Source organism: Acidimicrobiales bacterium (genome assembly GCA_036491125.1).
Taxonomy (GTDB): Bacteria; Actinomycetota; Acidimicrobiia; order Acidimicrobiales; family AC-9; genus AC-9.
In genome coordinates, this window is the sequence record DASXCO010000246.1 from 1 (window position 1) to 48,772 (window position 48,772).

Genomic DNA, 48,772 nt, shown 5'->3' on the forward strand with positions numbered 1-48,772 from the left:
ATGATCCTCACCGTGGCCCGACTGCTCGCCGGGGCAATGGGCATCAGCGTGATCACGTCCAGCGGCCAGCAGGAGGCGGCCTCGGTCGTGGGCGAGGACGCCGACGATGGCGTCGCCGTCCTCCGGGTGGGTCATCAGCTGCCCAGCCTGAGCCTGGCCCCGAGCTCGGTGCCGACCACCGGCCAGATCGCCATCGCCGTTGGCGCCACGGACCCGGCGGGCTCACCTCCCGCAGTCACCATCGGCACCATCCGAGGAGTCAACCGGCAGGTGCGGGTGAACGACGGACCGCCGCTGCTGGACGCCATCGATACCGACGCCCCGGCAGGACCGACGCCAGGCGGCGCGCTGCTCGATCAGTCCGGGAGGGTCGTTGGCATCACCACCGAGGCCACTGACGACGGTGGCGGCGCGCACTGGCTGGCGGCATCGGCCACAGTCGTCGACGACGCCGCGGACCAGCTGGTCACGACGGGCAAGGTCGTGCACGCGTGGCTCGGCGTCTCCGCCGATGACCACGAGCCATCGACATCGACCGGTGGGAGCACGCCTCCGGGCGTCCAGGTCCTGGCTGTGCAGAGCAACAGCCCGGCTGCCTCGGCCGGGTTGGAGCCGCAGGACATCATCGACTCGGTGGACGGTCAGCCGGTGCCGTCGATACTCGACCTGCAGGGTGCGCTGCGGCTCCATCGACCGGGGGCGTCGGTCACGCTCGACGTGGTGCGCAACGGCGGGCACTGGCCGATGCACGCGACGCTCGGCTCAGCGGCGGCGTAGACCGGCTCCGCCCGCATCCCGCATAGCATTCGGCTGGTGAGCACACCCTCGCCCTTCGGCGGCGGCAACTTCTTCGAGAACCTCCTCGGCGATCTGCTCAAGATGCTCGCGACACAGGGTCCGGTGCACTGGGAGCTGGCCCGCCAGGTCGCCCAGGGTGTCGCCAGTGGAGGCCAGCCCGAGGCCAACGTCGAGCCGCTCGAGCGGATACGCCTCGAAGAGCTGGTCAGGGTGGCGGACCTCCACGTAGCCGACGCCACCGGGCTCTCGACGACCGTGAGCGGCAGGGTGGTGAGCATCCAGCCGGTGACGCGATCCGAGTGGGCCTGGCACACGCTCGAGGCGTGGCGCCCCCTGCTGGACTCGTTGGCCCGCTCCCTATCGGGCGCGCCGGAGGAGCCCGGCCCTGGCGGCCGGCCCGAGGACACACCCGGCCCTGGCGGCCGGCCCGAGGACACACCCGGCCCAGGAGACCAGGGGGGATCGGCAGGCCTGGGCGGACTGGGAGGCCTGGAAGGACTGGGTGGACTGGGCGGACTGAGTGGACTGGGCGGCCCCGGCGGACCGGGCGGGCCGGAGGACCCCCACCCGATGCCCGGTTGGGATCCCGACCCCGACCAGGACCCGTCGGGGTTCCTCGGCCAGCTGGGTCAGGTCATGGGGCCCACGCTCCTCGGCCTCCAGTTCGGCGCCATGGTCGGCCATCTGGCCGAGCGGGCCATGGGTCAGTACGACCTTCCCATCCCCCGCCCTGCTTCCGACCAGCTCATGATGGTGCCGGCGAGCATCGCCGCCTTCGCCAGCGACTGGAGCCTCCCCCTGGACGATGTCCGGCTCTGGGTGTGCCTCAGCGAGGTGACCCACCACGCCATCCTGGGTCGGCCCCACGTCCGGGCCCGGCTGCAGGAGCTTCTCGAGGGCTACGCCGCCGGCTTCCAGCACGACCCCAGCGCCCTCGAGGATCGACTGGCGGACATCGACCCCACCAACCCCAACTCCCTGCAGCAGGCACTGGGCGACCCGACGGCGCTCCTGGGCGAGCTGCAGACACCCGCCCAGCGCCAGTTGCTGAGCCAGCTCGAGGCGCTGACGGCCGCCATCGAGGGCTACGTCGACCACGTCATGGACAGCGTTGGTCATCGGCTCATCAGCTCGTACGGGTCACTCACGGAGGCACTCCGGCGGCGGCGGGTCGAGCGGGGCGAGGCCGACCGCTTCGTCGAGCGCCTGTTCGGTCTGGAGCTCGGCCAGGCACAGTTCGACCGGGGTGCCGCCTTCGTGAAGGGTGTGATCGAGAGGGGCGGTGAGCAGGCCCTGTCCCAGCTCTGGACCTCAGCCCGCAACCTCCCGACCCCCGCCGAGGTGGAGGCCCCGGGCCTCTGGCTCGAGCGCATCAGCATCCCTACCGACGACGCCTGAGCTCACACGACGATGGTGCGGTGCTCGGCCACCCGGCCGTCGTCGACAGCCAGCCAGCCGCGGGAGACTAGGCGTCGACGAGGGAATCCTCGGCGGCCCGCTCCTGGAGATGGAGATCGACCTTGCGCTTGATGCGCTGGAGGGCGTTGTCGATCGACTTGACGTGGCGTCCGAGCCGCTCGCTGATCTCCTGGTAGGACTTTCCCTCGACATATAGGCGGAGCACGTCGACTTCCAGGACCGACAGCATCTCGGCCATGGACCTGCGCATGTCCTCCATGCGCTCGCGCGAGATCGCCTGCTCGGCCGGGTCGGTGCCGTGGTCGGACCCGAGCAGCTTCTCCACCAGGCGGTCGTTGGGCTCGTCGTCGGGCCGCGTGGCCGAGATCGACACGTACTGGTTGAGGGGCTGGTGCTTGTGGCGGGTCGCTGTCTTGATGGCGGTGATCACCTGGCGGGTGATGCACAGCTCGGCGAAGGCCCGGAAGGAGGACTGCCGATCGGGACGGAAGTCCCTGGCCGCCTTGTACAGCCCGATCAACCCCTCCTGCTCGATGTCATCGGCGTCGGCGCCGACCAGGAAGTACGTGCGCGCCTTGGCCCGGGCGAAGCGCCGGTAGCGCTGGAGGAGGACGTCGAGGGCACAGCCGTCTCCGCCGTGGAATCGGGCCACGAGCTCGTCGTCAGGGCAGTCGAGGTCCGGACGCCAGTCGATTCGAAGCGACATGTTCTCTACCTCTGAGGTGCTGTGACCGAGCTGCGGCGCTCGATGGTGGTGTGGACTAGTTCTTTTTAACCAGTCTGAGCGGCCGTGTCAACCGTCACACCCGCGCCCGAATCAGGACAGATGTACCCCGAGCCCCCCAGACCACACCAAAGTTTTCCGGCCGAGAACTAGTACGACAGGGCCAGGCGCTGCCGGGCCACTTCGAAGCAGGCCACGGCGCCGGCGGCGGCGACATTCAGAGAGGCGAGGGTCCCGACGCTCGGGATGGCCACGACCAGATCGCAGCGCTGGCGGGTGAGCCGGGCCAGGCCCCGGCCCTCGGATCCCAGCACCAGGGCCAGCGGCTGGTCCGCCAGGGCCAGGCCGAACAGCGAGGTCTCCGCCTTGCTGTCGAGGCCCACCGTCCAGACCCCGTGGCGCGCCAGCTCGGCCAGGCCGGCCGGGACGCTCGGGATCATGGCCATCGGGAGCCGCTCGATCGCCCCGGCCGCGGCCTTGGCCACCGTGGGGGTGATGTGAGCGGCGCCGTGGCGGCCCAGCACCGCGCCCGTGCTTCCCGCCCCCTCGGCCGTGCGCAACAGGGCGCCGAGGTTGTGAGGATCGGTGACCCCGTCAAGGACGACGAGGAAGGGGCTGGGGCCCCCAGCCGAGCGCCGAGACATGGCGTCGAGGTCGACCTCCGGCAGGGCCTCGGCGTGGGCCAGCACCCCTTGCGGCACCTCCGTCCGGGACTCGGCGTCGAGACGGGACCTGTCCACCGTCCGCAGGGGCACGCCGCGCTCCGCGGCCAGGAGGCGGATCTCGGCGAGGAGCGGGGAGTCGTCCATTCCCTCGGCCAGCCACACGTCCCGCGTCCGCCTTCGCCCGGCGGCCAGCAGCTCGCGTACCGCCCGGCGGCCCTCTATCTGCTCGCCGCCCAGGCCGCGGGGCTGGCGCCGGGCCGTGTCCCGGGCTCCCGGCGGCCGCCGCTCGGTGGCTCGGCGCCCGGCAGCCGCTCCCTTCGGGGCCTGCCCGCGATGCGGTCGTCGAGACCCACCGGGGGGTCGCGGCCGACCCGTCATCGTTCGCCGCCTTCCAGGAGCATCACTGCCAGACAGGCGATCCCCTCGGCCCGCCCCAGGGACCCGAGGCCTTCCGATCGCTTGGCCTTGACGCTCACCGGCACGCCGAGGACCCCGCTCAGTCGGTCCTGGAGCCTGGTGCGGTACGGAGCCAGCATCGGCGTCTCGAGCACGACCGTGCAGTCGGCGTTCACGAGTGTCCATCCTGCGTCCTGCACCATGCCCCTCACCCGGCCGAGGATCGCCACGCTGTCGGCGCCCGACCACGTCGGATCGGTGTCGGGGAAATGCTGGCCGATGTCCCCCATGGTCGCGGCGCCGAGCATGGCGTCGGCGAGCGCGTGGGCGACCACATCGCCGTCGCTGTGCCCGGCCAGGCCCGTCGCTCCCTCGATGGCGACGCCGCCGAGCACGAGCGGGCGACCAGGGTCGGTGCTGAACCCGTGGACGTCGAAGCCGAGGCCGACTCGACCGGTCATGGTCGCAGGAGGGCTTCCAGCACCACGAGATCGGAGACCTCGGTCAACTTGATGTTGCGGGGATCGCCCGGCACGACCGCGACCGTCCCTCCGGCCGCCTCGACCAGGGCGGCGTCGTCGGTGGCCTCTCCCCCGGTGCGATGGGCCGACCTCAGCCCGGCTGCCCGGAAGGCCTGCGGAGTCTGCACGGCGACCAGCTCGCTGCGGTCCAGCGTGGAGACGACCCGGCCGTCGGCGACCTGCTTGACGGTCTCCGCGATCGGAACGCCGGGTACCGCGGCGTCGACGCCGGGGGCGAGCGCCTCCACCACCGCTCTGAACAGGTCGGCTCCCGCCAGAGGGCGGGCGGCGTCGTGGACGACGATCACCTCGGCGTCGGCGGGAACGGCGTCGAGGCCCGCTCGCACCGAGGCGGCTCGGGTCGAACCACCGGTGACGACAACATCGGCCCCGCGGGCTTCCGTCAGAGCCCGATCAGGGACGACGAGCACGACGCCCGCGGTGACCGCGCGGGCCGCGTCCAGCGACCAGTCGATCACCCGACGCCCGGCCAACGACTCGAACTGCTTGAGCCGTCCGAAACGGGTCGCGCTTCCCGCCGCCACGACGATCGCCCAGGCCTCAGCCCTCGTCCCCCGCTCATCCACTCCTGTCGTGACCGGTGCCGCTAGGGCAGCGCCTCGTTCAACTTCTCCTCCGCCTCTTCTTCGCTCACGCCGATGGCGAAGGTGAGCTCGGAGACCAGGATCTGGCGGGCGCGAGTGAGCATGCGCTTCTCGCCCGCCGACAGGCCCTTGTCCTTGTCGCGGATGGACAGGTTCCGGACGACCTCGGCCACTTGGTAGATGTCGCCGGACTTGAGCTTCTCGACGTGGTTCTTGTACCGACGAGACCAGTTTGTCGGCATCCGGGCCTCCTTCTTGCGAAGGACGGCGAACACCTCCTCGACCTCCTCGTCGTTGATCACCTCTCGGAGACCGACCTCGTCGGTGTTGTCGGCCGGGACCATGAGGGTCAGGTCCCCGTAGGCAAGGCGGAGCACCAGGTACTCGCGGTTCTCGCCGAAAACGTCCTTTTTCTCGCGCTTTTCGATCACGGCGGCGCCGTGGTGGGGGTAGACGACTTTGTCACCGACGTCGAACGACATACCACTCCCAAGAACGAGACGGCGAGGGGATTCCTCCAGGGTACGGGGAGGGGCGACTTTGGACAACTTTGCGGGCGGGGTGTTTGCCACCCAAGGGCTACCGGCCCTCTCAGGCAGGTGCGAGGTACGCTGCGGCTCCAAATGCACCAAGGCGAGTTGCTGGCCAGATCGGAGCTGTTCAGGGGACTGGGTCCCCCCGCCCTCGACCAGGTGGTAGATGCGACGCGGGCGGTCTCGCTCCAGCGCAATGACGTGGTGTTCGCTCAGGACGCCCCGGCCGAGGAGCTGTTCATCGTCCGGTCCGGACGGATCGCCATCGCGCAGCGCTCGCCCGATGGACGCCAGACCATGGTCGCCCTCATGGAGCGGGAGGATCTGTTCGGGGACATGCCCCTGTTCGACGGCCGGCCCCGCTCGGCCGAGGCCAGGGCCCTCGAGCCCTCCCACCTCGTCGGCGTGCCGTACGGGCCGATCAGGGATGTCCTGGCCCGGCAGCCGGAGCTGCTGTGGTCGGTGGTCTCCATGCTGGCCGGCCGACTGCGGGCCACCAACGCCGCGCTGGCCGACAGCGTCTTCCTCGACGTCCCCGGCCGAACGGCCAAGCGGCTCCTCGAGCTGGCCGGCCCGGCCGACGAGTTCGTCCTCCCCGTCACCCAGGAGGAGCTCGCCGGCCTCGTCGGCGCGTCACGCGAACGCGTCAACAAGGCGCTGGCGGCCTTCCTGCGGCTCGGGTGGTTGCAGCAGGCCGATCGCCACTATCGGATCGTCGACCGCGAGCAGATGACCCGCAGGGCGACCTGATCCCCTGGCTCAGCTGTAGCGGTCGAGGATGCTGGTCTCGGCCAACCGGGAGAGGCCGTCCTTCACGGCCCGGGCCCGGGCCCCGCCGACCCCGCCGACCTCGTCGAGGTCCTCGACCGTGGCCCGCATGGTCTTCTGAAGCGTCGCGAAGTGGGCCACGATGCGATCGATCACGCTGTCGGGCAGGCGGGGGATCTTCGACAGCAGCCGGAAGCCGCGGGGCTCGAGGCTGGCGTCGAGCTCGACCTCGGGCGCGATCCGAAGGATGCGGGCGACGTTCTTCACGTCCATGAGGTCCTCGCTGGGCAGGCCGGCCAGCTCCTCCATGGCTTGGTCGAGGCCTCGAGGGCGCTGCTCGCCCAGGTAGTCCTTCACCACCAGACGGCGATCGTCGTCGACCCCGCCCATCAGCTCGTCGAGGGCAAGGAGGAGCAGACGCCCGTCATCGCCCAGCTCCACCAGGTACCCGTGCACCTCCTCGGCGATGCGGCGAACCATCTCCGCCCGCTGCAGCACGCTGGCGACGTCGCGCACGGTGACGAGGTCCTCGACCTCGAGGGTGGAAAGGGAGCTGCTGACCGTGTCGAGCCGGTTCTTGTAGCGCTCCAGGGTCTGCAGGGCCTGGTTGGCCCGGTTGATGAGCTGGGGGATCGGCTGCAGCGGGTGCTTCAGGTCATGTCGGTAGACAGCGATGATCGACATGTCCTCCGACACCGAGATAACCGGCACATCGATCGACCGCGCCACCCGCTCGGCCGTGCGGTGACGCGTCCCCGTCTCGGTGGTCGGCACGTTCGGGTTGGGAACGAGGTGCACGTTGGCCCTGGCGATGCGGCTGGCGTCGGGCGACAGGATGATCGCACCGTCCATCTTGGCCAGCTCCGACAGTCGCTGCGGCGTGAACCCGGCGTCCACGAGGAAGCCGCCGGAGCAGATGGAGAGCACCGCGGGGCCGTCCCCCACGATGATCAGCGCCCCCATGTTGGCCTGGAGGATGCGATCCAGACCCTCACGGAGCGGACGTCCAGGGGCCACCACCGCCAAGGCATCGATCATGGCCACGCTACGCCGGGCCAGCACAGAGGAATCGTAGCCCCGAGGTGCGGAAGCGATCGATAGTTACCCCACCAGGCCCACTGGGGCCGTGCCCCTGGGCCCGCCTCCGGCTGCCGCTGTCTCCACCGTCGGCTCGGCCAACAGGAGCTTGACCGCCTCGGCCAGGGTGGCCACCCGGACTATCTCCATCCCGGCGGGTCCTCGCGGCCCCGACGCGGGCACCACGGCCCGGCGGAATCCCAGGCGCACGGCCTCGGCCAGGCGTCGCGGCAGCTGCGCCACCTGACGGACCTCGCCGCCGAGGCCGACTTCGCCGCACACCACGAGATCCGGCGGCAGCGCCCGACCGCTCACCGCCGAGGCCAGCGCCAGCCCCAGGGCGAGATCGGCGGCGGGCTCGGTCACCCGCACCCCACCGGTGACCGAGGCGTACACGTCCGCCCCGGTGAGCAGCAGCCCGACGCGCTGCTCGAGGACGGCGAGCTGCAACGCCATGCGCCCGCTGTCCAGGCCCTGCGCCGAGCGACGGGGCATCGGCAGCTTGGTGGGGGCCACCAGGGCCTGGAGCTCGACCAGCAGCGGACGATGGCCCTCCATGGTCGGAAGCACCACTCCGCCCGGGACACCGGTCTGTCGGTCTCCCAGCAGCAACTGGCTGGGGTCGGCGATGCCCGCCAGGCCGGCCTCGGCCATCTCGAACAGCCCGAGCTCCCCGGTGGGACCGAAGCGGTGCTTGGTCGCCCGCAGCAGCCTGAGGGCGTGGTGGCGCTCGCCCTCGAAGGACAGCACGGTGTCGACGACGTGCTCGAGCACCCGAGGTCCGGCCAGCGTGCCTTCCTTGGTCACGTGGCCCACCAGGAGGGTCGCCACGGCCGTCGACTTGGCCGCCTGCAGCAGCTGCGACGCGCACTCCCGGACCTGGGTGACCGTGCCCGCCGTCGATCCGAGCTCGGGGTCGAGCACTGTCTGGATGGAGTCGACGACAACGACATCGGGGCGCAGGTCACCGATCGCCTGCAGCACGTTGGGGAGCGAGGTGTCCGAGAGCAGCCACAGCCCGGGCAGGAGGGCGCCGAGACGCTCGGCCCGCAGACGGACCTGCTGGGCAGATTCCTCGGCCGAGACCAGCAGGGCCTTCGCCCCCGCCGCGGCCATCGCCGCCACCGCCTGCAGCAGGAGCGTCGACTTGCCGATCCCCGGCTCCCCGCCCACCAGCGTCACCGAGCCGGGCACCACCCCACCAGCCATCACCCGGTCCAGCTCGGCCAGTCCCGTCGGCATCGGCGCCGCCCCGGCCAACTCGACATCGGCTATCGGGCGAGCGGGCTCCGCCGATGGCGCGCCGGTCACGGCACGACGTCCCTTGTCGGCCGGCAGCGTCTCCTCGACCAACGAGTTCCATGCGTCGCACGACGGACATCGCCCGCTCCACCGCGCCGAGACGCTGTCGCACTCGGTGCAGCGATGGACTCTGCGATCACGGGCCATCGACTGGCACCGTACCGGGAGGGTGCGACAGTCCAGTGGATGCCTGGCGCGCCGGAGGGCGGTGAGGGACCGGCGCGCCTCAGGTGGTGCGGACGATCAGGATGGTCGAGGTGGCGTGGTGGCTCACCTTGTTGGGGACCGATCCGATCAGGAACCGGCTCACCCCCGTCATCCCCCTGTTGCCCATCACCAGGAGGTCGTAGCGGCCTCGCTCGGCCTCGTCCAGCAGCACGGCCGCCGGATCGCCGTCGATCGCCATGGCCTCGATGGCCACGCCACTCCCTCGGTGGCGGGCGACCTCGGACTCAGCGGTGAGCAGCGACTTGGTCTCGGCGCCCACGGTCAGCACGGTGAGCTTGGCGCCGGTGGCCCCGGCGAGCTCCACGGCCCGGTCGACGGCCTTCGCCGCGGTGCGCGAGCCATCGGTTCCGACGAGTATCCGTTCGTACACGAGGCGACAGCGTAGGAGCCCGCCGGGGGGTGGGCGCTACTCCGGCGCGGGACCGGTTCCGGCCAGCTCCACCGGCGGCGGCTCGATGCCCTCGATGGCCCGGAACACGACCTCGCCGTTCTCGACGTCGACGATGATCGTCTCGCCCACCCGGAACTCCTTCCACAGGAGCTTCTCCGAGAGCGGGTCCTCGACCATCTGCTGGATCGACCGGCGCAGCGGCCGGGCGCCGAGCTGAGGGTCGTACCCCTTCTCGGCGAGCAGCTCCTTGGCCGCCCGGGTCATCTCCAGACCCAGGCCCTGCCCCTCGAGCTGCTCGCGCACCCGCTTGGTCATGAGGTCGACGATCTCGATGACCTCCTCGCGGGAGAGCTCGTGGAAGACGATGACCTCGTCGATGCGGTTGAGGAACTCGGGCCGGAAGTGCTGCTTGAGCGCCTCGTTGACCCGCTCCTTCATCCGCTCGTAGGTGACCGACTCTTCGGACTTGGCGAACCCCACCGACGCCCGACGCAGGTCGGCCGTGCCCAGGTTGGAGGTCATGATCAGCACGGTGTTCTTGAAGTCGACCGAGCGACCCTGGGAGTCGGTCAGGCGCCCGTCCTCCAGGATCTGGAGCAGGGTGTTGAACACGTCCGGGTGGGCCTTCTCGATCTCGTCGAACAGCACCACGGAGAAGGGCTTGCGCCGGACGGCCTCGGTCAGCTGGCCGCCCTCCTCGTAGCCCACGTAGCCAGGCGGGGAGCCGACCAGCCGGCTCACGGTGTGCTTCTCCATGTACTCGCTCATGTCGAGCTGGATGAGCGAACCCTCGTCGCCGAAGAGAAACTCGGCCAGGGCCTTGGCCAGCTCGGTCTTCCCGACCCCGGTCGGGCCCAGGAAGATGAACGACCCGCTGGGCCGCTTGGGGTCCTTGAGGCCGGCCCGGGTGCGGCGGATCGCCCGCGACAGGGCCTGGAGGGCGGGCTCCTGGCCGACGATCCTCTTGTGGAGCTCCTCCTCCATCCGGAGAAGCTTGGCCGTCTCCTCCTCGGTCAGCTTGTAGACCGGGATGCCGGTCCAGTTGGCCAGGACGTCGGCGATGACCTCCTCGTCCACCACATCGAACAGGTCGATGCCCTCGGCCCGCCACTCGGCCTCCTTGGCCGCCTTGCGGTCGAGGCGCTCCTTCTCCTCCTCGGACAGCTGCTTGGCCTGGTCGAAGGCCTGGCGCTCGATCGCCGTCTCCTTGTCGTGGCGGATGCGGCCGATCTCGTCCTCGAGCTGCTTGTAGTCGGGCGGGGTGGCCATGCGGCGGATGCGCAGGCGGCTGCCGGCCTCGTCGATCAGGTCGATGGCCTTGTCGGGAAGGTAGCGGTCCGAGATGTAGCGATCGGCGAGGTTGGCCGCGGCGACCAGGGCCTGGTCGGTGATCGTCACCGAGTGGTGACTCTCGTAGCGGTCGCGCAGTCCCTTCAGGATCTCGATCGTGTGGTTGAGCGACGGCTCCTCGACCTTGATGGGCTGGAACCGGCGCTCCAGGGCGGCGTCCTTCTCCAGGTGCTTGCGGTACTCGTCGAGGGTGGTGGCACCCACCGTCTGGAGCTCGCCGCGGGCCAGCATCGGCTTGAGGATGGAAGCAGCGTCGATGGCACCCTCGGCCGCGCCGGCGCCCACGAGGGTGTGGAGCTCGTCGATGAACAGGATGATGTCGCCCCTGGTGCGGATCTCCTTCAGCACCTTCTTGAGGCGCTCCTCGAAATCCCCCCGGTAGCGGCTGCCGGCCACCAGGGCCCCGAGATCGAGGGTGTAGAGCTGCTTGGCCTTGAGCGTCTCGGGGACGTCGTTGGCCACGATCTTCTGCGACAAGCCCTCGACGATGGCGGTCTTGCCCACACCCGGCTCGCCGATCAGCACCGGGTTGTTCTTGGTCCTCCGGGAGAGGACCTGCATCACCCGCTCGATCTCACGGTCCCGGCCGATGACCGGGTCGAGCTTGCGCTCCCTCGCCAGGGTTGTCAGATTGCGTCCGAACTGGTCGAGAACGGGCGAACCCGAGGGCGTCTCCTGCCCCGAGGACGGGCCGCCCGATGTCGACTCCTTGCCCTGGTAGCCGGAGAGGAGCTGGATCACCTGCTGGCGCACGCGCGACAGGTCGGCACCCAGGTTCACCAGGACCTGGGCGGCGACACCCTCACCCTCGCGGACCAGGCCGAGCAGCATGTGCTCGGTGCCGATGTAGTTGTGCCCCAGCTGGAGTGCCTCACGCAGAGACAGCTCCAGCACCTTCTTGGCGCGGGGGGTGAAGGGGGGCGAGCCGGTGGGCGAGCTGCCAGCCGGCCCGATCGTCTCCTCGACCTTCTCCCTCACGGCCTCCAGCGAGATCCCGAGGGACTCGAGGGCCTTGGCTGCGACGCCCTCACCCTCGTGGATGAGGCCGAGCAGGATGTGCTCGGTGCCGATGAAGTTGTGGTTGAGCAGGCGCGCTTCCTCTTGAGCGAGGACGAGCACTCGTCTGGCTCGGTCTGTGAAGCGTTCGAACAACTACCGGCCTCCTGGGAAGGCTGACTCCATGGTCTCATTCTACCCGTGGGTGTCCAGTTCCTCGCTCCCTCCTTTTTCTGGACCTCCACCCGCTCGCGCCCCCGAATGGGGGAGTGCACCCCCTCCCGGTTGTCCGCGTGACGTGTATCTCGCCTAAGTTCCACTACCAGTGAACGTCGCAGAGGTGCTCGGCCTTCCCGGCCTCGAGGATGATCTCGCTCGCCTCGAGATCACCCTCCACCGGGTCGTGACCACCGAAGACCCCTTCCTCAGTGAGGTTGCGACCCACCTTATCGCCGCAGGTGGCAAGCGCCTCAGACCGTCGTTGACCGTGGCCGCGGCGGCCGCCGGCGGTATGGCCGCCTCCGAGGAGGTCCTGCTCGGAGGGGTCGCAGTGGAGCTGGTGCACCAGGCGTCGCTCTACCACGACGACGTCATGGACGAGGCCGCGACCAGGAGAGGGGTCCAGAGCGTCAATGACCGGTGGGGGAACCTGGTGGCCGTGGTGGCCGGGGACTTTCTGCTGGCGCGGGCGGCCGGGATCGCCGCGAGCCTGGGGACGGAGGTGGCCGGGCTGCTGGCTGCCACCCTCGCCCGCCTCTGCGAGGGCCAGATCAGCGAGGTCCACACCGCGTTCGACGTGGACCGCGGCGAGCAGGCCTACCTGACCACCATCCTCGACAAGACGGCGTCGCTCATGGCGACCTCCTGCCGCATCGGCGGCTTGACGGCCGGCCTCGATCGGCGCCAGGTGGACGCCCTCACCACGTTCGGGGAGTGCTTCGGGATGGTGTTCCAAATTCGTGACGACATTCTCGACGTCGTCGCCACCGAGGACGAGCTGGGCAAGGGAGTGGGCCAGGACCTGGAGCGGGGCATCTACACCCTCCCCGTGCTGCGGACCCTCGGCGACGCCGGCGTCGGCCCCGAGCTGCGCTCGTTGCTGGGCCGGCCGCTGGACCGGAGCCAGCGGGAGAAGGCCCGCCACATGGTCGCCACCTCGGGTGGCATCGCTTCGGCGGTCGGCGCCAGCCGGCGCTACGCCGACATGGCCGCCGTGGCGGCCTCGGGCCTCAACTCGGGCCCGAGCGGCTCGGCCCTCGGCCGCCTGGGCCACATCCTGGTCGACGACATCCCGACCGGCTGAACCCGCCAGTCAACCGCGCTCTATTGCTGCGGCTTCGCCGACCCGGGCGGGGCCCCGTCCCCGCCCTCCTCCGGAACGGCGGGGGCCCCAGCCCCGCCGCCGGCCGTCTCCGGCCTGAGCGTCGGGAAGGCGATGACGTCGCGGATGTTGGCAACGTCGCCAAGGAGCATCACGAGGCGGTCGATCCCGATCCCGAGGCCGGCCGTCGGCGGCAAGCCGTACTCGAGCGCCCGCAGGTAGTCCTCGTCGACCACCATTGTGGCGTCCGTGTCCCCCGCCGCCCGCCGGGCCGCCTGCTCCTCGAAGCGGGCCCGCTGCTCGTCGGGGTCCACCAGCTCCGAGAAGGCGTTGCCAAGCTCCCGGCCGGCGACGATGGGCTCGAAGCGCTCGACCAGCCCGGGCCGGGTGCGGTGGTCGCGCGCGAGGGGCGACACCTCTTTCGGGTAGTCGCACACGAACACGGGACCCCAGAGCTCGGCCTCGGTGGTCTTCTCGTAGATCTCGAGCACGAGCTTGCCCGGTCCCCACGAGGGAGTCACGGGCACGTCGTGCGCTGCGGCGATGGCGCGCAGCTCCGGCACGGACATGCCGACGTCGACCGCGACGCTGGCGTGCTCCTCGACCAGCTCGGTCATGGTGGCCCGCCGCCAGGGCGGGGCCAGGTCGATGGGGCGGCCTCCATAGGTGAGCGAGGTGGTCCCCACGAGCTCGCGGGCCAGGCTCGAGACCAGGTCCTCGACGAGCTCCATCATGTCGGTGTAGTCGGCGTAGGCCTGGTAGAGCTCGAGCAGCGTGAACTCGGGGTTGTGGCGGCGCGAGAGACCCTCGTTGCGGAAGACGCGCCCGAGCTCGAAGACGCGTTCCATGCCCCCGACGACCAGTCGCTTGAGGTACAGCTCAGTGGCGACTCGAAGGTAGAGATCCATGTCGAGGGCGTTGTGGTGGGTGACGAAGGGACGGGCGTCCGCGCCTCCCGGCACCGGGTGCAGCACGGGCGTCTCGACCTCCACGAAGCCGCGCTCCTCCAACCATGCTCGGACGAAGCTGACCGTGCGGCTGCGCAGGCCGAAGACCTTGCGTGTCGAGTCGTTCGCCCACAGGTCCACGTAGCGCTGGCGATAGCGGACTTCGGGGTCGGCGATGCCCCGCCACTTGTCGCCGAAGCCCCGCCGGGCCTCGGCCAGCAGCTCCCAGTCGCGCAACTTCACGGACAACTCGCCCCGGCGCGTCCGGACGACCTCGCCGGTCGCTCCCACCCAATCACCCAGCGAGAGCCGGGAGAAGGCGTCGTAGCGCTCGGTGAAGCCGCTCCCCGCGAAGAGCTGAACGGCCCCGCTCGAGTCCCGCAGCTCGGCGAAGGTCAGCTTGCCCTGGGGCCTGATGAGCATGAGCCGCCCGGCCACGGAGACCGACACGCCGGTCTCCTCGCCGACACCCAGCTCGGCGAACGCCGTCTGCAGGCGGGCCGCCTCGTCGGTGCGCTCGAAACGGTAGGGGACGTCGGGCATGGTCCTCCGGGTCCTCGGACGACTACCTACCGCGGGGCCACGTTGCGCTCGAAGACGAGCCGCAGCCCGTGGAGCGTAAGCCATGGCTCGTGGTGCTGCACGCTTGTGCACACCCGGCAGATCAGATCGGCCAACCCTCCCGTGGCCACGACCGTCGACGGGCCGAGCTCGTCCTCCAGCCGCCGGCACATGCCGTCCACCATCGCCGCGCAGCCATAGACGGCACCGGACTGGAGCGCCTCCACCGTGCTCTTCCCGATGAGGTGCCGAGGGGCTTCCACCAGCTCGACGCGGCGCAGCGCGGCCGCACGCTCGAACAGTGCGTCGAGGCTGATCTCGACGCCCGGCGCGATGGCCCCGCCGAGGTACTCGCCGCGCTCCGAGATGGCGTCGAAGGTGGTAGCCGTCCCCAGGTCCACCACGATGGCCGGGCCTCCATACAGGTCGAAAGCGGCCACCGCGTTGGCGATCCGGTCGGCGCCCACCTCCTTCGGGTTGTCGATCATGATGGGCATTCCCGTGCGCGTCCCGGGCTCGACCACGACAACGGGCACCGGGTACCAACGGTTGAACATCTCGCGCAGAGAGGCGGTGACCCTGGGCACGCCCGACGACAGGGCCACCCCGGTGACAGTGTCGGCGACATCGAGGTCGTTGAGGTCGAGCAGGTGCGTCACGAGGAGGGCGTACTCGTCGGCTGTGCGTTCGGACTCGGTCGCGATGCGCCAGTGGTGGAGCAGCTCTCCGTCAGCGCTCGGCGGCGCGTCGGCGGAGGCCGGTCCGAACATACCGACGACCGTCTGCGTGTTGCCGACGTCGATGGCGAGCAGCACGGGTCAGGCCTCCCCAAGGTCGAGGCCGATGTCGACCGCCGGAGCGGAGTGGGTGATCGCTCCCACCGAGATGAGGTCGGCACCCGCGGCCGCGAACGCGCCCACCGTGTCGACCGTGACGCCGCCGGAGACCTCGACCAGCACGCGGACACCGTCGGGCCCGTCGGGCGCGCGCTCCCGGACCATGGCGACGCAGGCGGCGACCTCGTCGGGCGTCATGTTGTCCAACAGCACCTGGTTGGCGCCCGTCGCCACCGCCTCGGCCACCTGGTCGAGCCGGTCGCACTCGACCTCCAGCAGGCGTCCCGGCCAGCTGCGACTGGCCCTGGCCACCGCCTCGGCGATCGTCACGTTCCCCAGATGGTTGTCCTTCACGAGGACGCCGTCCGAGAGACTGCCCCGGTGGTTCACACCGCCGCCGGCCCGCACGGCGGCTTTCTCGAGCGCGCGCAGGCCGGGCGTCGTCTTCCTGGTGTCCAGGATCCGCGTGGCCGGGTTGGCCACCCGGGCCCGGTCGACCAGGCGGCGGGTGGCGGTGGCCACCCCCGACAGATGGCACAGGAAGTTGAGGGCGGTGCGCTCTGCGCTCAGTACCGGGCCCGCCGGCCCACAGACGGTGGCGATCGTGCGACCAGGCGCCAGTGGAGCGCCGTCGTCCAGCTGCCAGGCCAGCGTCGTCGACGCGTCCACCTGTAGGAAGGCTTCGGTGGCGCAGGCGCGCCCGGCGAGCACCCCCTCGACCCGGGCGACCAGGCGGGCCTCGGTCCGCGTGCCGGCGGGCAGGAGCGAAGCCGTGAGGTCGCCGAGGGGCAGCAGGTCCTCGGCCAGGGCTCGGCCCACCGCTTCTCGGACCGCCGAAAGCGGCGGGTGGACGGCGGGCAGCTGGGCGGTCACCGGTTCATCCGGTCACCGGGTCGGTACCAGCCGGCAGCGCAGCGCGGGGTCCAGCGCCGGAAAGTCGGAGCGGGAGTGGGCGCCCCGGCTTTCCCGCCGGGCGGTGGCAGCCGACAGCACGGCCCTCGCCACCTCGACCAGGTTGGCCAGCTCCCAGGTCGCCGGCCCGCGCCCTGCACCGGCGACCTCGTCCACGACGGCGTGAGCGGCGGCCAGAGACTCCTCGCTCCTTATCACCCCCGCGCCGAGCGTCATCGCCTGCTGGAGTCGGTGGCGACGTTTGTCCACCTCGCCGTCGTCGCCTGCCGCGCTCTCCGGTGCTGAATCGTGCCGACGCCAGGGCTCGAGGAGCCGCACGGGGATCGTGTCATCGTCGCCATGGTCGGTCGCAGTGTGAGTGGCTGGCGCGCCATCGAAGGCTTCCAGCGTCGGGCCCATGGCGCCCGAGGGCTCGGGCCCGTCACGACCATCGGCGATCGCCTCGACCACCCGGGCCGCGAACACCATGCCCTCGAGCAACGAGTTCGACGCCAGTCGGTTGGCGCCGTGGACCCCCGTGCAGGCCACCTCCCCGCACGCCCACAGACCCGGGAGGGTGGACGCTCCGTCGAGATCGGTCAGCAGCCCGCCCGACAGGTAGTGGGCGGCAGGAGCAATAGGTAGCCAGTCGGAGCTCGGGTCGAGGCCGATCGAGCGGACCGAGGCCGCGATCGTCGGGAACCGCCGGTCGAAACGCTCGAGCCCGGTGGCGTCCAGCCACAGATGGTCAACGCCCTGCTCGAGCATGCGGTCAGCCATGGCCCGACTGACAACGTCGCGCGGTGACAGCTCCTCGACGAAGCGCCGGCCGTCGACGTCCCGAAGCCGGGCCCCGTGGCCTCGCAGCGCCTCGGAGAGCAGGGGACGGGGCATGGCCGGATGGTGCAGGGCGGTCGGGTGGAACTGCATGAACTCGACGTCGGCCACCGCTACCCCGCGGCGCAGGGCCATGGCGACGCCGTCCCCGCTGGCTTCGGACGGGTTGGTGGTCACGGCGTAGATCTGGCCCGCGCCCCCCGTCGCCAGGACCACCTGGGACGCCCGGACCTCGTGGGGTCGGCCGCCCGGATCGAGGGCCACCACGCCGCGGCAGCGCCCGGCCTCCACGAGGAGGTCGACGGCGAACCACCCCTCGAGCAGGGCCGCAGCCGTCTCCCGCACGGCATCCACCAGCGCCCGCTCGATCTCCGCACCCGTGGCCGCCCCGCCGGCGTGGACGACGCGGGCGGTCGAGTGACCGCCCTCACGGGCCAACGCGAGCCCGCCCCCCGGATGGCGGTCGAACACCGCGCCCATGGCGATGAGCTCCTCGACCCTGGCCGGGCCCTCTCCGACGAGCACCTTCACGGCATCGGCGTCGCACAGGCCGGCTCCCGCGGCCAGGGTGTCCGCCAGGTGGAGGTCCGTCGAGTCCTCGTCCACCCCCAGCACGGCGGCCACGCCGCCCTGGGCCCAGCGCGTCGTCGACTGCGCCAGCTCGGCCTTGGTCACCACGCCGACCCGGAGGCCCGAGCTCCCGGCCGCCCGCACGGCCGCCGACAGCCCGGCCACCCCGCTCCCGACGATGAGGACGTCCAGCGCCGCCGGACCTTCGGCCGGGAGGCCGGGGTTCGTCACTAGCGAGGGGTGGGCTGGAGCCCAACCGGCTGGAACACCCGGTTGGCAGCGTCGACGTGCACGACGCGCGGCTCGAACCCTTCGAGCTCGGAGTCCTCGTAGTCGGCGTAGGTGAGGACGATCACCTTGTCGCCCGTTTGGACGAGCCGAGCGGCGGCGCCGTTGAGACAGACCTCGCCATCCCGACCGGCGATGGCGTAGGTCTCGAACCGGGCACCGTTGTCGATGTCGAGCACGGCCACCTGCTCGTGCTCCCGGATGTCGGCCAGTTCCATCAGGCGGGTGTCGAGGCTGATCGAGCCAACGTAGTCGAGCTCGGCTCCCGTCACGGTGGCCCGATGGATCTTGGACTTCATCATGCGGCGGCGCATCTCTTGCCTTTCGCGAGGGTCGGGCACGCGTGGGCGCTCATGGCGTCCGCGCTCCGAGGTTGTCGAGCAGGCGGGTCGACCCGAAGCGGGCCCCGACCAACAGACGGACGTCGCCCGCGAGGGTGGCGGGCACGGTCAGGTCGTTGGCATCGACAGCCACGGCGTAGTCGAGCTGGGCGAGTGGCTCGGCGGTCACGACCGCTGCCATCGCCGTCGCGACCCGTTCCGGCGTTGGCTCACCGGCGTCGACCGCGCGGCGACCGGCCAGCAGCGCGCGGTGCAGCACGGGGGCGGCCGCCCGCTGTTCCAGCGTCAACCGGGCGTTGCGGCTCGACAGGGCCACGCCATCGCGCTCACGTACCGTCTCGCACCCGATGACCTCGACCGGGAACGAGAGGTCGGCGGCCAGGCGGCGCACGACCAGCAGCTGTTGGTAGTCCTTCTCGCCGAAGTAGGCGCGACATCGTCCCGTGGCGGCGAACAGCTTCGACACGACGGTCGCCACGCCTTCGAAATGGCCGGGACGGACCGCTCCCTCCAGGCCCTCGGTCAGTGCCGACACCCGCACCGAGGTCAGCACCGGACCCGGGTACATCTCCTTCTCCGCCGGCAGGAAGACATAGTCCACGCCCCGTCGGCCACCGAGCTCGACGTCCCTTTCGTGGTCTCGCGGATAGCTCGTCAGGTCCTCGCGGGCATCGAACTGGAGGGGGTTCACGAAAACCGTCATCACCACGGTGTCGCACTCCGCCCGGGCCCGATCCACCAGCGACAGATGGCCGGCGTGGAGGGCGCCCATGGTCGGTATGAGGCCCACCTGGCGGCCCGTGGCCCGCTCCTTCTCGAGGGTCCGGGTCAGCTCGTCGAGCGTCTCGATCACCGGCACGCCGCCAGCCCCTCCATCGCGCGCTCCTGCACCAGCCGCTGGGACAGCTCGACCAGGGCGTCGTACGCGGGTCGCTCGGCGGGGTCGAGCACGGCGCGGTGTCGCTCGACCGTGGCCCGATCGCCTCGGGCCACCGGCCCGGTGAGGGCGCGCGCCGGCCCGACGGCGGCAACGTCGTCGAGGGCGCCGCGAGCGAGCGCCATGAAGGCCGCCAGCGGGACCCCTGCGCCGGCGGCTACCCGCTCGACCTGGCCGAGCAGGGCGACCACGTGGTTGGCGGCCAGGCACGCAGCGGCGTGATAGGTGGCTCGGGCGGCGTCGGGCACGGCCAGGGGCTGACCTCCGAGCGCCGCCACCAGGTCGAACGCCAACGGGTCGCCCGCCACGGCGAAGAACGCTCCGGCGGCGAGACGGGCCGCGCCCACGCCGGGCTCGGGGAGGGTGACGAGGGGGTGCACGGACGCCCGTCGGGGATGGGAGTCGAGCACGTCCAGCCCGAGCGAGCCGGCCAGGTGGAGCACCACGGCGGTCGGCGAGGGCTCGACGGCGGCGCTCACCCGGGCGACAGCACCGTCGGGGGTGGCGATCACCAGTACGTCGACGCCGCGTGCTGCGAAGCGCAGGTCGTCGTGGCGCCCCAGCATGCCAGCGAGGCCCCAGCCGGCATTCGACAGGGCCGTGGCGAGTGACCGTCCGGCGCGACCCGGTCCGATCAGGCGAAAACTGGTCAAACGACCTCTCTCGACGTTCCGGCCCCTCCAACGAGGGTGCCGTTCGTGCAGTGCCTAGAGAGTACCCAATTTGGCGACCTCGCCCGAGACGCGCGCCTCCCAGCCGTCGGGCACCAGCTCGGGAGCCAGGTCGGCCAGCGGCGCGACCACGAAGCGCCGCTCCCACATCCGGGGATGGGGCACGACCAGGTCGGGGTCCTCGACCTTCTGGTCACCGACCAGGAGGACGTCGACGTCGAGAGGCCGCGGACCCCACCGCTCGGCCGGGACTCTTCCCGCCGCGGCCTCCAGCCGGCCCCCGAGCTCGAGGAGCTGCCGTGGCGTGCGTTCGGTGGCCAGCTCGACGACGAGGTTGAGATAGGGCCTCTGGCCGGGGGGCCCACCGACCGGTTCGGTCTCGTAGAGCGGGGAGACACCCACGACGTCGGGCAGGCGGGAAACGGCCTGTCGCAGGGCGGTGCGACGGTCCCCGATGTTGGACCCGAGGCCGAGAAAGGCGCGCACGCCTACGGGCGGGACCGGGTGATCCGCACCCCGACCGAGTCGAGATCCGCGGCCAGCGGCGGGCGCAGCTTCCGCACGCCGACGATGACCGCTGTCACCCGGCTGTCACCGAGCACCGCGTCGGCGATGCCCTCGGCCAGGGCCTCCAACAGGCGATAGCTCCGGCTGGTGACGACCGACATCGCTTGCTCGACCACCTCGCCATAGTCGACGGTGCCCGCCAGATCGTCCGTGCGGCCGGCGGCGGTGAGATCGGCGACCACGTCGAGGTCGATCTCGAAGGGCTGGCCCCGGGTCTGCTCCTCGGGGAGGGCTCCGTGGGTACCTACGACCCGGAGGGCCCGGATCTCGATCCGGTCGAAACGCTCACCCGCGTCATCGGGCGTCATCGGCCTCGCCGGCCGCATCTTCGGGCCCCCCTCCGGGGCCGATGTCGAGCTCGGGCGAGAGGGTTACCAGCTGTCGACCAAGTGGGCCCATCTGCCGGCGCACGATGCGCTCGACGGCGGCGATGGACTGCGGGCCCGAAGGCACCTTGCCTGACCAGCGGAGGTACCCGGCGATCACACCCATCACCCGGTCGCCGAGCTCCTCCTGGTGCAGGAGGAGCCGCTCGCCCTGGTCCAGCCAACCCCGCAGGTGCACGAAGATGTCGGGAAGCACCAGACGGGGCTCGGAGCTGGGACCGAAGGGAAAGTGCGCCCAGGGAATATCCATCTCGTCGTAGGCGTGGAGGTTGTGCGGGGACCCGAGCAGCGACACTACGAGGGTGAACCCCTGCTCCCGGAGCCAGATGATCTCCTCCTGCCGGCGCACTCGCCGGTGGTTGCGGGCATAGCCGCCGGGGCGCTCGCTCACCGCCAGGTGATCTCTGATCACCCAGGCGAAGTTGCGGGGGGCGATCCCGGCCGCCCAGCGACCCTTCACTCGTCCCCCAGGACCACGTCGCTGTCCTCGCCCACGACCTGCGCCGCCTGGATGGTCGGGCCGACGTCGTGGACACGAACCATGCCGGCACCGTTCGCCATCGCCCAGACGGCCGTGGCCAGCGACCCGGCCAGGCGCTCCTCGGTGGGAAGGGGGCTCGGCTCGCTCTCGACCAGCTGTCCGAGAAAGCTCTTGCGGCTCGTGCCGATCAGGACGGGGTGGCCGCTCGCCACCAGCCGACCGAGGTGGCGGAGGAGGCTCAGGTTGTGCTCGGCCGTCTTGCCGAAGCCGATCCCCGGGTCCACCCAGACCTCGCTGACCCCGGCCGCCAGCGCCCGCTCGGCCCGTTCCTCGAGGAAGGCCGAGACCTCGCCGACGACATCGTCGTAGCGGGGGTCGTGGTGCATCGTCCGGGGGGTGCCCCGCATGTGCATTGCAACCCAACCCACGCCCTCCGCCGCCGCCACCTCGTGCAACGAGGCGGAGATGTCGTTGACCAGGGTCGCTCCGGCACGCACGGCCGCCTCGGCGACCGGCGCCTTGGCCGTGTCGACCGATACCCGAACGTGCGGCGACAGGGCCTCGATGACCGGGATCACCCGCCGAAGCTCCTCGGGCTCGGCGACTGGCTCGGCGCCGGGCCGGCTCGACTCGCCGCCGACGTCCACGACGTCGACACCCTCGGCCACCATCTCGAGACCGTGAGCCACCGCGGCGTCGTGAGAGCAGAACTGACCTCCGTCGGAGAACGAGTCCGGCGTCACGTTCAGCACACCCATCACCAACGCGCGCATGGGAGTCAGCGTAGGTTCTCAGCCTGGTGAGCGGTGGACGGAAGGGCCCGCCGACGGCCCGCTGTCGGATCTACGGGGCGGCTGGCGGGTGCGACGGCCTCTACCGACCGTGGATGAACTGCATCGCCTCGGCCCGGGTGGCGACATCGGAGCGAAACAGGCCCCGCACCGCCGAGGTCACCGTCAGGGCCCCCGGCTTCTTCACCCCCCGCATGGACATGCAGAGGTGCTCCGCCTCCATCACCACGAGCACGCCTCTCGGCGCCAGCCCCCGCTCGAGCGTGTCGGCCACCTGGCTGGTCAGCCGCTCCTGGACCTGGAGCCTCCGCGCGTAGGCCTCGACCAGACGGGCGATCTTGGACAGCCCCGTGATGCGGCCGTCGTCGTTCGGGATGTAGGCGACGGCCGCCCTGCCGATGAACGGCACCATGTGGTGCTCGCACATCGAGGCGAAGGCGATGTCCTTCACCATCACCATCTCGTCGTGCTCGGCCGCGAACGTGACCGTCAGGTGTCGCTCGGGGTCGTCGTCGATGCCCGAGAAGAGCTCCTCGTACATGGCCGCGACCCGCGCTGGGGTCGCCAGGAGGCCCTCCCGGTCCGGATCCTCGCCGATCGCCTCCAGAAGCTCCCCGACCGCCTTCTCGATGCGGCCGCGATCCACGCTCACTGCGGCCTCGGCATGTCGTTCCCGACGTAGACGCAGACCCTCGGCAGGTTGCGGTATCTCTCGGAGATGTCCAGCCCGTACCCGACGACGAAATCAGGCGGGATGCGGAAGCCGACGTAGCGCAGGTCGAGCTTGGTCCGCTGAAGCCCCTCCTTCACCAGCAAGGCGCACACCTCGAGGCTGGCGGGCCCGCGCGCCAGGAGGTTGCGCCGGAGGTACGACAGCGTGAGCCCGCTGTCGACGATGTCCTCCACCACGAGGACGTGCCGGTCAGAGAGATCGAGGTCGAGATCCTTGACGATGCGAACGACGCCGCTGGTCTTGGTGGCGCTTCCGTACGACGCCACCGCCATGAAGTCGAACTCGACGGGCAGACGGATGGCCCGGGCCAGGTCGCTCATGAAGACGAAGGCACCTTTCAGCACACCCACGAGCAGCGGAGGACGACCTGCGTAGTCGAGGGTGATCTGACGGCCGAGCTCCTCGACCCGAGCCGTCAGCGCGTCCTCGGCCACCACCACCCGTCCCAGGTTGGCTTCGTCCTCGAGGCTGGCAGGCGCTGCTACCGGCGGCTTCGCCGCCGGAGGCGGGGCCCCATCCCCGCCCTCCTCCGAGCGGTGGGGGCCCCCATCCCACCGCCGGCCGTGGGGCGCGTCAGTGTCCGGGCTGTTCACCTGCTCGACCCTACCGGCGAGGCGATCAGGTTGCATCTGCGGCGGGAACCGCGGCGTCATGGGCCGCTCCTTCCAGGGCCAGGCGCCCGCGGGAGCGGCGGACTCTCAGACCGGCACCCACCTCGCACGCTCGACCACCGCCCCCGGCGACGTCGAGCACCCGCTCGACGGCGTCCGCGGTGGGCGCGTAGGGACCGTCGCCCCGCAGCCAGGTGCGCACCGCCCGGCGGGCGAGCGCCACGGGAGCACGTGCCAGGGCCCGCGCGTCGGTGGGGTCGATGGCCGCGGCCAGCGAGTCGAGGTAGTCGGCCTCGTCCGCCAGGAGCGCGGCCTGGCGGGTGAGGACAGGCACGACGTCGCGTTGCGCGACGTCGTCCAGCAGGGGCATCACCTCGTGGCGGACCCGGTTGCGGCGATGAGCGGGGTCCTCGTTCGACGGATCCCGCACCGGTGTCAGGCCGAGGTGCCGGCAGACCGCCGCCGTCTCGGCCCGGCGCAGGCCGAGGATCGGGTGTCGGCGCCCGACGCGCATACCCCCGAGCCCCCCGGCGGCGGCGCCCCGCAGCAGGTTCAGGACCATCGTCTCGGCCTGGTCATCGGCGGTGTGCCCGGTCGCCACGTCGGCGGGCAGGACGGCGAAGCGCGCCGCCCGGGCCCGCGCCTCGAGGTTGGGCCCGGGAGCGAGAGCCAGCCGCTCGGCCCGGAACCTCGCTCCGAACCGGCGGGCGGCGGCCTCGACGACCCCGGCCTCGCCGCCCGACCCTGCCCGCAGACCGTGGTCGACATGGACGGCGGTGACCGCACACCCGGCCTCGCTGGCGAGAGCCAGCAACGCCAGCGAGTCCGCTCCGCCCGAGACGGCGCAGCTGAGCGCCGACCCCGGCGGCGGAAAGACGCAACGGCTCAGGAGCTCAGCAAGGATCGGGGCTCACCTCGTCCTGACGCGGCGCATCCAGCTCGGCGGGTCGCGGATCTCCTCCAGGGAGGGAAGGTCGTCCGGCGCCCTCCACGCCAGCCCGAGCAGCTCCGGACCGCCGGCCGCCTCGACGGCGGCCACGAACTGCTCGCCGTACTCGTACTGGCGCATCTTGGCCTCGAGGCCGATCAGCTGCTGGAGCACGCGGGCTGGTCCCCTGACCTGACGCCGGCGGTCGCGCAGCACCCGGCTGAATCGCTCGGCGCTCGGGATCCGAGCGGCCCCGGCCCGGTCCATGGTCACGTCCCCGTGGCCTTCGAGCAGGCTCATCAGCCCCTGGACCTTGCCCAGGACGGCGTGCTGCTCGGTCCCCATGACCAGACCCAGCAGCCCGCCGTCCGAAAGCGGGTTGCGCCCGGCCCGCACCTCCTCAGCCGCCCGCTTGAGGCCCTCGAGAAACCGGCGGGGGTCGGGATCCATGGCCCCGAGGGTCTGGTCCACGAGGGAGAGGAAGTGGGGTCGCATCCACGGGATGCCGGTGAACTGGGCCCGATGGGTCACCTCGTGCAGCGCCAGCCACAGGCGGAACTGGCGGGGCGGGAACGAGAACCGCTTCTCCAGGCTGAGCACGTTGGGCCCGACGAAGTACACGATGTCCTGCTCCTCGATGCGCTCGTCCTCCGCCAGGAGCAGGTCGTACTGGCCGAGCACCCGCGTGGACATCCACCCGAGAACGGTGCCCACCTGCACACCCGCGGCGGCCCGGCTCACCGGGGCGATCGGGCTCGCCAGCAGGCGGGGGCCGAGCCGCTCGGTGACGGGTCGGAGCAACCGCTGGAAGGAGGCCACGTTGGCCCGAACCCATCCCGGGCGGTCCGTCACCCGCGCCCGAGCCGGGCCCGCCAGCGACCGCAGCCCCGTGGCCCGGGCGACCAGCTCCTCGGCCTCGACCGTCAGCTCCTCGAAATCCGGCTGTAGCGACGAGTAGTGGTACGACTCCGCGAACGGCTCTCGGCCGGCGACCCGAACGGCCACCCGCTCGGCCAGATCCCAGGACACGGCTTCAGTCACGACATCTCCAGGCGCGATAGGGATCGCGCCATCATGCACCCGCACCGGCCTCGAACTCGTACCATCCCGGTTCCGCCTCGCCCTCTGAGCAGTCGCCCGGTGCGGTCCCCTCGGGGACGAGCTCAGGCGATCTTCTTGCCTCGGGTCCGGGGCACGGCCATTGGCTCGTGCTGATAGCAGAACTTGCCGTTGTTGTAGATCGACAGCCTCGTGCGGCAGCCCGCCTCCCGGCATACCCTTCCTGCGCCAAAGGAACGGGACGGCCGGTCGCTGCCCGACAACGACGTCCCTTGCACCGCACGATCTGCCACGTTCGAGTCCAACGAGCCGCTGGTCGGCAGTATTCCTGGGCCGCCCTAGCGGTGCTGGTCGGCCTCCTGCTCGTGGCGCAGGGCCCAGGCGACACGATCCCGCAGCGTCTCGGGAACATGGTCGCGGCACTTGGCGGCGAGCATGTGGCGCAAATCCGCTTCGAAGTCGAAGGCTTCGAGGCAGGGATGGCAGCTGTCCAGGTGCTTGGATATCTCCAAGCGCTTCTCGCTGGTCAGCTCGCCATCGAGAAAATGGTAGAGGCGATGGACCGCCTCCAAGCACTCATCGTGGTTCGGTTCGCCCATCACCAACTCCCACGAATCGCTCCCTACCCATCATCAATCCCGATCGCCTACGAGGCCACGTTCCATACCAAACTCCAACAACGCCTTCTGGAGCGCCCTTCTTCCGCGGTGGAGCCGACTCATCACCGTACCGATGGGGATTTCCATGATGTCGGCGATCTCCCGGTACGAGAATCCCTCCACATCGGCGAGCAGGACGGTCATCCTGAAGCTCTCCGGCAGCGACTCCAGCGCCTCCTTGACGTCGGAGTCGGTGAAGTGGTCGAGGACCTCCTCCTCGGCGCTCCGACCCGCGGTCGCCGCCTCCAGACCCCCCAGCCGCCGGTACAGGTACAGGTCTTCGACGTCTTCGATCTCGGTCTGCTCGGGCCGCCGCCGCCGAGACCGATAGGCGTTGATGAACGTGTTCGTGAGGATCTTGTAGAGCCAGGCCTTGAGGTTCGTGCCCTGCTCGAAGCTTCCAAATGCCCGGTACGCCTTCAGGTAGGTCTCCTGGACCAGGTCCTCGGCCTCGGCCGGGTTGCGGGTCATACGCAGGGCGGCCGTGTACAGGGCAGGCATGAACTCCATTGCCTGGTCGGCGAAGGTCGCCTTGTCGGCCATCCCTGCACAGTACCGCCCAGCGGCGGCCGAGCCCCTCGGAAATCCGAGCGGCGACGAGCAGTGGCGAGCCCGCGCCGGGCCCCTGTCCGTCCCGGCGAGGGTGGCCCCCGCTACTGCCCGAACATCATCAGCCACTGCTCGGGCGTCTCCGGCCGGAACACGTAGTTGAGGCGACGGGTGTCGCCCATGGTGGCCGAGGGATCGGCCGAGTAGAGGTGGCCGGGAAAGAGGATCGTGTCGTCGGGAACCCTCGCCAGACGGCGGGTCAGACTGTCGTACATCGCCTCCGGATCGCCGCCGGGCAGGTCGGTGCGGCCGCAGCCCTCGAGGAAGAGGGTGTCCCCCGCGACCAGCCGGTTCTCGACCATGAAGCACTGGCTGCCGGGGGTGTGGCCCGGCGTGTGGAGGAGCGTCACGCCGAGGTCGCCGACATCGACGACGTCGCCGCTCTGGTGGGGGGCGAGGAGGTCGGCGACCCCCGTGGCCCGCGTCACCCAGGGCGCCTCGTCGGCCTGCACGTGCACCGGGACCTCCTTGTGCTCCAGCAGCTCGCGCAGGCCCTCGATGCCGTGCCCCATGAGGTCGCCCCCCACGTGGTCGGGATGCCAGTGGGTCACGAGCACCCCGGTCAGCCGCATGTCGTCGGCGGCGAGAAGGTCGACCAGGTCGCCCACGCCGTAGGCCGGATCGACGAGGACGGCATCTCCGGTGTCCCGGTCGCCGATCAGGTACACGAAGTTCACCATCTGCCGGGCGACGAAGTCGGCGCGGGCGAAATCCCGACCAGCGAGAAGCTGACGAAAGTACAGGCGGTCGCTCATGAGTCCCCGTGGTGCGTTTGGCTCGGGCCCGTCTGACGGGCTGGCCCGAGGAGAAGAGCCACGATCGTAGGCGAGGAGTGAGGTCGGCCCGTCGGCGCTGCTACCTCTAGTGCCCGCCCGGTAGCAGGTGGCGGAGCAGGCGGCGACCGAACCCGGTCTCGGCCTTGAGCTGCTCGATCTCCTGATCGATCAGGCGGAGCTCGTCCTCGTTCGAGGTCTGCTCCCGCAGCTGGCGGAGATGGCGGAGGCGGTTCTCCGCCCACTTGCCGCCGTTGATGATCTGCGGCATGACACGGAGCTTAGGCGAAGTCGCCATGCGCACCGGGCGTTCGACCACCGCCGAGCGCGGGCCGACTTCGGGCGGTAGCGTCGCCGCTGATGATCGAACGAGCGGAGTTCGGGCGCACGGGCCATCAGAGCAGCCGCGCCATCTTCGGGGCCGCGGCGCTGTCCCGGATGAGCCAGGAGCGGGCCGACGACCTGCTCCCCGTCCTGCTCGAGCTCGGCGTGAACCACCTCGACGTGGCGGCGGCCTACGGCGACGCCGAGCTGCGGCTGGCGCCGTGGCTGGCGACCCGCCGCCACGAGTTCTTCCTCGCCACCAAGACCGGCGACCGCCGGGGGGTGGACGCCCGGGCCAGCCTCGAGCGATCGCTCGAGCGCCTAGGGGTCGACCAGGTCGACCTGATCCAGCTGCACAACCTGGTGGAGGAGGAAGAGTGGCAGGTGGCGCACGGCCCGGGCGGCGCCGTCGAGGCTTTGGAGCAGGCCCGGCAGGAGGGTCTGGTGCGCTTCGTCGGCGTGACCGGGCACGGGCTGCGGATCGTCCGGATGCACCTGCGTAGCCTCGAGCGCTTCGACTTCGACTCCGTGCTCTTCCCGTACAACTTCTCCCTGCTGGCCGACGACGGCTACCGGGCGGACGTCGACGAGCTCCTCGCCGTGTGCGCCGAGCGCCGGATCGCGACCCAGACCATCAAGTCGGTCGCCCGACGCCGGTGGGGTGGCGAGGCGCAGCCCCGGTTCAGCTGGTACGAGCCCCTGCCGGCTGGCCCCGCGCTGGAACGGGCCGTCCAGTACGTGCTGGCCCGGCCGCAGCTCTTCCTCATCACGTCGAGCGACGCCCGCCTGCTGCGGCCGATCCTCGAGACGGCGTCGTCACCCGTAAGCCGCCCGTCGGATGCCCAGCTCCGCGACGACTGGGTCGCGCAGGACGTGCAACCGCTGTTCGACGGCGCCGCCCTCGAGCGCATCTGAGCGCCGGCGCGCCAGCGCGGCGCGGCTATTGACGCACGTCCTCGGTGGCCGGCGCCTCGGCCGACAGCGCGGCCTCGTGCTCAGGACGGGAGAGGGGCGACGGCCACCAGTTCCACCGGCCCAACAGGGCCACGACCGAGGGCACCAGCAACGTTCGCACGAGGAACGAGTCCATGAGGATGCCGAGGGCGAGGCCGACGCCGATGGCCCGCAGCTGGCTCCCGCTGGAGCCGCTCCCGGCCGACAGGGCGAGCACGGCGAAGGTCCCGGCCAGGACCAGGCCGGCCGACGTGATAGTCGTGCCGGTGGCGCCGAGGGCCTCGGTGATGGCGTGGCGGAGCGGAAGGTCCTGGGCCTCCTCCCTGATCCTCGTCATGACGAGGATGTTGTAGTCCTCCCCCAGGGCCAACAGGAAGATGAACATCAGGAAGGGCAGGAAGAAGATCAGCCCCGAGTCCCCGGCCAGGTCGATGAAGATGATGACGGCCAGGCCGAGGGCGGCCAGATAGGAGAGGATCACGCTGGCGATGAGGTAGAGCGGGGCGAGCAGGCTGCGCAGCACCAGGGCCAGGAGCACGGCGATGATGGCCACGGCGACGGGGATGATGGTCCTCAGGTCGCTGCTCGACACCGAGCTGATGTCGTAGGACGCCGGAGCGATACCGGCCACCCCGCTGTCGGTCGCACCGGAGGCGCGGGCGGCCTGGGTGACGGCAGTGCGCATGGCGGGCGTCTGCTTGAGGGCCGCCGTGGTCTGCGGGTCACCGACGGTGAGCGACGCGTTGATCATCACCGTTCGGCCGTCGGTGCTCACCAGCTGCGACGCCGCCCGGTAGGCGTTGTAGGTGGTCGCCGGCACGCCCAGCGCCGGTGGCGCGATCACCGGCAGGGCCTGCGCGGGCCCGAGCCTGGCGTGCAGGGCGGACAGCTCGGTGGGGGTGAGCGTGGTCCCGTTGGGGTCGAGCGGGGTGGCGAGCGACTTGAACACCGAGGCGTGGCCCAGCTGGGTCTGGAGCGTCGTCAGCGGCGCGGGATCTACCCAGACCGAGGTCGGGTACTTGAACACCAGGTTGGTTGGGTTCGCAGCCGCCTGCGGGAAGTGGGCGGCCAGGGCGGCGTTGCCCTGGGCCGAGTCGCTGGCCGGCGGTGGCGTCTGGTTCCCGAAGCCGGAGGGCTTGTTGCCGAGCGCGGCAGTGGCCAGGAGGCCGAAGACCACCACGCCGATGCCCAGCGTCAGACCCGGGCGCTCGACGGCATGGCCGGCGACCCGACCCCAGAGGCCGAAGCGATGAGGTCCGACCTTCGGCCGCGACGGCCAGAACACGGCCCGCCCGAAGATGGCGAGCAGGGCCGGCAGCAGGGTCAGGCCCGCCACCAGCATGAGGGCGATCCCGATGGCAAGAGGGACGCCCAGGCTCTGGTAGATGCCGAAGCTCGCCAGCAGCAGGCTGAGCAGGGCGGCGATCACCGTTGCCGCCGAGAAGCTGATCGTCTCGCCCACCCGGGACACGGCCTTGACCACAGCCTCCTTGGGCTCGAGGCCCCCCTGGATCTCCTCCCGCACCCGGAACACAAGGAAGAGCCCGTAGTCGGTCCCTGCTCCCAGCACGAGGACGATGAGCAGGACCTGGGTGAACAGCGAGACCTGCAGCCCCGCCTGCGCCGCCTCGCCGATCAGCGGTCCGGCGATGGAGAACACGATGATGGCGGGCAGCACGGTGAGGATGGGCGCCAGCACCGACCGGAACACCAGGAACAACAGGGCGAGGATGAAGATGATCGAGAACAGCTCGGTCCGGTTGCCCGCGTTGTTGGAGGCCTTCTGGCTGTCGACCCCGGCCGCGACCTCCCCGGCCAGGTGGACGCTGAGGCCCGGAGGAACGGGCTGGGTCGCGATGGCGGAGCGCAAGGCGTCGACCAGGGTCTTGTCGGCGTTCATGCCGCCCTGCAGATTGGCGAGCACCCGCAGCTCGATGGCCTGACCGTCGGGCGACACGCCGACCAGCTGCACCGACTTCACGCTCGCCACACTCTGGGCCGCGGCCTGGATCCGAGTGATGGCGGCCTGATCGGCGACCGTGAGCTGCGTCCCCGAGCGCGAGGCCACGATGGGCACCGGTACCGAGTTGAGCGGCTGGAACGGCGTGGCCAGCTTCGCCGCCTGGAGACTCGGGGAATTGGACGGCAGGAAGCTCTGGTTGTTGGCCTTGACCGCGCTGTTGAGCGTCGGCAGGGCGGCCCCGGCGGCGACGGCGCCGACGATCCAGGCAACGACGATCAGGTACCGGAATCGTACGGAGAAACGGCCAATCGCAGCGAGGGGGTTCATTCGCCTGCTCCCGAGAGACGTGAAACGACGCGATGCGACCCGTGGCGTGCGGTGTACCGCCGGGTTGGCACGAAATCTACCGGATCGCCAGACGCTGTTGCCCGCGGACGCTCGTCGTGTCGACCCGCCTAGGGCTATCGTCCAGCCGACGCCCGAGTGAAGGAGCCAGCCCGTGCCCGACAAGGACAAGCCTCGCTACCTCGGTCTCCTCAACGCCATCGCCCTGGCCGAGTCCGCAGCCCACCGTTATCTGACCGAGTGGGCCGCCGTCACCGAGGACCCCGAGGTTCGCAAGGTGCTCCTCACGGTCGCGGCGAGGGAGGGCGAGCACGGCATGAGCTTCGCCCGCAGGATCAACGAGCTCGGGTTCGAGGTTCGCGAGAAGGACACTCCGAGGGCCAAGAGTGCCCTGGACATCGTGCGCTCGGACCGGTCGGACCTCGAGAAGATGGAAGCCCTCGAGCTCCACAAGCTCGATACCGCTGACCGCCCCGACCTGTTCGACGACATCTTCAAGGACCACTCGATCGATATCCGAACCGGAGAGCTGCTCGGTCGCTACATTGCCGAGGAGCGCGACACCGCCCGCCTGCTGCGGTCCTGCCACGAGTGCCTGCGGGCCGCCGGTGGCGGGGACGATCGCGCCGACCCGCAGCGGCTGGCCGGCATCGAGGCCAAGGTTGACGCCTTGGGGCGTTCGGTCGACGAGCTCCGCCAGATCGTCTGCGCCGCCAGCGTGACGGCCAACTCGAGCTGAGGGCGGGAATTCGCCCGGCTCTCAGGTGAGTCCGGGAAGGCGCAGGATGAGGGCGTCGCCCTGACCACCGCCACCACACAATGTCGCGGCGCCGTTGTCGACCCGACGCCGACGCATCTCGTGGACCAGGGTCACCAGCATCCGAGCTCCGGTCGAGCCGAGGGCGTGGCCCAACGCCACTGACCCGCCGTTGACATTCACCCCGTCCTCGTCGGCACCGAGCATGTGCGTGGCGTGCAAGGCGACCGACGCGAAGGCCTCGTTGATCTCGATGAGCCCGAGGTCCTCCACCTGCAACTCGGCCTTCTTGAGCGCCCGCTCCAGGGCGATGGCGGGGACCGTGTGCAGGTACTCGAAGCGCTCGGCGCACATCCCGTGGGCCACGATCTCAGCCAACGGCTCGATGCCGAGGGCCTGCGCACGCTCAGCGCTCATCACCACCGTGGCAGCAGCGCCGTCCGACAGTTGGGAGGCGTTACCGGCGGTGATCGTGCCGTTCGGCGTGAATGCCGGCGCCAGGCGGCCGAGGGATCGGCTCGTGGTGGCGGGCCGGACTCCCTCGTCGCGCTCGACGAGGGTCGGGTCACCCCGGCCTGCCCGAACGGGGACACCAACCATCTCCTCGGCGTAGCGGCCCGAGCTCCAGGCCTCGGCAGCCCGTTGGTGGGAGCGGGCCGCCCACTCGTCCTGGTCCTCGCGCGTGATCGCCAGGGCGGCGTTGACCTCGTCGGAGGACTCGCCCATGTGCTGGCCGGTGAAGGTGGACCACAGGCCGTCGTGGATCATGGTGTCGACGAGCTCGGCGTCGCCCATCCGCACGCCCCAGCGCCCACGTCGCAGCACGTACGGCGCAGCCGTCATCGACTCCATTCCGCCGGCCACGGCGACGTCGATCTCTCCCGCGCGAATGAGCTGGTCGGCGAGGGCGACGGCGGTCAGGCTGGACAGGCACACCTTGTTGAGGGTGATCGCCGGCACGTGCGGTGGAACGCCGGCGGCCACGGCAGCCTGGCGGGCGGTGATCTGGCCCGTCCCGGCCTGGAGGACGTGGCCCATCAGCACGTAGTCGAGATCGGCGGGCTCGACTCCGGCCCGACTGATGGCCTCGGCGATGACAACCGCGCCCAGGTCGACCGCCTCGCAGCTCCGCAGCGCAGAGCCGAAGCACCCGACGGGCGTCCTCACCGCCGAGACGATCACCGAAGATGCCATAGCCGCTCGCCCTTGCTCGGGCCGGTGCCGATGGCCGGCCTCTCGAGCCGGCTCTGTCCATGGCCGGCTCTTGAGCCGGCTCTGTCCATGGCCGGCTCTTGAGCCGGCAGTGGCGAGGCTACCCTGAGCTGGCAGCTACCGCTGGGGGGGAGGGATTTCGCCGATGGCGACGACGCCGCTGCTCGTCCTAGGCGCGGGACCGTACGCGCTGTCGGTCGCCGCCCTCGCCCGCCGTCACGGCATCGAGACGAGGGTGGTCGGCAAGCCGATGAGCTTCTGGCGGGAGCACATGCCGGCCGGGATGCTCCTCCGCTCCGGACGCGACTGGCATCTGGACGCGGCCGGAGTGCACACCCTCGAGGCGTACCTGGAAGAGCAGGGGATCGCGCCCGGTGACGTCGACCCGATCCCGGTCAGTGTGTTCGTCGACTACGCCGACTGGTTCCGGAGCGCCGAGGGGATCGAGGTCCGCGAGGACTTCGTGGCCGAGTTGACGACGCTCGACGGCCGCTTCCAGGCCACCCTCGCCGGCGGCGCTCATCTCGCCGCTGACGCGGTCGTGGCCGCGCCCGGCCTCTCCAACTTCACCGCCCTGCCCAACTGGGCGGCGGCGTTGCCCCCGGAACGTCGATCCCACACCTGCGACCGCGTCCGGTTCGACGACCTCTCGGGGGCGCGGGTCCTCATCGTTGGAGGGCGGCAGAGCGCCTACGAGTGGGCAGCGCTGATCGGCGAGCAGGGGGCCGAGCGCGTCGACCTGGTCCACCGCCACGACGTGCCGCGCTTCGACCGGGTGAGCTGGCAGTTCGTCGATGGCTATGTCGAGACGACCCTGCGCGTGCGCGGGTGGTGGCGCCACCTCCCGGCGGCCGAGCAGGACGCGATCTCGAGCCGGTTCTGGGAGGTCGGCAGGTTGACTCTCGAGGCGTGGCTGACTCCCCGGCTGAGCAGCGTGAACGTCGTGCGCTGGCCGGGCACGGATGTCGTCGAGGCCGTTCCCACCGGTGAGCAGGTCAAGGTCCGCCTGTCGAACGGCGAACGCCTGCTCGTGGACGAGGTCCTGTTCGCCACCGGTTATCGGGCCGCGCTGGGCCGCGTTCCCTACCTGGCCGGTGTCCTCGACGACGTTGCGATGGCCGAGGGCTTCCCCATCCTGGACGAGGCCTTCGGGACCAGCCTGCCCGGCCTGTACCTGCCCGGGTTCCCCGCAACCAGGGACTTCGGTCCCTTCTTCGGCTTCGTGAAAGGAGCCCCGGCGGCGGCGACGCTGATCGTCCAGGATCTCCTGGCTCGCGAATGAGCGCTGTCGCAGGCGGCTTCGCCGCCCCGGGCGGGGCCCCATCCCCGCCCTCCTCCGAGCGGCGGGGCCCCCAACCCCGCCGCCGGCCGTCTAGAAGTGCCCCAACACGGGGTGCGGGACATAGGGCTCCTCCAGCCGTTGCATCTCCTTGTCGCTGAGCTCGAGCTCCTCGGCGGCCAGCGCGTCCTCGAGGTGGCCGAGCTTGGTGGAGCCGACGATCGGCGCCGTCACGCCGGGGCGGTGGAGCAGCCAGGACAGCGCGACCTGCGCTGAAGGGACCCCGCGCTCGCTGGCGATCTCGGCCACCCGATCGACCACGTCGAAGTCGGTGGGCTGGCTGTAGAGATAGTCGGTGAAGGGGTCGGTCTCCGAGCGCGTCGTGCGCTTCTCGCCTTCACGGCTCCGGGTCCCGGCCAGGACGCCTCGAGCCAGGGGGCTCCAGGGGATCACGCCCACCCCCTGGTCGACGCACAGGGGGATCATCTCCCGCTCCTCCTCCCGATAGATGAGGTTGTAGTGGTTCTGCATGGACACGAACCTCGTCCAGCCCCTCTGCTCCGCGGTGTGCTGCGCCTTGGCGAACTGCCAGGCGAACATGCTGCTGGCGCCGATGTACCTGGCCTTCCCGGCTCGGACCACGTCGTGCAGGGCTTCCATCGTCTCCTCGATCGGCACCCGGGGATCCCAGCGGTGGATCTGGTACAGGTCGACGTAGTCGAGCCCGAGCCGGCGAAGCGACGCGTCGATGCCGGACAGGACGTGCTTGCGAGACAGACCACCGCCGTTCTCGCCCGGCGTCATCGGCATGAACACCTTGGTGGCGATGACCACCTCGTCACGGCCCAGGTACTTCCCTACCAGCCGCCCCGTGGCGACCTCGCTCGCCCCGGACGAGTAGGTGTCGGCCGTGTCGAAGAAGTTCACACCCCCTTCGACGGCGGCCCGCACGATCGGGTCGGCCGCGTCCTCGTCGATCACCCAGGGCCGGTCGCTGTCGTTACCGAACCCCATCATGCCCAGGCAGACCCGTGAAACCCGCAGGCCCGTCGCGCCGAGATTCACGTACTTCATCGAGCACCTCGCAGTCGTCCAGCCGTCCTCCGGCCCGTCCACGTCGACCCTATCGCCACCCTGGCAGTACACCCACTAGACAGAAGACATGAACATCGGTGTTGTCTTTCCCCAGACCGAGATCGGCGCCGACGTGGAGGTGGTCCGCCGGTACGCCCAGCGGATCGAGGAGCTCGGCTTCACCCACGTGCTCACCTATGACCACGTGGTGGGCGCCGACCCCGCCGTCCACCGGGGCTGGCAGGGCCCGTACGACGTCAGCACGACGTTCCACGAGCCGTTCGTGCTCTTCGGCTACCTGGCGGCGATCACCTCGATCGAGCTGGTGCCCGGCATCATCATCCTCCCCCAGCGCCAGACCGCGCTGGTCGCCAAGCAGGCCGCCGAGGTGGATCTCCTCAGCCGCGGTCGCTTTCGCCTGGGCGTGGGCCTCGGGTGGAACGCCGTCGAGTACGAGGCGCTCGGCAAGAGCTTCGGCGATCGTGGGAGGCGGGTCGGCGAGCAGGTCGAGCTCCTGCGGCGGCTGTGGACCGAGAGGACCGTGACCTTCGACGGCACCTACGAGAAGGTGACCGGGGCCGGTCTGGCACCGCTGCCACTGCAGCAACCGATCCCCGTGTGGTTCGGTGCAGCCTCGCCGCCGGCCTACCGGCGAGCGGGTCGGCTCGCAGACGGCTGGTTCCCCCAGGTGCCCCCTGGCCACGGCCTCGAGGAGGCTCGGACCATGGTCCACGAGGCGGCTGTCGAGGCCGGCCGGGACCCAGCGGCCCTCGGCATGGAGGGCCGGGTGAGCTGGGGCGAGGGAGGCGCCCAGAAGCTGGCCGAGCAGGTCCGGAAGTGGTCAGACGCCGGTGCCACCCACCTTTCGATCAACACCATGGGGGCGGGGCTGGCGTCGGTCGACCACCACCTCGATGCCCTCGGGTCGGCGATCGAGGCGGTCAGGCAGTGAACGCCAGGCCGAGCCCCTGCCGCGGCCACTCCATGGCGATCAGCCGGCCCGTGCCCGACAGGGTCGCGTAGGCGATCCGCGGATCGTCGGGAGCGAAGCAGACGTTGGTCGTCATGGGGTCGGGCAGCGCCACGTACTCATGGCCGCCGTCCGGGTCCACCACGCAGAGACCCTGGGACAGGGCGGCGACGATGACGGCGCCGCCGGCCTCGACGGCGAGGGAGTCGAAGTGCCCTTTGGTCGCGGCGACGCAGGCACCGCGCGGGTGGCTGACTCGTCCCGGAGCTTCCAGGTCCCAGGCCATCAGCCGCCCGGTGAAGCTCTCGGCGACGTAGACCCGGTCACCTCCGGGCGACAGGCCAACCCCGTTTGGACCCCAGAGGCCGTAGGCGACCTCGATCACATCCGAGCCGTCGGTCTGGGCGTAGTACAAGCCGCCTCGATCGGCGTCGCGTGCCCGGGTCTTCCCGAGGTCGGTGAACCAGAAGCCGCCCTCCTGGTCGAAGACGATGTCGTTGGGGCTGCGCAGCCGATGCCCGTCGACGTGGGTGTAGAGGTGTTCGGCCCGGCCGGTGGCCAGGTCGACGCGCTCGATCCAGCCCCCCTCGAAGTCCGGCGGCTCGCTGGCCCCTGTGGCCAGATCGATCGGGAGCAGCATGCCGGCTCGTTCGGTCCACGGGAAGCCGCCGTTGTTGCAGACGTAGGCGGCGCCGTCTGGGCCGATGGCCGCACCGTTGGGCCCTCCACCGAGGCTGGCCACCACCGCTACCGTCCCGTCCGGCTGCACCCGGCTCAGCGTGCCCCGCCTGATCTCGACGACCAGCACGCTTCCGTCTGCCATGGCCACCGGTCCCTCCGGGAACTGCAGGCCGGTCGCTACCTCGCGGAAGTCGGTCATCGCCGACGTTCTAGTCCTGCTGCCTCAGCTGGGCGAGCGGGCCGGATCGGTGCCGTCACCGGCGCCGGCGGCAGTGAGCGGCACGCGTCGGGCCAGGAACTCGACCATGGCGGCGGCGATCGTGTCGGGCTCCTCCACGGGAAGCAGGTGGCCACCCTCCTCGAACCACACGATCTCACTCTCGGAAACGAGCTCGTGCATCCGGCGCTGAACGGCCGGGGGGGCGAAGTAATCCTTGCAACCAGCGAAGATGAGGGTCGGCGCGGTCACGCTCGGCAGCACCTCGACTGCGTGGTGGTTGCGAAACCCTCCGATCATCCGCCAGAGCACGGAGAAGTCGATGGAGCAGATCTGGGTCACGTGCGGCGCGATCCGCGGCGCCGTCACCCTCGGTCCCGCCACCTTGATGGCCTGCAGCATGGTGAGCGCCGTCTCGGGCGTCGAGATACGCCTGATGACGGGCTGGAGGAACCCGAAGGGCAGCACCTTGAACACCGCGTCGGCGATCGGGAACAGCCGGTCCAGCACGGGCCGGTCGGCGAAGGTCTGGACCGGGTTCTCGAACGTGCCCGCCACCGGCAGCAGGGCGGCGACCCGATCGGGTGCCTGACGGAAGATCTCGAAGATGAGCTGGACGCCGATCGAATGCCCGGCCAGCGCCGCCACCTCGATGCCCGCGTCGTCGAGCACCTCGACGAAGTCGGCTGCCACCCGCTCGACGGAGACGTCCTCGGGACGGAGGTCGTGAGCGTTGCAGCCGGGCGGGCGGGGCAGCCCCGACTGGCCGTGCCCCCTCGTGTCGACGAGTACGGCCCGGTGACCCGCCTCGACCACGGCCGGCGCGATGCCGGACCAGTAGGTGTCGGTGCAGCTCCATCCGTTGACGAACAGGATGGGGAGTTGGGCTGGCCCGGGAGGCCGGCTCGGCGTAAGAGCGCCGTCGCCGACCACGGTGTAGGCGATCGGCGTCCCGTCCGTGGCCGTGATGAACCGGTCCTTGGGAAAACAGGCGTACTCCTCGGCTGACGTCATCGCACCATCTTCGCGGGTTCCCCGTACCACCCGATCCGGTACCAAGATGGAGGTGTGAACGACGCGCGCCTGGTCGAGGTCCTGCACGGCTCCACCCGCCACGGCGAGACCCCCACCCACCCGGAACGGCTGGTCTCCTTCCGACCGCTGGACCCCGCCAACCGGCCCCGGCCCTTCAAGTCGTATCCCGATCTCGAGCCTGCTCGTCTGCCGCGGACGATCGCGAGATCGTCGATTCCCGCCGCCGAGGTGCTGTCGGGACGTCGGGGACAGGCCCGAGGACTGGACGACGAGTTGCTCGGGACGCTGTTGTTCCTCGCTGCTGGCGTCACCAGGTTCACCGCCGGCGGGCTGGGCGGAGACGACCGGGTCTGGTTCCGGACGGCGATGTCGGCGGGCAACCTCCACCCGGTCGAGGTGTACCTCGTCCGTTCCGGAGTACATCACTACGACCCGCTCGACCACGCCCTGGTGCCCCTGCGTGACCGCGGCGAGGTGCCCGACCAGGGTCCGGGGGCGACCGTGATCCTGTCGGGCATTCCGTTCCGCACCGGCTGGAAGTACGGCGAGCGGGGCTGGCGTCACCTGTGGTGGGACGCCGGATCCATGCTGGCCAACCTGCTCGCGGCGGCCGCGGCCCACGGGCTGGAGGCCCAGGTGATGACCGCCTTCCCCGACGACGCCGTGTCCCAGCTGGTGGGCATCGACGGCCTCGAGGAGATGCCCCTGGTCGTGGTCGAGCTCGGAGACAGCGCCTTCGCGGTGCCGCCGGCGGGCTCGCTCCGCGCGCTCACCGCCTCCTCGCTCCCGATCGCGTCCCGAGTGCTGCGTTTTCCCCTTGTCGAGGAGGCCCAGTCGGCCGGCGTTCTCGACGAGGACGGCGTCGGCACCTGGCGCGCAGCGGCCCCGACGGCGTCGAGGCCGGCGCCCTTGGAGGTCGAGCCACCGCTCGGCGCGAGCGCCGACCAGCGAATCGAGGACGTGATCCTGGAGCGGGGGTCCACCCGCGTCTTCCGGACCGAGCGGGCGGCGTCGCAGCTGCTCGAGTGGAGCATGCCGGCAGCGGCGCGCGCCGTGCCGTTCGACGCGGCTCCGGCCGGCACGCTCATCGAGCATCTCGTGAACGTCCACGATGTCGAGGGCGCCGAGGCCGGGGGCTACCGCTACACCAACGACGGCGGGTTCGAGGGAAGGGTTCGCATCGCCGACGTCCGCGCTGCCGGAGCTGGCCTGTGTCTCGGCCAGCCGCTCGGCGGCGACTCGGCCTATACCGTCTTCCATGCCGCTGGTCTCGATGCCCTGTTCGGCAGCCTCGGCGCGAGGGGCTACCGCGCTGCCCAGCTCGAAGCCGGCGTGGCGTCCGGGCGGCTCGCTCTCAACGCGTTCGCGCTGGGCGTCGGGGCTACCGGGCTCACCTTCTACGACGGTCTGGTGTCGCGCTACTTCCGCACCGACGCGTCGCCGCTCCTGGCCACTGCCATCGGTGTGCCGGACACCTCACCCGCGCCCAGCGGGACACCCGGGCACCCGGCCGAGCTGCGAGGATACGGCAACGTGATGAGCCGGCTGGCCGCCCGGCTCGCCCGCTAGGTCGCCAGGACGCCGATGAGTGGCGGCTGATCAGCTGATGGCGATCACCCTCGTCCTCGCCTCCGGCTCGGCGGCGAGGCTCCGAGTGCTCCGAGACGCCGGTCTCGATCCCGAGGTGGTGGTCAGCGGGGTCGACGAGGGGGTCGATGCGGTCGACACGCCGACTGCCGTGTCGACCCTGGCCCGCCGCAAGGCGCTGGCCGTCGCCGAGCGGCGTCCACATGCACTCGTGATCGGGTGCGATTCCATGCTCGAGGCTGACGGGCTCAGCCTCGGCAAGCCTGCGTCAGCCGACCAAGCTCGAAGCTGGTGCCGGCGCCTGCGCGGTCAAGAGGCGGCCCTCTACACCGGCCACTGTCTCGTGGACGTCGATGGACGAGCCCTGTCCGAGGTGGCCGCGACACGGGTTCGCTTCGCCACCACCACCGATGCGGAGATCGACGCCTACGTGGCCACGGGAGAGCCACTGGCGATGGCGGGGGCCTTCAGCCTCGAGGGCCTTGCGGCGCCGTTCATCGACAGCATCGACGGCGATCCCTCCAACGTGATCGGACTGAGCCTGCCGCTCCTTCGGCGCATGCTCGCCCAGATTGGCGTGGCGATCACCGATCTCTGGCGCTAGCGCTCCTGGCGCCCCGTTCCCTTCGATCGTCGTGCCGAGTCCGTAAGATCACCGCCGAGATGCTCGAGAGTCTCCGATCGGTGCTCAGGTTCCGCCCCATGGACCACGACCGCGTCCAGCGGCGGCTCGCCCGGGCGGCGTGTGTGGACGACCTCCGGGGCATCGCCCACCGCCGCCTCCCACGAGGGGTGTTCGACTACATCGACGGCGGGGCGGAAGACGAGCGCACCCTCGCCGCCAACCGCCGGGCCTTCGCCCGTGTCGGCTTCCGGCCGCGCGTCCTGCGCAACGTCGCCTCGGTCGACCCGGCCACCACCCTGCTCGGACGCTCCATACCGATCCCGCTCGTCCTGGCGCCAACCGGCTTCACCCGTATCGCCGACCCCGCCGGTGAGCTCGCCGTGGCGCGCGCCGCCGCCGAGGTCGGAGTCCCATACACATTGTCCACGCTCAGCACCCGATCGATCGAGGAGGTCGCAGTCGCCGGTCGGGGCCCCAAGTGGTTCCAGGTCTACGCCTGGCGCGATCGCGGTCTCGTCAAGGAGATGCTGGACCGGGCGGCCGAGGCGCAGTACGAGGCCATCGTCCTCACGGTCGACACCGCTGTCCTCGGCCGACGCGAGCGCGACGTCAGGCGCGGGTTCACTCTCCCGCCGAAGGCGGGGCTGGACACGATCGTCGATGGCGCCATCCACCCCGCCTGGACCTGGGGTCTGCTGCGCAGCGAGCCCATCCGCTTCGCCAACGTCGTCGCACGCGACGTCGGGGACGGTGCGACGGCAACATCTCTCGCCGACTACATCAACTCGCAATTCGACCCCGGACTGTGCTGGGACGACGTCGAGTGGCTGCGTACGGCCTGGAGCGGCCCGATCGTCATCAAGGGCATCCAGACGGTGGACGACGCGCGCATCGCTGCCAGCTCGGGCATCGAGGCCATCGCCCTCTCGAACCACGGCGGCCGCCAACTCGACGACGCGCCTGCCCCGCTGGATCTCGTCGCTCCCGTCGTCGACGCTGTGGGCGACCGGCTCGAGGTCATCTGCGACGGCGGCGTTCGGCGCGGTAGCGACATCGTCAAAGCCGTGTGCCTGGGTGCTCGCGCCTGCATGGCCGGGCGGGCCTATTTATACGGTCTGGCCGCCGGGGGCGAGCGCGGAGTGGCCCACGTCCTCTCCCTCCTCGGCGCGGACGTGCGCCGCACGATGGCCCTGATCGGTGCCGACTCGATCGCCGCCCTCGACCGCGATCTCGTCGCCGCCCACCCAACGACGAGCGCAGACTAGGCCAGCGCTCAAAGGACTACTCGCTCGCGTCACATCTCAAGCGAAAGAGGTGCGGGGGCGGTCGGGCCCGTGACTACCCGACCACCCCCAACCGACGTACGCAGGGCCACTGGGGCCCACACGCAAACTCTGCATCGGACAGCTGTTTGTTCCCACCCGAACCATCGAGCAAACTCGCGGTGACTCGCCCTCGGGCAGCTACGGTAGGGAGCGCAGTCGCGGCGGGCTGGCGGTCTGTGAGTTGCACCGATGATCGTTCGAGGCATTGGGGCTGGCCGGCTGGGCGCGTAGTGCCGGGCGACACAGAGGACGACGGAGAGCGATGAACGAAGACACCTTTGGGCGATCCCGCTTCGCGATGGTGATGCGGGGCTACGACCGAGATCAGGTGGACGCCATCATGGAGGCGTGCGAGCGCTGGGCGCGCGAAGCGCAGGTCCACATGGACGGCGCCGAGGAGAGACTGACCGAGACAGACCGCCGCGCCGAGGCCTTGGAGGCCAGGCTGTCGGAGCTCGAAGATCGCGCCGAGGAGCCGCCGCGATCGGTGCAGTCCTTGTCCGACCGGGTCGAGCAGGTGCTGGGTCTGGCGCAGGAGGCGGCCGACGAGCTCCAGACCAACGTCGAGACGGAGGCCCGAACAGACAAGGAACGGGCCGAGCGCGAGGTCGCTCAGCTCGAGCAGGCGGCCCGGACCAGGGCGCACGAGATCGCCGCCTCGGCCCGACGGAGCCACGAGCAGGTCGCCCCCTCCACCGAAGCGGTCAGGCGAGAGGCCGAACGCCACATCGAGGACGGCCGGGCGGAGGCGGCGGAACGAGCTCGCGCCGTCTGGCAACGCGCCGAGGGTCCGATATCCGAGGCGCGGCGGGAGCTGGCTCACCTCGAAGACGCGCGGCAGGCGGCGCTCGAGGAGCTGGCCGGGCTCCAACAGTCGCTCGACGGCGTGGTGCAGGTCTCCTGAGCCAGCATCCGACAGGAGCGCGTTCCTTCATCCACGATGCCGAGCGCTAGCAGCCCTGCCGGCATCGTGCTGACGCCAGGCGCCAGCGCAGGACGAGATCAGCCCGCGCTCGTGGCCATCGACGGCGCCGTCTCGGCGCTGGGCGTGCTGGTGGAACGGGTGGACTTTCCGTACCGTCTGGCGGGGCGGCGCAGCCCGGACCCACCTCGGGTGCTGGTGGCTACCATCGGCGAGGCGGCGGCGGACCTCGCTGCACGCGCCGGGGTCGGTCGGGAGCGGATTGCGCTCGGTGGACGGTCCCTCGGCGGTCGCATGTGCTCGTTGGCCGCGGCCGAGGGCCAGCCGGCGGCGGCCCTCGTGCTGGTCAGCTACCCCCTTCATCCACCGGGTCGGCCGGACCGTCTCAGGGACGAGCACTTCTCGGGCATCCGCGTGCCGTGTCTGTTCGTGTCCGGCACGCGCGACGCCTTCGCCCGCCCCGACGAGCTGGAGGCGTCCACGGCCGTCATCCCAGCTCCCGTCACTCACGTCTGGATCGACGGCGGCGACCACGGCCTGCGGCGAAAGGACGCCGAGGTGGCAGTCGCCGTGGGCGACTGGTTGAGCACCCTCATGCCCACGCCCCGACGCCGGCGGTCCGGACCAGCGTGATCCCCATCACGTAGCCCCGTCCCTCCCACAACCGGACTAGTCCCTCGAGGGTCCGAAAATGGACCCTTCTACCCATTTCGCTTGCCGGTGGGGAGGGGCAAGCTGCACGTAGCGAGCGAGTTGACGACAAACCGGAAGAACAGCCGATAACGCTGTTCGCCGGGGGGGAGATAGCAGTGCGGGGTGAGCGAGCACAGAGCGGGGTACCGCCGACCGACCAGAGAGCGGTGCCCGGACGGGCTTGGCACTCGTCGTGGGGCCTCCGTCTGAGCGTGGGATTCGTCGCCGTGCTCATCTGGGCCGGAGCCGCATCGGTGCCGTCCTCGCCGACGCCGGCGAGCCGTGCTTCGGTGTCGCCACCGGTGACCACGCCGGTCGTGGCGCCCACACCGGCACCGTCGACGATGGCCCCGGCGACGGCGACGCCGGGCCTTCCGCAGCAGACGCTCGACATCACCTATGACTACGGTCCCGGTCCCCAGCCCGTGCCGGGGTCGGCGCAACTGCCGTGAACCGTGCAGGGCCGCGGGCCAGAGCGACCGGCAGCGGGCCCGAGCTCCTCTAGTCCGTCGCTCCCCACCGGGGCTCCAACCCGGCCGCCCGGTAGATGTCGTCGATGACCTTCATGTTGGCGATGCTGTCCGCCGGCGGCGTGAGCGGAGGGATCGATCGCCGCACCGCGGCGACGAAGGCGGCGAGCTGGTACGAGTAGGTCGACCCGCCCCGGACCCGCCGGCGCCGAGTCCCCTTCCCGCTCTTGACGGTCAGGAGGTTGAAGACCTGGGGGCCGATCGGGTTGAGGATGTGCAGCCTGCCCCGCTCGCCGATGACGGCGGCGCTCGATCTGAGGATGCTCGACGACCACATCGAGGCCGTCACCCGCCCGGTCGTGTCGGCACCGAAGGACAGCTCCGCCTGCACGAAGCGATCGACCCCGGGAGAGCGGAGCCGCGCCGTGGCGCTGGCAATCGTGGGCTCGCGTCCGGACAGGGTGCGGACGATGTGGACCGGGTAGCAGCCGGCATCCATGAGGGCGCCGCCGGCGAGGTCGAGCTGCCACCGGATGTCGTCGCGTCGGAACAGGGGAAAGCACAGAGCCGCCTCCACCCGGCGAACCTCACCCAGCTCACCGCTCTGCACGATCTCGAGCGCCTGGGCCGCCAAGGGGTGGTACCGCCAGTGGAAGGCCTCCATGACGACGCGACCCGACGCCTCGGCGGCCGCCGCCACCCGTTCGGCCTCGGGGGCGTTGGCAGTGAACGGCTTCTCGCACAGCACGTGCTTCCCGGCGTCGAGGGCCATGAGAGTCCATTTGCCGTGAAGGCCGTTGGGCAGCGGGTTGTACACCGCGTCAACGTCGCTGTCGGCGAGGAGGGCCTCGTAGGTCTTGTGGACGACCGGGATGCCGTGGCGCTCGGCGAAGACCGCCGCCTTCGAGGGATCGCGGGCGGCGATGGCTCGGACGTCGGCGTCGACTGAGGTCTTCGCCGGGGTCACGAGCGCGTTGGGGACGATGCGGGCGGCACCGAGGACACCGAGGCGGAGAGGTTCCACGATCCCGCTATCGAGGTGATCCCGGCGCCACCAGCGGCCACGGTCGTTCGCGTTCCACGACGCGAGCGAGGTCGAGCAGCAGGGCGTCGGCGTGGTGGCGGGCGATCACCTGCAGGCCGACGGGCAACCCGTCCACCAGCCCGGCGGGGATGGAGATGGCCGGGTTGCCGCTGATGTTCGCGGGGATCGTCAGGGCGCCGTTGTTCTCGGGGCCGACCGTCAGCTCGCCGACCCTGGTGTTGAGCGTGCAGTCCGCGGGGTAGGCCACGTCGGGGTTGCTGGCGCACACCACGAAATCCACCTGGTCGAACACGTCCGCCATCGCCTCGTTGGCCGCGGTGCGGTTGACCTCGGCCTTGGCGATCATGTCGACGTTGACCACCTGGGCCGCCAACTGCAGCCCGAACGCCATCTCGGTGGTCAGCTCGGGCAGGCAGTCGGGGTACCGGTCGCCCAGCTCGCCGACCAGCGTGGCCAGGTTGGCCAGGGCCCACTCGGCGCCCGAGCTCGGCAGCAGGACAGGGACGTCGACCACCCGGAGCCCGGCATCCCGAGCGAGCGCCTGACCCGCCTCGACGACCAGCGCCTCGACCTCTGGGCGGACGATCGCCGATCCGAGCGTCGGAGCGATCGCCACCCGCATGCCGGCGAGATCGTGCCGGTCGAGGTCGCGTTCCCAGCCCTCGACGCGGGGCAGGCTGTAGGGATCACGCCCGTCGTGGCCGTTGCACACGTCGAAAAAGCGGGCGACATCACGGACGGATCGGGCCATGCAACCGAGGACCACGGTCAGCGGGCCGATCACCGTCTTCGGTCCCCGCGGGATCCGTCCCGCCGTTCCCTTCATGCCGACCAGCCCACAGAACCCGGCCGGGATCCGGATCGAGCCGCCACCGTCGCCTCCTGTGGCCAGCGGCAGGAGCCCGCCGGCGACGGCTGCCGAGGACCCCGCTGACGAGCCGCCCGTCGTCCTGGTGAGGTCCCACGGGTTGCGGGTGACCCCGTGGAGGAGGCTCACGCTCACGTTGAGTCCGCCGAACTCGCTGGCCGTGGTCTGGCCGACGAGCACCGCTCCGCCCCCCCGCAGTCTCGTCACGATGGTGGCGTCCCGATCGGACACCCGGTCCGCGAAGGCCCGTGACGCCTCGGTCAGCGGCCAGCCGGCGACGGCATCGAGCTCCTTGACACCGACGGCGAGCCCGCCGAAGGGCGCGGCCAGGTCGGCCACGGCTGCCCCCTCACGGGCCGCCTCGGGATCCAGATGGGAGAAGGCGTTCAGCTCACTGGCGGCGACGGCGTCGAGCGTCGCCTCGAGCTCCTCCTTCGGGGATCGTTCGCCGGAGCGATAGGCATCGATGAGGGCACAGGCGTCAGCCGCCCACGGTGCGTCGGACATGGCGGCAGCCTACGAGCAACCGTCACGCCGGGTCATCTCGGACAGCCCCGATCGGAATGGTGACGAGGCCAGGGCGGTTGACGGAAGAGACAGTCCGTGTCGCCCATCGACAGGAGCATGCATGGTGCCCGAGACCAGAGGTCGGGTTCGCGTCGAGGACGGGCCCAAGCGGGTCCGGACCTATCTGGGCGGGGAGGTCATCGCGGACACCGTGCGGCCCACGCTGGTGTGGGAAGTGCCGTACTTCCCCGCCTACTACTTCCCCGAGCAGGACGTCCGCATGGAGCTGCTCACGCCGAGCGAGCGCCGCGAGCAGTCGCCCAGCCGGGGCGAGGCCAGCTACTTCAGCGTCAAAGGTGGAAACAAGGTGGCGGCCGACGGGGCGTGGACCTATGCGGAGTCACCGCTGGCGGAGCTCCGTGGCCTCGTGCGCTTCGATTGGGAAGCCATGGACGCGTGGTTCGAGGAGGACGAGGAGGTGTACGTCCATCCGCGTGACCCCCACACCCGGGTCGACATCCTGCCCAGCTCCCGCCGCGTCGAGGTCGTCGTGAACGACGTGAAGGTCGCCGACTCGCAGCAACCCAGACTGCTGTTCGAGACGGGGCTGCCGACCCGTTACTACCTGCCTCTCGTCGACGTCCGCCTGGACCTGTTGGACCCGTCGGACACCACGAGCCGCTGTCCCTACAAGGGCACCGCCAGCTACTGGTCGGTCGAGGCCGGTGACCAGGTGGTACCCGACCTGGCCTGGATCTACCGCGCTCCGGTCGCCGAGAGCGTGAGAATCGCCGGGCTGGCGTGCTTCTACAACGAGAAGGTCGACCTCTACGTCGACGGGGTCCTCCAGGAGCGGCCGCACACCAAGTTCTCCTAGGCGACCACTGGACGTACTTGCGTCCAGTTCGCATCTGAGACAGGCTACGCGGCGATGTCCGTGCGAGATCGCTTGAGCCCGGCGGAGTGGCGGCGGGCGGGCGCGATGACGGCCTTCATCCTGTTCCTGCACGTCCTCGGATTTGGCATTCTCGCCTTCGTCGTGGCTCATGGTCACTATCACCTGGGGACGAGGGCCTTCGGCTTCGGCACCGGCGTGCTGGCCTACACCCTCGGCCTGCGTCATGCGTTCGACGCCGATCACATCTCGGCCATCGACAACACGACCCGCAAGCTCATGGCCGACGGCAAGCGTCCCCTGAGCGTGGGGTTCTTCTTCTCCCTCGGGCACTCGAGCGTCGTGTTCGTCCTGGCCCTGCTGCTCAACTTCGGGATCAAGGCCCTGGAGAGCCAGGTCCAGAGCGGCACCTCATCGCTGCACCACTACACCGGCCTCGTCGGTACCAGCGTCTCGGGGGCCTTCCTCTACCTCATCGCCATCTTGAACGTCGTGATCCTCGTCTCCATCGTCCGGGTGTTCCTCGAGATGCGCCGCGGCCGCTACGACGACGAAGAGCTCGAGCGCCAGCTGGACTCCCGTGGGCTGATGAACCGGTTCTTCGGACCGCTGGCTCGACGGGTGGACGCGCCCTGGAAGATGTACCCGATGGGCCTCCTCTTCGGGCTCGGCTTCGACACCGCCACCGAGATCGCCCTGCTCGTCATGGCCGGAGGCGCGATAGCCAGTGGACTGCCGTTCTACGCCATCCTCTGTCTGCCCATCCTCTTCGCCGCCGGGATGTCACTGCTCGACACGATCGACGGCTCGTTCATGAACTTTGCCTACGGGTGGGCGTTCTCCCGGCCCGTTCGCAAGGTGTACTACAACCTCACCATCACCGGCTTGTCCGTCGCCGTGGCCGCCTTCATCGGGACCGTGGAGCTCCTGTCCATCCTCGGGACCGAGCTCAGGCTCACCGGCGGCGTCTGGGATCTCACGGCCAACTTCAACATCAACGAGGCGGGCTACTTCATCGTCGGGATCTTCGTCGTCACCTGGATCGCGGCGCTGGCCATCTGGCGCTTCGGGCGCGTCGAGGCCCGTTGGGAGGAGGCGGCAGCGAGGGCCCGCGGAGCAGGAGCACGCCAGCCGGAGCTGGCCCGGGAGGGATCGCCCTGAAGCTCAGGTGGCGGCACCGGTGGACGGGTCACGCCAGGCGCAGGCGGCCGTCGGCCTCGACCACCGCCAGGCCGTCGGCGACGAGCGACTCGGCGATACGCCGGGCGCGAAGCGCATCCGCTTCGGTGGCGGACCACCCGGCCGCCGCAGCGAGGTCCGCCGGCGGGACCGGCGAGCGCCGAAGGGCGGCGACCAGCCGCCCTCTCCCTTGGCGGTCGGATCCCGCGAAGGTCGTCTGCCGTCGCCCGACCCCGACGGACCCCTCGACGGGATCCGGATCCGGCAGGCCCGCG

The 48,772-nt window shown here is 70.6% G+C and carries 52 protein-coding genes; 16 read left to right on the forward strand and 36 right to left on the reverse strand.

The genetic code is table 11. The annotated features are described in order from the left end of the window. Together VGF64_18785 and VGF64_18790 are read left to right on the forward strand one after the other, a co-directional pair. The coding region (locus VGF64_18785) for a S1C family serine protease (GenBank protein HEY1636807.1) at positions 1-777 on the forward strand (777 nt) is incomplete at its 5' end. A gap of 36 nt (positions 778-813) precedes the next feature. Then, positions 814-2,196, forward strand: coding sequence for a zinc-dependent metalloprotease (locus tag VGF64_18790; GenBank protein HEY1636808.1), 1,383 nt, complete (start codon positions 814-816; stop codon positions 2,194-2,196). Positions 2,197-2,263: 67 nt separating this feature from the next. On the opposite strand, the gene sigH is transcribed toward VGF64_18790, so the two are convergent. The 5 genes from sigH to VGF64_18815 form a co-directional block, all read right to left on the reverse strand. Then, positions 2,264-2,923, reverse strand: coding sequence for an RNA polymerase sporulation sigma factor SigH (gene sigH, locus VGF64_18795; GenBank protein HEY1636809.1), 660 nt, complete (start codon positions 2,921-2,923; stop codon positions 2,264-2,266). Between the two features lie 167 nt (positions 2,924-3,090). Next, entirely contained in the window at positions 3,091-3,984 is an 894-nt protein-coding gene (rlmB, locus tag VGF64_18800; protein HEY1636810.1) for a 23S rRNA (guanosine(2251)-2'-O)-methyltransferase RlmB, read from the reverse strand. Then, positions 3,981-4,463, reverse strand: coding sequence for a 2-C-methyl-D-erythritol 2,4-cyclodiphosphate synthase (gene ispF, locus VGF64_18805; GenBank protein ID HEY1636811.1), 483 nt, complete (start codon positions 4,461-4,463; stop codon positions 3,981-3,983). The genes rlmB and ispF overlap by 4 nt, the downstream gene beginning before the upstream one ends. Beyond that, entirely contained in the window at positions 4,460-5,110 is a 651-nt protein-coding gene (gene ispD, locus VGF64_18810; protein ID HEY1636812.1) for a 2-C-methyl-D-erythritol 4-phosphate cytidylyltransferase, read from the reverse strand. The genes ispF and ispD overlap by 4 nt, the downstream gene beginning before the upstream one ends. Positions 5,111-5,130: 20 nt before the next feature. Beyond that, on the reverse strand, positions 5,131-5,610 hold the full coding sequence (locus tag VGF64_18815) for a CarD family transcriptional regulator (protein HEY1636813.1): 480 nt from the start codon (positions 5,608-5,610) through the stop codon (positions 5,131-5,133). 141 nt (positions 5,611-5,751) lie between these two features. Between VGF64_18815 and VGF64_18820 the strand changes: the two genes are divergently transcribed. After that, complete coding sequence (locus VGF64_18820) at positions 5,752-6,411, forward strand: Crp/Fnr family transcriptional regulator (GenBank protein HEY1636814.1); 660 nt, start codon at positions 5,752-5,754, stop codon at positions 6,409-6,411. Between the two features lie 9 nt (positions 6,412-6,420). Here VGF64_18820 and disA read toward each other — a convergent pair whose 3' ends face one another. The 4 genes from disA to VGF64_18840 all read right to left on the reverse strand — a co-directional run bounded on the left by disA (position 6,421) and on the right by VGF64_18840 (position 11,929). Next, positions 6,421-7,491: a DNA integrity scanning diadenylate cyclase DisA gene (gene disA, locus VGF64_18825; GenBank protein HEY1636815.1), complete on the reverse strand. Its 1,071-nt coding sequence runs from the start codon at positions 7,489-7,491 to the stop codon at positions 6,421-6,423. 39 nt (positions 7,492-7,530) lie between these two features. Further along, the gene (radA, locus tag VGF64_18830; GenBank protein ID HEY1636816.1) at positions 7,531-8,955 is read right to left on the reverse strand and encodes a DNA repair protein RadA; all 1,425 of its coding nucleotides are present in this window, start codon (positions 8,953-8,955) and stop codon (positions 7,531-7,533) included. A gap of 79 nt (positions 8,956-9,034) precedes the next feature. Next, positions 9,035-9,406: a universal stress protein gene (locus VGF64_18835; protein HEY1636817.1), complete on the reverse strand. Its 372-nt coding sequence runs from the start codon at positions 9,404-9,406 to the stop codon at positions 9,035-9,037. A 36-nt stretch (positions 9,407-9,442) separates the two neighbouring features. After that, positions 9,443-11,929, reverse strand: a complete 2,487-nt coding sequence (locus VGF64_18840) for an ATP-dependent Clp protease ATP-binding subunit (protein ID HEY1636818.1) — start codon at positions 11,927-11,929, stop codon at positions 9,443-9,445. A gap of 169 nt (positions 11,930-12,098) precedes the next feature. Between VGF64_18840 and VGF64_18845 the strand changes: the two genes are divergently transcribed. Further along, positions 12,099-13,076, forward strand: a complete 978-nt coding sequence (locus tag VGF64_18845) for a polyprenyl synthetase family protein (protein ID HEY1636819.1) — start codon at positions 12,099-12,101, stop codon at positions 13,074-13,076. Between the two features lie 20 nt (positions 13,077-13,096). Here the strand turns inward: VGF64_18845 and lysS are convergent, their stop codons facing one another. From lysS to VGF64_18940, 19 genes are all read right to left on the reverse strand, one after another. Next, a complete protein-coding gene (gene lysS / locus VGF64_18850; GenBank protein HEY1636820.1) occupies positions 13,097-14,584 on the reverse strand; it encodes a lysine--tRNA ligase in 1,488 nt (495 codons plus the stop codon). Positions 14,585-14,610: 26 nt separating this feature from the next. Further along, entirely contained in the window at positions 14,611-15,417 is an 807-nt protein-coding gene (locus VGF64_18855; GenBank protein ID HEY1636821.1) for a type III pantothenate kinase, read from the reverse strand. A gap of 3 nt (positions 15,418-15,420) precedes the next feature. Continuing rightward, complete coding sequence (gene nadC, locus VGF64_18860; protein ID HEY1636822.1) at positions 15,421-16,311, reverse strand: carboxylating nicotinate-nucleotide diphosphorylase; 891 nt, start codon at positions 16,309-16,311, stop codon at positions 15,421-15,423. Positions 16,312-16,323: 12 nt separating this feature from the next. After that, positions 16,324-17,967 carry an L-aspartate oxidase gene (nadB, locus tag VGF64_18865; GenBank protein HEY1636823.1) on the reverse strand — a complete coding sequence of 548 codons (1,644 nt, stop codon included), beginning with the start codon at positions 17,965-17,967 and terminating at the stop codon, positions 16,324-16,326. Beyond that, on the reverse strand, positions 17,967-18,326 hold the full coding sequence (panD, locus tag VGF64_18870) for an aspartate 1-decarboxylase (protein ID HEY1636824.1): 360 nt from the start codon (positions 18,324-18,326) through the stop codon (positions 17,967-17,969). The genes nadB and panD overlap by 1 nt, the downstream gene beginning before the upstream one ends. A gap of 49 nt (positions 18,327-18,375) precedes the next feature. Further along, on the reverse strand, positions 18,376-19,224 hold the full coding sequence (gene panC / locus VGF64_18875) for a pantoate--beta-alanine ligase (protein ID HEY1636825.1): 849 nt from the start codon (positions 19,222-19,224) through the stop codon (positions 18,376-18,378). After that, positions 19,215-19,955, reverse strand: a complete 741-nt coding sequence (locus VGF64_18880) for a DUF2520 domain-containing protein (GenBank protein HEY1636826.1) — start codon at positions 19,953-19,955, stop codon at positions 19,215-19,217. Before VGF64_18880 ends, panC begins: the two co-directional genes overlap by 10 nt. Before the next feature lie 54 nt (positions 19,956-20,009). Then, positions 20,010-20,459: a 2-amino-4-hydroxy-6-hydroxymethyldihydropteridine diphosphokinase gene (folK, locus tag VGF64_18885; protein HEY1636827.1), complete on the reverse strand. Its 450-nt coding sequence runs from the start codon at positions 20,457-20,459 to the stop codon at positions 20,010-20,012. Positions 20,460-20,461: 2 nt separating this feature from the next. Continuing rightward, positions 20,462-20,848, reverse strand: coding sequence for a dihydroneopterin aldolase (gene folB, locus VGF64_18890; GenBank protein ID HEY1636828.1), 387 nt, complete (start codon positions 20,846-20,848; stop codon positions 20,462-20,464). Beyond that, positions 20,835-21,386, reverse strand: coding sequence for a hypothetical protein (locus VGF64_18895; protein ID HEY1636829.1), 552 nt, complete (start codon positions 21,384-21,386; stop codon positions 20,835-20,837). The genes folB and VGF64_18895 overlap by 14 nt, the downstream gene beginning before the upstream one ends. Beyond that, complete coding sequence (gene folP, locus VGF64_18900; protein ID HEY1636830.1) at positions 21,383-22,180, reverse strand: dihydropteroate synthase; 798 nt, start codon at positions 22,178-22,180, stop codon at positions 21,383-21,385. The genes VGF64_18895 and folP overlap by 4 nt, the downstream gene beginning before the upstream one ends. 100 nt (positions 22,181-22,280) lie before the next feature. After that, entirely contained in the window at positions 22,281-22,850 is a 570-nt protein-coding gene (folE, locus tag VGF64_18905; protein ID HEY1636831.1) for a GTP cyclohydrolase I FolE, read from the reverse strand. After that, positions 22,847-23,584, reverse strand: coding sequence for a hypoxanthine phosphoribosyltransferase (hpt, locus tag VGF64_18910; protein HEY1636832.1), 738 nt, complete (start codon positions 23,582-23,584; stop codon positions 22,847-22,849). The genes folE and hpt overlap by 4 nt, the downstream gene beginning before the upstream one ends. After that, entirely contained in the window at positions 23,550-24,446 is an 897-nt protein-coding gene (tilS, locus tag VGF64_18915; GenBank protein HEY1636833.1) for a tRNA lysidine(34) synthetase TilS, read from the reverse strand. The genes hpt and tilS overlap by 35 nt, the downstream gene beginning before the upstream one ends. Before the next feature lie 6 nt (positions 24,447-24,452). Beyond that, on the reverse strand, positions 24,453-25,511 hold the full coding sequence (locus VGF64_18920; protein ID HEY1636834.1) for a zinc-dependent metalloprotease: 1,059 nt from the start codon (positions 25,509-25,511) through the stop codon (positions 24,453-24,455). Between the two features lie 356 nt (positions 25,512-25,867). Continuing rightward, entirely contained in the window at positions 25,868-26,128 is a 261-nt protein-coding gene (gene rsrA / locus VGF64_18925; GenBank protein HEY1636835.1) for a mycothiol system anti-sigma-R factor, read from the reverse strand. 33 nt (positions 26,129-26,161) lie between these two features. Further along, positions 26,162-26,731 carry a sigma-70 family RNA polymerase sigma factor gene (locus VGF64_18930; GenBank protein HEY1636836.1) on the reverse strand — a complete coding sequence of 190 codons (570 nt, stop codon included), beginning with the start codon at positions 26,729-26,731 and terminating at the stop codon, positions 26,162-26,164. 110 nt (positions 26,732-26,841) lie between these two features. Continuing rightward, positions 26,842-27,552, reverse strand: coding sequence for an MBL fold metallo-hydrolase (locus tag VGF64_18935; GenBank protein HEY1636837.1), 711 nt, complete (start codon positions 27,550-27,552; stop codon positions 26,842-26,844). Between the two features lie 106 nt (positions 27,553-27,658). Then, entirely contained in the window at positions 27,659-27,841 is a 183-nt protein-coding gene (locus VGF64_18940; protein ID HEY1636838.1) for a hypothetical protein, read from the reverse strand. An 89-nt stretch (positions 27,842-27,930) separates the two neighbouring features. On the opposite strand from VGF64_18940, the gene VGF64_18945 reads away from it, so the two are divergent. After that, positions 27,931-28,809 carry an aldo/keto reductase gene (locus VGF64_18945; protein ID HEY1636839.1) on the forward strand — a complete coding sequence of 293 codons (879 nt, stop codon included), beginning with the start codon at positions 27,931-27,933 and terminating at the stop codon, positions 28,807-28,809. Positions 28,810-28,834: 25 nt separating this feature from the next. On the opposite strand, the gene VGF64_18950 is transcribed toward VGF64_18945, so the two are convergent. Beyond that, a complete protein-coding gene (locus VGF64_18950; GenBank protein ID HEY1636840.1) occupies positions 28,835-31,138 on the reverse strand; it encodes an MMPL family transporter in 2,304 nt (767 codons plus the stop codon). Positions 31,139-31,310: 172 nt separating this feature from the next. On the opposite strand from VGF64_18950, the gene VGF64_18955 reads away from it, so the two are divergent. Then, positions 31,311-31,895 (forward strand): hypothetical protein, encoded by a 585-nt coding sequence (locus VGF64_18955; protein ID HEY1636841.1) that lies wholly within the window; start codon positions 31,311-31,313, stop codon positions 31,893-31,895. A gap of 21 nt (positions 31,896-31,916) precedes the next feature. Here the strand turns inward: VGF64_18955 and VGF64_18960 are convergent, their stop codons facing one another. Then, a complete protein-coding gene (locus VGF64_18960) occupies positions 31,917-33,107 on the reverse strand; it encodes an acetyl-CoA C-acetyltransferase (protein ID HEY1636842.1) in 1,191 nt (396 codons plus the stop codon). A 163-nt stretch (positions 33,108-33,270) separates the two neighbouring features. Here VGF64_18960 and VGF64_18965 point away from each other — a divergent pair, with 163 nt between their 5' ends. After that, positions 33,271-34,407: an FAD-dependent oxidoreductase gene (locus VGF64_18965; protein HEY1636843.1), complete on the forward strand. Its 1,137-nt coding sequence runs from the start codon at positions 33,271-33,273 to the stop codon at positions 34,405-34,407. A gap of 90 nt (positions 34,408-34,497) precedes the next feature. Here the strand turns inward: VGF64_18965 and VGF64_18970 are convergent, their stop codons facing one another. Continuing rightward, positions 34,498-35,478, reverse strand: coding sequence for an aldo/keto reductase (locus VGF64_18970; protein HEY1636844.1), 981 nt, complete (start codon positions 35,476-35,478; stop codon positions 34,498-34,500). Positions 35,479-35,566: 88 nt separating this feature from the next. Between VGF64_18970 and VGF64_18975 the strand changes: the two genes are divergently transcribed. After that, positions 35,567-36,430, forward strand: a complete 864-nt coding sequence (locus VGF64_18975) for an LLM class F420-dependent oxidoreductase (GenBank protein ID HEY1636845.1) — start codon at positions 35,567-35,569, stop codon at positions 36,428-36,430. On the opposite strand, the gene VGF64_18980 is transcribed toward VGF64_18975, so the two are convergent. Further along, positions 36,420-37,328 (reverse strand): SMP-30/gluconolactonase/LRE family protein, encoded by a 909-nt coding sequence (locus VGF64_18980; GenBank protein HEY1636846.1) that lies wholly within the window; start codon positions 37,326-37,328, stop codon positions 36,420-36,422. The genes VGF64_18975 and VGF64_18980 overlap by 11 nt on opposite strands. Positions 37,329-37,352: 24 nt before the next feature. Further along, complete coding sequence (locus VGF64_18985; GenBank protein ID HEY1636847.1) at positions 37,353-38,360, reverse strand: alpha/beta hydrolase; 1,008 nt, start codon at positions 38,358-38,360, stop codon at positions 37,353-37,355. 54 nt (positions 38,361-38,414) lie between these two features. Between VGF64_18985 and VGF64_18990 the strand changes: the two genes are divergently transcribed. From VGF64_18990 to VGF64_19015, 6 genes are all read left to right on the forward strand, one after another. Then, entirely contained in the window at positions 38,415-39,950 is a 1,536-nt protein-coding gene (locus tag VGF64_18990; GenBank protein ID HEY1636848.1) for a nitroreductase family protein, read from the forward strand. Positions 39,951-39,969: 19 nt separating this feature from the next. Then, positions 39,970-40,572, forward strand: a complete 603-nt coding sequence (locus tag VGF64_18995; GenBank protein ID HEY1636849.1) for a nucleoside triphosphate pyrophosphatase — start codon at positions 39,970-39,972, stop codon at positions 40,570-40,572. A gap of 59 nt (positions 40,573-40,631) precedes the next feature. After that, the gene (locus VGF64_19000; protein ID HEY1636850.1) at positions 40,632-41,858 is read left to right on the forward strand and encodes an alpha-hydroxy acid oxidase; all 1,227 of its coding nucleotides are present in this window, start codon (positions 40,632-40,634) and stop codon (positions 41,856-41,858) included. 322 nt (positions 41,859-42,180) lie between these two features. Further along, entirely contained in the window at positions 42,181-42,822 is a 642-nt protein-coding gene (locus VGF64_19005; GenBank protein HEY1636851.1) for a hypothetical protein, read from the forward strand. 36 nt (positions 42,823-42,858) lie between these two features. Further along, complete coding sequence (locus tag VGF64_19010) at positions 42,859-43,473, forward strand: alpha/beta family hydrolase (protein HEY1636852.1); 615 nt, start codon at positions 42,859-42,861, stop codon at positions 43,471-43,473. Between the two features lie 227 nt (positions 43,474-43,700). Continuing rightward, on the forward strand, positions 43,701-43,985 hold the full coding sequence (locus VGF64_19015; protein HEY1636853.1) for a hypothetical protein: 285 nt from the start codon (positions 43,701-43,703) through the stop codon (positions 43,983-43,985). Positions 43,986-44,034: 49 nt separating this feature from the next. On the opposite strand, the gene VGF64_19020 is transcribed toward VGF64_19015, so the two are convergent. Next, positions 44,035-45,027: a Gfo/Idh/MocA family oxidoreductase gene (locus VGF64_19020; protein HEY1636854.1), complete on the reverse strand. Its 993-nt coding sequence runs from the start codon at positions 45,025-45,027 to the stop codon at positions 44,035-44,037. 7 nt (positions 45,028-45,034) lie between these two features. Further along, complete coding sequence (locus tag VGF64_19025; protein HEY1636855.1) at positions 45,035-46,423, reverse strand: amidase family protein; 1,389 nt, start codon at positions 46,421-46,423, stop codon at positions 45,035-45,037. Positions 46,424-46,547: 124 nt separating this feature from the next. Between VGF64_19025 and VGF64_19030 the strand changes: the two genes are divergently transcribed. Together VGF64_19030 and VGF64_19035 are read left to right on the forward strand one after the other, a co-directional pair. Beyond that, positions 46,548-47,300 carry a DUF427 domain-containing protein gene (locus VGF64_19030; protein ID HEY1636856.1) on the forward strand — a complete coding sequence of 251 codons (753 nt, stop codon included), beginning with the start codon at positions 46,548-46,550 and terminating at the stop codon, positions 47,298-47,300. A 54-nt stretch (positions 47,301-47,354) separates the two neighbouring features. Next, positions 47,355-48,479 (forward strand): HoxN/HupN/NixA family nickel/cobalt transporter, encoded by a 1,125-nt coding sequence (locus VGF64_19035; GenBank protein HEY1636857.1) that lies wholly within the window; start codon positions 47,355-47,357, stop codon positions 48,477-48,479. Between the two features lie 28 nt (positions 48,480-48,507). On the opposite strand, the gene VGF64_19040 is transcribed toward VGF64_19035, so the two are convergent. Continuing rightward, positions 48,508-48,772, reverse strand: a 265-nt coding sequence (locus tag VGF64_19040) for a hypothetical protein (GenBank protein HEY1636858.1), incomplete at its 5' end; no start/stop codon positions are given.

What these genes read in the sequence shown, in the direction of transcription:
- sigH (HEY1636809.1), bottom strand. Translation starts at nt 2,923, where the DNA reads ATGTCGCTTCGAATCGACTGGCGTCCGGACCTCGACTGCCCTGACGAC.
- rlmB (HEY1636810.1), bottom strand. Translation starts at nt 3,984, where the DNA reads ATGACGGGTCGGCCGCGACCCCCCGGTGGGTCTCGACGACCGCATCGC.
- ispF (HEY1636811.1), bottom strand. Translation starts at nt 4,463, where the DNA reads ATGACCGGTCGAGTCGGCCTCGGCTTCGACGTCCACGGGTTCAGCACC.
- VGF64_18815 (HEY1636813.1), bottom strand. Translation starts at nt 5,610, where the DNA reads ATGTCGTTCGACGTCGGTGACAAAGTCGTCTACCCCCACCACGGCGCC.
- VGF64_18820 (HEY1636814.1), top strand. Translation starts at nt 5,752, where the DNA reads ATGCACCAAGGCGAGTTGCTGGCCAGATCGGAGCTGTTCAGGGGACTG.
- radA (HEY1636816.1), bottom strand. Translation starts at nt 8,955, where the DNA reads ATGGCCCGTGATCGCAGAGTCCATCGCTGCACCGAGTGCGACAGCGTC.
- lysS (HEY1636820.1), bottom strand. Translation starts at nt 14,584, where the DNA reads ATGCCCGACGTCCCCTACCGTTTCGAGCGCACCGACGAGGCGGCCCGC.
- panD (HEY1636824.1), bottom strand. Translation starts at nt 18,326, where the DNA reads ATGATGAAGTCCAAGATCCATCGGGCCACCGTGACGGGAGCCGAGCTC.
- folB (HEY1636828.1), bottom strand. Translation starts at nt 20,848, where the DNA reads ATGACGCCCGATGACGCGGGTGAGCGTTTCGACCGGATCGAGATCCGG.
- folP (HEY1636830.1), bottom strand. Translation starts at nt 22,180, where the DNA reads ATGCGCGCGTTGGTGATGGGTGTGCTGAACGTGACGCCGGACTCGTTC.
- hpt (HEY1636832.1), bottom strand. Translation starts at nt 23,584, where the DNA reads ATGACGCCGCGGTTCCCGCCGCAGATGCAACCTGATCGCCTCGCCGGT.
- rsrA (HEY1636835.1), bottom strand. Translation starts at nt 26,128, where the DNA reads ATGGGCGAACCGAACCACGATGAGTGCTTGGAGGCGGTCCATCGCCTC.
- VGF64_18930 (HEY1636836.1), bottom strand. Translation starts at nt 26,731, where the DNA reads ATGGCCGACAAGGCGACCTTCGCCGACCAGGCAATGGAGTTCATGCCT.
- VGF64_18935 (HEY1636837.1), bottom strand. Translation starts at nt 27,552, where the DNA reads ATGAGCGACCGCCTGTACTTTCGTCAGCTTCTCGCTGGTCGGGATTTC.
- VGF64_18940 (HEY1636838.1), bottom strand. Translation starts at nt 27,841, where the DNA reads ATGCCGCAGATCATCAACGGCGGCAAGTGGGCGGAGAACCGCCTCCGC.
- VGF64_18945 (HEY1636839.1), top strand. Translation starts at nt 27,931, where the DNA reads ATGATCGAACGAGCGGAGTTCGGGCGCACGGGCCATCAGAGCAGCCGC.
- VGF64_18950 (HEY1636840.1), bottom strand. Translation starts at nt 31,138, where the DNA reads ATGAACCCCCTCGCTGCGATTGGCCGTTTCTCCGTACGATTCCGGTAC.
- VGF64_18960 (HEY1636842.1), bottom strand. Translation starts at nt 33,107, where the DNA reads ATGGCATCTTCGGTGATCGTCTCGGCGGTGAGGACGCCCGTCGGGTGC.
- VGF64_18965 (HEY1636843.1), top strand. Translation starts at nt 33,271, where the DNA reads ATGGCGACGACGCCGCTGCTCGTCCTAGGCGCGGGACCGTACGCGCTG.
- VGF64_18970 (HEY1636844.1), bottom strand. Translation starts at nt 35,478, where the DNA reads ATGAAGTACGTGAATCTCGGCGCGACGGGCCTGCGGGTTTCACGGGTC.
- VGF64_18975 (HEY1636845.1), top strand. Translation starts at nt 35,567, where the DNA reads ATGAACATCGGTGTTGTCTTTCCCCAGACCGAGATCGGCGCCGACGTG.
- VGF64_18980 (HEY1636846.1), bottom strand. Translation starts at nt 37,328, where the DNA reads ATGACCGACTTCCGCGAGGTAGCGACCGGCCTGCAGTTCCCGGAGGGA.
- VGF64_18985 (HEY1636847.1), bottom strand. Translation starts at nt 38,360, where the DNA reads ATGACGTCAGCCGAGGAGTACGCCTGTTTTCCCAAGGACCGGTTCATC.
- VGF64_19000 (HEY1636850.1), top strand. Translation starts at nt 40,632, where the DNA reads ATGCTCGAGAGTCTCCGATCGGTGCTCAGGTTCCGCCCCATGGACCAC.
- VGF64_19005 (HEY1636851.1), top strand. Translation starts at nt 42,181, where the DNA reads ATGAACGAAGACACCTTTGGGCGATCCCGCTTCGCGATGGTGATGCGG.
- VGF64_19010 (HEY1636852.1), top strand. Translation starts at nt 42,859, where the DNA reads ATGCCGAGCGCTAGCAGCCCTGCCGGCATCGTGCTGACGCCAGGCGCC.
- VGF64_19025 (HEY1636855.1), bottom strand. Translation starts at nt 46,423, where the DNA reads ATGTCCGACGCACCGTGGGCGGCTGACGCCTGTGCCCTCATCGATGCC.
- VGF64_19035 (HEY1636857.1), top strand. Translation starts at nt 47,355, where the DNA reads ATGTCCGTGCGAGATCGCTTGAGCCCGGCGGAGTGGCGGCGGGCGGGC.